The sequence below is a fragment of the Paracoccus ferrooxidans genome (assembly GCF_029909815.1).
Taxonomy (GTDB): domain Bacteria; phylum Pseudomonadota; class Alphaproteobacteria; order Rhodobacterales; family Rhodobacteraceae; genus Paracoccus; species Paracoccus versutus.
Genome location: NZ_CP038198.1, coordinates 1,502,578 through 1,555,947, shown reverse-complemented (window position 1 = coordinate 1,555,947; position 53,370 = coordinate 1,502,578). Strand labels below are relative to the sequence as shown.

The following is a 53,370-nucleotide window of genomic DNA, read 5'->3' as shown; positions in this document are numbered from 1 at the left end:
CCTCGGTCGCGGATTTGCGTGGCATGCTTGCCGGCCGCCGAGCCGTCGCGGCGCTGGAACTGATCCGCGACGGCAGCCGTCTTTTCATCGTCGCAAGGTGAACGACGGCGGCGGCATGGAGAGGGCCAGGAAGACGCAGGGTGTTGTCACCGATGCCTGGGCGTCGCTCATCTGACGCAGCCCCGGACCCTGCCGGTTTCAGAATGCCAGCCCGCAGGCCCTGCGGATGGCGATCTGGACGGGCGAGGGCGGCAAGGCCGGGTCGAACTCGCCCTTGGGCAGCAAGGGCGGCTGGGCCATGAAGCGGGGTCTTGTCCCCCGGTGCGGCTGTGCGGCATGGACCAGGAACGGATGGCACAGATAGACCGTGCCCGCCGCGCCGGTCGCCAGCACCTCGGGGCAGGTCTCGGTCGAGGCATAGCCGTTCGCCGACAATTGCCGTAGCGTCGCGCCTGCCGCCCCATGGGGCAGCAACTCGCGGGCAATGGCCATATGCGAGCCCTGCCTGATCCGGGTCGGTGCATCGCCGGGCCCGACATCCGAGAACAGGAACAGCATCAGCAACGCGCGGCCACTGCTTTTGACATTGACCCGCCACTCCATGAAATCCGGGCTGTCGCCGAAGCTCATGTCCACATGCCAGCCATCGTCGCCGGGGGCGATGGGCGAGGGGAAGCGGATCGGGAAGCTGCCGAGGCCCTGCGGCGCAAGCCAGCGCCCCGGCCCGGCAAGCTGGTCATAGGCCCGGTGCAGCAGCGGGGTGTTGGCGGCCTGGACGAAGGCGGGCGTGGACATCGCTGCGATCCGGATGACGGGTCGCGTCCAGCCCTCGGGCCGGTCGGGCGAGAGGCCCGCAGCTGCCCATAACTCGTCCCGGCATTGCCGGGCGAGGTCGGTGGGGAAGGCGCCGTCGATCCTGACGAAGCCGTCCTCGATGAAGCTCTGGACCTGACACTCGGTCAGGCCGGTGGGTTCGGGATTGGTCATCATGCATTCTCCGCTTGGCGCCCCAATCGCGGGCGCCGTGTCGATCTGATGGTGCGAAAGCGCCGGCGGCAGGGCCGGTCAGATCAGCGGGAAGAATGTAGACATGAACATCATGGTCGGAATTTAAGGCGGGCAGCCGGGGGCTGCAAGCCATGTTCCCTGGCCGCTTGCGACCTGTTTTCCCTGCTCGCGGTTATCGAGGGGCATTCTTGCCCGGCCAGCCGCGCCCGGCCCCTCGTCCGGACAGATGCCCTGACATCGTCCTAAGCGCCGGATGCTCAGCGCCCGCCCTGATCCTCTGCGCCCGGCTCAGTATTCGTCATGCAGCCTGAGCCAGCTCATGGCGCCGTTCTCGTTGCGGCCCTTGGGGGTGAGGTCCAGCCAGTTGAACGCGCCCATCAGCAGTTCCACGCCGCGGTGATAGGTGGAATAGCTGTGGAAGATGGCGTCGTCCTGCCGCACGAAGATGCTGACCCCGAACATGTCCGGGCTGTTCCTGATCACCGTGCCGTAATTGTAGATCGCCCGGCCGGCGGCGCGATCCTCCTCGGTGAAGGAAACGCCGAAGTCGTGGTTGAAATCGCCGTCTCCCGAGGACAGCCAGGGAAAGCGCCAGCCCATCCGCCGCCGGACCTCCTCGATCTGCGGGACCGGCGCGCGCGAGACGGCGGCGAAGGCCAGGTCGGCCTGCTCAAAATGCTGCCGGGCGGCATCGACATGGTCGACGACGAAGGAACAGCCCGAGCAGAGATGATCCGAACCCGGCGTCAGCATGAAGTGATAGATGGCAAGCTGGCTGCGGGTCCCGAACAGGTCGCCCAGCGTCACCTCGCCGTCGGGCCCCATGAAGCGATAGGGCTTGTCGATGCGGACCCAGGGCATCCGCCGCCGCTCGGCGCGCAGGGCGTCGAGCTGGTGGGTCATGTCGCGTTCGCGGGCCAGCAGCGCCTTGCGGGCCTCCAGCCATTCCTCGCGGGAAACGATGGCTTGGGTCATGGTCAGTCTCCTTTCCGGGTTGGGTCTTGGCCTGCCATCAGCCGCAACCAGGGCGGCAGGTGGAACAGGCTCATCAGCAGATACATCATGGTCATGCCGTACAGCGGCAGCGGACCGGGCCCGGACAGGCAGAGCGCGGGCGAGGCCGCCGTGATCCAGGCCATGACGGCGAAGCAGGGCGCTGCCGCAAGGGCCAGCCAGCCTGCCGCGCCGGGCTTTCCCGTGGGCGTTGTCATTCCGGGCCTCCCGTCCGATGCTTTGCAGCAACGACTCTAGGACGGGGCGGCATCCGGGCGTGAGTAACAAGCATGACGGGATTGCGGCGGCTGCGCAGGCGCTGGCGGCGGGGGATGCGCTGACGGCGCTGAAGCGGGTCGCCTTGCGCGACGATCCGCCGGCTCTGGCGCTGCGCGGCATCGCCATGGCGCAGCTGGGCGATCTCGACCGGGCGCGGGACCTGCTGCGCCGCGCCGCGCGGGGGTTCAGCGCCGATCCTGCGGCCCGCGCCCGCTGCCGGCTGGCCGCGGCGGAAATCGCGCTGGTCACGCGCGACCTGGGCGCTCTGGAGCAGGCGCTTGGCACGGCGCGAGGCGCGCTTGCGGCGCAGGACGACCGGGCGAACGCCGCCCATGCCGGCTACCTGCAGGCCCGGCTGCTGCTGCTGACCGGGCGTCTCGATCAGGCCGAGGCGGTGCTTGAGACGCTGGATGCCGCCGCGCTGCCCCCGGCGTCGCGCCCCGGCGGCTGGTTGGTCGCCGCGGGCATCGCCATGCGGCGCATCCGGGCCGGCGATGCGCGGGCCGCGCTGGACCGGGCCGCCCGTGCCGCGCATCAGACAGGCATCGCCGCATTGGCGGCCGAGGTCGCACAGGCGCGCGCCGCCTTCGACGCCCCGGCCGCGCGGCTGATCGAAAGCGGGCGCGAGGTGCTGCTGGACCTGGCCGGGGTCGAGGCGGCGATCGGTTCGGACATGCTGCTGGTCGATGCCTGCCGCAACCTGCTGCGCGGCGGCGCGACGCTGGTGCCGCTGGCCGGGCGGCCGGTGCTGATGGCGCTGCTGCGCGCCCTGGCCGAGGCCTGGCCCGGCGACGTGCCGCGCGAAACCCTGCTCGCGCGTGCCTTTCGCGCCCGCCAGGCCGACGAGTCGCATCGCGCCAGGCTGCGGGTGGAGATCGGGCGGCTGCGCAGGCAACTCGCCCCGCTGGCCGGGATCAGCGCGACCGGCCGGGGCTTCGTGCTGGAGCCGTGCGGGCGCAGGATCGCCGTGCTGGCCCCGCCGGTCGAGGGTGACCATGCCGGGCTGCTGGCCCTGCTGGCCGATGGCGAGGCCTGGTCGAGCTCGGCGCTGGCCCTGGCGCTGGATGTCAGCCCGCGCAGCGTGCAGCGCGCGCTGGCGGAACTGCGGCGGGCCGGCAGGGTGGAGTGGTTCGGCCATGGCCGCGCCCGGCGCTGGATCGCGCGGAGCGTGCCGGGTTTCCCGACAGGCTTGTTACTCCCGGCGCCGCTGCCGATGCGCTAGGATGGGCCCATGAAACGCATGGCTGAAATCATTCGCGAATACGGCCCCTTTCCGGGAATCGAGGAGGTGCATGGCGTCAGTTTCGACGGAAGGCAGGTCTGGTTCGCCAGCGGCGAGCGGCTGAATGCGCTGGACCCCGACAGCGGCGAGCTGGTGGGGAAGCTGGAGATTCCCACCGATGCCGGCACGGCTTTCGACGGCACGCATCTGTTCCAGATCGCCGGGCCGGTCATCCGCAAGATCGACCCGGAGAGCGGCGCGGTTCTGGCGACCATTCCCGCGCCCGAGGGCGGCAATTCCGGGCTGGCCTGGGCCGAGGGTTCGCTTTGGGTGGGCCAGCATCGCGGGCGCCGCATCCACGAGGTCGATCCCGAAACCGGCGAGGTGCTGCGCAGCATCGACTCCGACCGCTTCGTCACCGGCGTGACCTGGGCCGACGGCGCGCTCTGGCACGGCACCTGGCAGGGCGAGGAAAGCGACATCCGCCGCATTGACCCCGCAACCGGCGCGGTGCTGGAACGGCTGGAGATGCCGCCGGGCACCGGCGTCTCGGGACTGGAATCCGATGGCGGCGAGCGGTTCTTCTGCGGCGGTGGCGGCAGCGGAAAGCTGAGGGTCGTCCGTCGTGGGAAGGCGGCTTCGGCTGCGACGTAAGGCTCTCGGAGATTGTTTCGCGGACCGGGCCCAAGCGGCGGACCTGACAGCGGGGCCTCAGCAGGCTATGCTGTCGGGGTCCTTTCCACCAGCCACCGGGAGGCAGCGATGAGCGACGATCACACCGGCAAGGGCGTCCTGCATCTGCCGGCCGGCGAGGGACGGCGCTACGCCCTTGGCCGGATGACGGCGGTGTTCAAGGCCGACGAGGACGAGACGGCTGCGCACTACAGCGTCTCGGAATGGTGGCTGGAGCCCGGCGCCGACGGCCCGGGCGCGCATTCGCATGAGGGCAATGACGAGATCTTCTACGTGATCGCCGGCACCATCAGCTTCCTGGCCGGGGAGGACTGGCTGGACGCGCCGCAAGGGACGTTCCTGCGCATCCCGGCCGGCGTGATCCATGACTTCCGGAACCGCACCGCCGAGCGCGTCGGTCTGCTGAACGTCTTTATCCCCGGCGGGTTCGAGCGCGACATGCCCGCCATCGCCGACTGGTTCAGAGACAATCCCTAGGCTCATGCGCAGCAAGTCCTCGATCACGGCGGACCTTCGGCGGCTTGGCCTGCGGCCGGGCGATCTGGTGATGGTCCACGCCTCGCTGAAGGCTCTCGGCCCGGTCGCGGGTGGCGCAGCCGGGGTCGCCCAGGCGCTGCTGGATGCCGTGGGGCCGGGCGGCACGGTGATGGGATATGCGTCCTGGGACCGCTCGCCCTATGAGGAGACGCTGAACGGCGCCCGGATGGACGAGGATCTGCGCCGCGACTGGCCCGCCTTCGATCCCTCGACCGCCGGGACCTATCGCGGCTTCGGCCTGCTGAACCGGTTCCTTGCGGCGCTGCCGGGGGCGCGGCGCAGCGCCCACCCGGATGCCTCGATGATCGCGGTCGGCCCGCTGGCCGGCACCCTGGTCGAACCGCATAGGCTGGGGCAGGCCCTGGGCGAAGGCTCGCCGCTGGAACGCTTCGTGCGCCTTGGCGGCAAGACCCTGCTGCTGGGCGCGCCGCTCGATGCCGTGACCGTGCTGCATTATGCCGAGGCCGTCGCCGACATCCCCGGCAAGCGCCGCATCAGCTACGAGATGCCGATGCTGGGCCCGGATGGCCGGACGGTCTGGGAGGCGGCCACGGATTTCGACTCGAACGGCATCCTCGATTGCTTCGCGGTCGAGGGCCGGCCGGATGCGGTCGAGACCATCGCCCGCGCCTATGTCGAGACGGGCCGGCACCGCGAGGGCATGGTCGGCGCCGTGCGCTGCCATCTGTTCGACGCGCAGGATATCGTCGCCTTCGGCGTCGGATGGCTCGAGCGGCAGTTCGGATCGGTAAACCCTTAGATTCGCCGTGCCGGTGCGGCCTGCCCCCATCCCGGGAGCGCTCGTTGCAAACTGTCAGAAAACTGCATATATTCCTGACAGGAGATAAAACCCATGCAACGATTGACCGAACAGATTCTGGCGCATGCGGAGCGGCTTCCCGATGGAACGCCGCTGACGGCAAAGGGCTTGCTGCATCTTGGCAGCCGGGCAGGGGTGGACCAGGCCTTGTCGCGCCTTGCCGAGCGTGGGCAGTTGATCCGCGCCGGCCGGGGGCTTTACCTCTGCCCGGTCACCAGCCGGTTCGGCACCCGCGCGCCTTCGGTGGAACAGACCGTCGAGGCACTGGCGATCCAGCGTGGCGAGGTGATCGTGCCGAGCGGTGCGGCGGCCGCGAACGAACTCGGCCTGACCACCCAGGTCCCGATACGGTCGGTGTATCTGACTTCGGGGCGCAGCCGGACGATCCCCCTCGGCAAGCAGGTCGTCGAATTGCGCCACGCGCCGCGCTGGCAGCTTGCTTTGGCTGACAAGCCAGCCGGTCAGGCGGTTCGCGCTCTGGCCTGGCTCGGGCCTGAAAAGGTCGATCTGGCACTGAGTACCTTGAAACGAAAACTGCCGCCGACCGCGTTTGCGGAACTGGTGACGGCTGCGCCTCAGTTCCCGACCTGGCTTGCCAGAAGCGTCAGCAAGGCGGCGCATGGCTGAGGCTTTCTTCACTCTGTCGACCGAGGACCGGCGGGAGGCATTGCGCGTGGCCGCCGATCGCTCCGGTCGTCCGCTGCATCTGCTGGAAAAGGATATCTGGGTCGTCTGGGCGCTGCAGACCCTTTTCGGCTCCGCGCTCGGCGAGCATCTCGTGTTCAAGGGTGGCACCTCGCTGTCGAAGGCCTATGGCGTTATCCAGCGCTTCTCCGAGGATGTCGATCTGACCTATGATATTCGCAGGCTGGTGCCCGATCTGGTCGGAGACGGGGAAGAAATCCTGCCGAAAACCCGGAGCGAGGAGAAGCGCTGGTCCGCTGCGGTTCGCGAGCGCCTGCCGGAATGGGTGGTGAAGGATGTCCAGCCCTTGATCGCCGAAGCGATGATAAGGGAGGGCGTTCCGGGCACCATCCGTATCGAGGGCGACAAGCTGTTCATCGACTATGAACCGGCCGGGCGCGGATCGGGCTACGTGTCACCCTCGGTGATGCTGGAGTTCGGGGCTCGCTCCACCGGTGAGCCGGCGAGTCCTCGGGACATAGCCTGCGATGCTGCCGGCTTTGTCGAAGGCGTATCCTTTCCCGCAGCCCGACCACGGGTCATGCATGCCGAGCGGACATTCTGGGAAAAGGCGACTGCCGCGCATGTCTTCTGCCTTCAGGCCCGCCTTCGCGGTGATCGCTTTGCCCGGCATTGGTATGATCTGGCCAAGCTGGATGAGGCAGGTCTTGCCGATGCCGCGCTGGCTGATCGCGACCTGGCGCAGGCGGTCGCCGCGCATAAGCAGATGTTCTTTTCCGAAAAGGCCGCCGACCGGTCGGTGATCGACTACAGTGCGGCCGTGGCAGGGCAACTGCGGCTTGTCCCCGAAGGCGATACCTTGGTGGCGCTTGGCGATGATTACCGGCGCATGACCGAGGACGGGCTTCTGCTCGCGGATGCGCCGCCTTTCGAGGCCGTCATCGAGCGATGCGGTGAAATCCAGGCCCGGGCTAATCAGAGATAGCGCCGGTAGCATTCGGGTCGGCAGCCCGGCTTGGCATTGACAGATTGAGCGGGAAGGGTAGGGTCAAGGAATAAGGCCAGTCACGGCTCCTACCATGTTCGAGCTTGGTTCTCGCGTTCACGGAGAGTAGCCGGAAAGGCGATTATCTCTTTCTATACAAAGACTTCAAGCGAGTGTTGGTCTCGGTGGTTGCACGCCCCCGCAACCAGAAATCCTGCACTTTGCACAACCTCCTGTTCGCAGGAGGTTTTTTGCTGTCCGCTCAACCGATCCGCACCCAGGCTCAGCGCCAGAATCCCGGCCAGATCTGTCAATCGGCACGCAACTTTGACCCCCTTTCGGCGCCCAATAATGACCCCGCTTGGTCAGCACGGGTAGCTGGCCCGATGCGGTGTAGCCTCCATACAGCGCAACCGGATCGGGCCAGCGGCGTCTCGGTCATTCCCGCGTCTTGAAGCGCCAGCTCTCGTTGCCGGTCTCGACGATGTCACAGTGATGGGTCAGTCGGTCGAGGAGCGCCGTTGTCATCTTCGCGTCTCCGAAGACGGTCGGCCATTCGCCGAAGTCGAGGTTCGTCGTCACGATGATCGAGGTGCGTTCGTAAAGGCGACTGATGAGGTGGAACAGGAGCTGGCCACCCGTCTGGGCGAACGGCAGATATCCCAACTCGTCGAGGATCAGGAAGTCGAGGCGGCACAGGAGATCCGCAGTGCGTCCCTGTCGGTCGGCGCGGGCTTCGGCGTCCAGCTTGTTCACCAGGTCCACGACGTTGAAGAAGCGGCCGCGCTTGCCACGGCGGATGCAGGCCCGGGCGATGCTGACGGCAAGGTGGGATTTGCCGGTCCCGGTGCCGCCGATGAGGACGACGTTACGCTGATGCTCGAGGAACTCTCCGGAGGCCAGATCGCGCACCAGCGTTTCGTTTACGGGCGTGTCTTCGAAGCTGAACTCGTCGACTTCCTTGGCCAAGGGCAGCTTGGCGATGGTCATCTGGTATTTGATCGAGCGAGCTTGTTTCTCGCTGATCTCGGCGTTCAGCAGGTCGCCCACGATTTGCTGCGGTTCGTGCTGTCGCTTCACCGCCGTGGCGATGATCTCATCGTAGGCGGCCTTCATGCCGTAGAGCTTCAACTGGCCCATCGCGTCCAGCACCTGTGATCTTTCCATGGCGGGGTCTCCTGAGGCTGTCGTAGCGTTTGCAGTCGGCCACGGGCTCGCAGGTCAGGCGCAACGCGTCCGGCGTGGCGATGGTCAACGGAGGTGGTGGCTCGCGATGTCGGGCCAGGATGTTCAGAACGACCGATGCCGCCGGGGCGCCTTCGGTCAGGGCCTCGACGCAGGCAGCCTCGACGGCTTCCAGTCCATCCGTTGGGATCATGCTCAGGATCTGGACCATCTGACGGTCACCGTTCGGCACGCGCCCCAGCTTACGCTGGACGCGTCGTATCGCCGGCGGCAGTTCCCATTCCTTGAAGGGAGCGCCGTTTCGAAGGGCGCCGGGCTTGCGGGCCAGCACCGGGATGTAGTGCAGCGGGTCATAGATGGCCTTGTCGCGCCCGAAGGCGCGGTCGTGCCGGCCGACGATCTTGCCGTCCTGCCAGACCTCGACCCGCTCGGCATAGGCGCGGATCTCGACCGGACGGCCGACGGCGCGACCATCGACCGAGTAGCGGTTCTTGTCGAACCTAACGAGGCAGGTCTTGGACACCGAGGCCGGCACGGCATGGAATCCGTCGAAAGGGCCGACGTAGGGCACCAGGCTCGCCCGCTCATCCTGGAACACGTCCCAGATTGTCCGATCACGCAATTCCTGGTGCGGATGGGCCTTGGCCCAGGCAATACAGCGATCCTGAAGCCAGGCGTTGAGTTCCGCGTAGCTCTTGAAGCGCGGCCGCGGCACGAAGAACCGCCGCCGGACAACGCCAACCTGGTTCTCTACTTGTCCCTTCTCCCAGCCGGACGCGGGGGTGCAGGCGACGGGATCGACAAGGTAGTGTCCGCACATCTGCTGGAACCGGCGATTATACGCGCGGTCGCGGCCGACGAAGATCGTGTCCACCGCCGTCTTCATGTTGTCGTAGATCCCACGCGCACAGGCGCCGCCGAAGAAGGCAAAGGCCTTGTCATGGGCATCGAACACCATTTCCTGCGTCTCTCGCGGGTAGGCCCGGACGAACAGCATCCGGCTATGACAAAGCCGGACGTGAGCCACCTTCACCGTGGTGGTCACGCCGTCGATCAGAACGACCTCGTGACTCCAGTCGAACTGGTAGGCTTCACCCGGATCGAAGCTCAGTGGCACATAGGCGGCGGCTGACGCTTCCTGCTCCGCCTGCGACCACGAAGCCGCATAGCGTCGGACCGCGTCGTAGCCGCCGTCATATCCGAGGGCCCTGAGCTCTTCGAAAATCCGGATGCGGGTCAGCCGCTCGCGCTTCGGCTTGCGCGCATTCGCCGCCAGCATCTCGTCGAGCTTGCCTTTCCAGGGACCGATCTTCGGCTGCGGTTGGACGGTTCGCTCGTAAGTCATCTCCGTTGCGCCGGACCGGATCACCTTCCGAACCGTGTTCCGCGATACCCGCAGCTCTCGGCAGATATGCTTGATCGACTTCTTGTCCTGGAAATACGCCCGGCGGATCTTCGCAATCGTCTCCACAACCAGCATCCCACACTGTGCCCCCCGATAGCCTCGGAGGCATCATGACCATCAGCGTAAGGGGGGTCATTTTTGGAAGCCGATTACCCCGTTACGGGGTCAATTTTGCACGCCGGTTCACAAGCCGACATCCTCGACCTCGCCGATGCGGCCCATCTGGATCCGGCCGAGCGCCTTGGCCTTGCGGGCCGGATCGGTGCCGGTCGCCCCGCGATAAAGCGGCGTGTCGATCCAGCCCGGCGCGATGCCATTCACCCGGACGTTGTGGCCGGCGAACTCGGCCGAAAGCGCGCACACGACGCCCAGCAGGGCGGTCTTGGCGACCGTGTAGCCCATCACATAGGGCAGGCTCATGTAGGAGGCCATCGAGGCGGTGAAGATGACGGCGCCGCCGCCGGTCTCGGCCTGCCGGGCGATGATCGGGCGCGAGAACTCCAGCGCGCCGCGCAGATGCACGTCCACGACCGCGTCGATGTCCTGATGGGTGGTTTCCAGGTTCGTCGAAAGCTTGTTGCGCTTGGCTGGCCTTGGCTGGTCGGTGCCCGACTTCAGCACGCAGTCTCGCCGCTCGCCGTGGACATCCCGTATCGCGGCTCCGGAGGGCCGTTGCACCTGCTGATCGACAGCACCGGCATCAAGGTTGAGGGCGAAGGCGAATGGCATGCACGCAAGCACGGTGGCCCGAAACGGCGCGTCTGGCGCAAGATCCATCTCGGGATAGACGAGCAAAGGCTGGAGGTTCGAGCCGTCGAGATCACCGGGAGCTATACCGGCGATGCGCTGATGCTGCCCGACCTTCTCAGCCAGATACCGGAGGGCCAGGAGATTGGCAGCGTCACGGCAGACGGCGCCTACGATCGACCGCCTGCAGAAAGGCTGGTTGCCGGAACAGATCGCCGGGCGCACGCGGTTTGAGAGCCATCGCCACCGCGTCTGCCACGAGACGATCTACCGCTATTGATCCAGGGTAGGCAGCCAAAGGCATAGAGGGTGCAAAGCTGGCGACGGACCGTGGCTGACATCCCCGACCCTTTCCGGCCGCTCGCGAGCCGCAGCAGCAGTGGGGCTTCCTTTGAGTCGTCATTGGCATAGTTATTGCGCAGAAACCCTTCGTATCGGCTTACAGGAGCACGATGACAGCGGCTCCTGAACAGCTCGAACTGCGTTCTCGATAACCACAAGATCTAGCGAGGAACAGAAATTGAATAACAGGACAAAGGCAGGACAACCACAGTTCCTAGCCGATCCAAACAAGCAGCATTTTATCGACGGCACATGGCGGCCATCCGCTTCCGGGGAGAGTATCGAGACATTCAACCCGGCGACCGGCAAGGTATTGACTACACTTGCGCGCGGTCGCAAGGAGGATGTCGATGCCGCAGTTGCCGCAGCACGGCGTGCATTCGAGGGGCCGTGGGGCCGTTTCACTCCGCAACAGCGGATGACGCTGATGATGCGAATCGCCGAGGTCGTGGAGAAAAATTTCGACGAGCTTGCCACACTGGAATCGCTCGATATGGGAGCGCCGATTGCGCGGACCTGTGGCATGAAAGCTGGCTTGCTGGCCATGATCCGCTACCTTGCTGCGCAGGCGGTAAGCTGGACCGGCAGCACGATTCCGAACTCGCTACCTGGCAATGTCACCACGCTCACTCTGAAGGCGCCGGTGGGTGTCGTCGGCGGGGTCATCCCGTGGAACGGGCCGCTTATCAGCTTCTGGGGAATCGTGGGCGGCGCCCTGGCAACCGGTTGCACGGCGGTGATCAAGTCCGCCGAGGATGCGTCGCTGACCGTGCTGCGTATGGCGGAACTGCTGGCTGAGATCGGTGTGCCAGAAGGGGTGGTAAATGTCGTAACCGGCCTCGGCGCCGAGGCCGGTGCGGCCTTGGCTGCCCATCCCGATGTGGATCGCATCGCTTTTACTGGCTCGACCGCCACCGGGCGCGAGATCGTCAAGGCCTCTACGGTCAACATGAAGCGTGTACAGGTGGAACTGGGCGGCAAGTCGCCCGACGTGATCTTTGCCGACGCGGATCTCGACAAGGCGGTGCCCGGCGCGGCCATGGGTGTCTTTACCAATTCCGGCCAGATCTGTTCAGCCGGGACCCGCATCTTCGTCCAGCGCACCATCCAAGAGGAGTTTCTGGCCCGGATGGTCGAGTTCAGCAAGGGAATCGTCGTGGGTGACCCCTTCGATCCGAATGTGCAACTGGGTCCTCTTGTCTCGCAGCGTCAATTAGAGCGGGTGATGCACTATGTCTCGGTTGGTAGTTTGGAAGGCGCGGATCTGCGGGCAGGCGGCAGCCGGCTGGGAGGCGATCTGGCGGACGGCTATTTCATTTGACCTGCCCCCCGGAAGTTCCCTCGCTGTGATGTAGAGTCTGCCCAACCTGAGAAGGAGCAGACGACATGAGGAAAAGCCGGTTCACCGAGGCGCAGATTATCGGGATGATCAAGGAGCAGGAGGCGGGTTTGCCGACTTCCGAGCTTTGCCGGAAGCACGGGTTGAGCCCCGCGACGTTCTACAAGCTCAAGGCGAAGTATGGCGGGATGGACCTGTCGGACGCCAAGCGGCTGAAGCAGCTCGAGGACGAGAACGCGAAGCTGAAGCGCCTTCTGGCCGATGCCATGCTGGACAACGTGGTTCTGAAGGATCTCTTGGGAAAGCCCTGACGACACCGGTGCAACGGCGGGACGCGGTGCTGCGGGCGATGAAGGATCATCCGATCTCTCAGCGTCGGGCCTGTGTCCTGATCGGTGTCGATCCGAAGACGGTGCGGCGTGACAGGCCACCCGACAACCCGGAAATCCGTGAGGAGATGCACAAGATTGCCGAGAAGCGCCGGCGGTTCGGCTACCGGCGCGTGGGCATCCTGCTGGAGCGCAAGGGCATGATCATGAACGAGAAGAAGCTCTATCGCATCTACCGGGAAGAGGGCCTGTCGGTGCGCCGCAGGCGTGGCCGCAAGAGGGCACGAGGTAGCCGGACGCCAATACCAGCGCCGTTGAGGCCAAACCAGCGGTGGTCGTTAGACTTCCTGTCCGACACGTTCGGGGCCTGCCGCAAGTTCCGCATTCTGGCTGTGAACGACGATTGCTGCCGCGAGAACCTGGCGTTGATCGCTGACACGAGCATCTCTGGGGCTCGGGTGGCACGGGAACTGGATGCGCTGGTCAGGATTTACGGCAAGCCCGCTTGCATCGTCAGCGACAACGGAACCGAGTTCACCAGCAAGGCCATCCTGAAATGGGCCAACGCGAACGGCGTCGAATGGCACTACATCGACCCGGGCAAGCCGCAGCAGAATGGCTACATCGAAAGCTTCAACGGCAGCCTGCGCGACGAATGCCTGAACGAGGAAATCTTCGACAGCCTGGCTGATGCCCGCCGCAAACTGGCCCTCTGGCGCTACGACTACAACAACGTCAGGCCCCATTCCTCGCTGGGCAACAAGACCCCGTCCGACGCGCGCCGAGCGCTTGAGCAATCTGAGGGCTCCGCGCCCGGCGCGCTTGCCACACCCGAAACCAACCAATATCAACCCCAAGGACTCTCGTTATGAACGAGGGACGACCGGGGGGCAGGTCAGCCTTCATGCTCGCCTACGAGATCGCGCACCGCGCGGCCAGTTCGGACACCGTCACCAACTGGGGGATGCGGTATTACCTTGCACGCATGTACCTCTACGGGGCCGGATCGACCGTTGAGCAGGCGGAGACGGGCGTTGCCATGCTTCGGGAAGTGGCGGCCTCCGGGGATCAGGTCTACGCCAATCAAGCACGAACGACGCTCTGCGACGAATGGATCGAGGAGTATTGCGGCGATTGATACCGACATTCCGCTTGATCATTTCCGTCGCTTTCGCCGCCCTCCTTATGTCGCCCGTCCAAGCGGGAACGCCCGACGGCGAGGCCTTCGTTGCCGCCTTCGGCGAGGTCTGCATCCCCGAGCGGTTGAGCTACAAGGGCACGCTGGCGCTGGCCGAAGAACTCGGCTGGGAGCCGGTCGTCACCGGCGAAAACGCGGACTACGACGGCTTCATTGCCCACGCCGAGGCGCTGCTTGCCGAGGAAATCGCGGAAGACCCTGACTTTTCACAAGGATCGGACGGCGCCTGGTTCACCCGCGAGATCGGCGGGCGGTCGCATCTTCTGGCCGTCAGCTACCTGCTGACCGAATATCTCGATGCACTGGGCTGCCATCTCTACGATTTCGCGGCCATGGCGCCCATCGACCCGGAGCCGGTGACGCGGCTGCTTGGCCAGACCATCGCCCACACCACCGATGGTGGCGATCCGTTCTACGCGGTCGATCCGGAGCTGATCGTCACCACCGTCTGGGGGCCGTCGCCCCGCCTGCCGCGCACACTCGACACCTACTTAACGTTCATCCCCCAAGGCAGCGAGGTGGCCGCGCAGACCGGATTTTCCGGGCTGATGCTCAAATTCTCGACCTCGCTGCCCGACCGTGCGGAGTTCGAACAATGACAAGGCTGTTGACCGCCGCGGCGCTCTGCCTTCTTCCCCTGCCTGCAATGTCTCAGGCGCCGGTGGTTGGCCCCGCAACCTGCGAGGCCGAGCGGGCCGTCTATGAAATGACCGCCCCCGATACGGAGGAGGTCTGGCGCATCGGGCTCGTTCCGGCGCGCAACATGGCCTCCATCGCCTCCGATCTTTATCTCAAGCTCACCACGCCGCAGCGCGACTACTGGTTCACCTTCTCCGTCTCCCAGGGCTATTCCGGCATTACTGTCTTTCCCGTCACCGACCCCTATGCGGATAGCGGTCCGCGCGACCTGCTCGGCCCGCCCTTTGGCGCCAACGCCGATGGCGTCACCGATCCCGACATCCTCAGCGCCCTGCGCTTCCTCACGCTCGACGCCGAACTCAACATTGCGTTCGAGCCTCCCATGAGCGGCGAGGAGGCGCCGCCTTACATCATGCTGCCCGAGATCGGCCGCGCGCTCTGGTATGATGCCGCGGCGCTGACCGAGGATGAAACCGCCGACCGCGATCCGATGCCGCGCGGCGTGTTCAGGCGCACGGGGTGCCTGGTCGCTCCGCATCCACAGGCAGGGCCATGAGAGCGGCCCTTCTCGTCCTGCTTTCAACCCTTGCGCTGCCCGTCCCGGCCAGCGCCGCGTGGAGTTGCGCCGATGCAACCTATGCGTCCGAGATTTGCCCGTGGTTTCGTGAGGCGCCGTGGTTCGGTGAGGCGGCGGATGGCTATGCGGTGCCGAGCGTGGCGATGCGGTGGTCGAGCGACGGCTATCCTCCCGGCAGCGCGGCCATGAACTGGAACGACGGCATCTATGTCATCGCCACCCTTCCTGCCGCCGGGCCGCGTGACGCCGCCGCGCTGCTGGTCGACATCGCCTATGAGCCGCATAGGTGGCAGGGCGAGGCCCGTGCCCTGACGCCGGAAGCCGTGATCGTGCGGCTGGGGGCAGAGGATTGGCGCGCCGCCGCGCCGGAGTACGCGCCACCTACTTCGGACCGGTTCCACTGGCCGCCGCTCTATGTCGAAGGGAAGAACCTCTACCGCTTCACCTTCGGCCCCGATCTTGTCGCCGCCATGCTGGCCGCGAGCGAAACTGCGCCTCGACGTTATGGCGACCTCTACGGCGACGCCGCCCAGGGCGTGCTGCGCTTCGAAATCCTCTTCCGCGGGGCCGATGGTGACATCGTTTCCTCGAACGACATTCTCGAGATCGACAGCGGAATATGCGAAACAAATTGCCAGCAGCACCTGTCCCTTGCCGGCTTTGCCGAGGCTTATGACGGAAGCGTGGCGGATGCCAATAAATGAGCATGCGCCGGCAAGCGAGACGTCACCCCCGGTTCCGCCATCCTGGTTCGATGGCATGACAGGCGAAGAGACGCCGCCCCGTATCGCCGCCGCCGCCGCGCTCGACGATTTCGCGGATGTGCTGAGCAATGCCCCGCGCTGGCTGCTGGAAACGGGCTGCGGCGGCGCGATAACGCTACGGGTTTGCGCGCACCGCCAGGGGGAGCGGCTCGAAGTCCTGGCAGAGCTGGCCGGCGAGTGTGCGCAGATCGCCCTTGAACCGCACGTTTCGGGCTGGCTGTCGATTGCCGCTGTGTGTAGCGGGCAGGAGGTCTTTCGCGCCTGGCTCGACCGCCCCTATGAAGAATACGAGCTCTGGCCCGAAGGTGCGGCGATCCCAGCAGGCAGGACGGTCGACCCACCGGGGCGCATCGGCAAGCGACGCAACTGGATCAACCTCTCGGCAGCGGCATGGCCGCAATTGGCACGCTTCGCCAATGCGGCCGGCATCGTGGCGGCGATTGAAGCGGAAGCGCCGATGATGGAAAGGCCGGACAGCCCATGACGATGGCAAGGTATGGGCACTCGATACGCACCGCATTGACCGCCGCCGCGATGCTGGCGCTTTCCGGCTGCTACGAGACGCAGCTCCCAATCGTCACGCAGCAGAACGCACATACCAGCCCGCTGATACCGGACGGCCGATATTGCGAGATGACGTTCGAGGATACCCGCCCGATCACGGGGATTGGCCAGTGCATCACCCTGACCTGGGTGGACGGAGCCAATGGCTGGCGCACCAACGATCTTCTGCTTCCGGGCGACGAGCATGGCGTCTCCATACGCGCGCGCAAGCTGGGTCACGGAAACGACCCGGTCGGCCGCAGCGGCTTCTTCATGGTGCAGGCAGGCCCGCAACCGCGTCAGGTCGCGATTGGCGGGCGCACGGTTCCAGTCGCCACGGCCCGCCTGATGGCGGTGCTGAGACGAGGTGACATGTTCGCCGTTATCGACAGACATCTCCCGCAAGCCCCCGTCTCCGAGCGCGCGCACGAGCAGGGTATCGGCCTCGCGCCGGGCGAGATCAGGCTGACCATCCGGTCCGTCAGCACCTTGTCCTCGGACAGGGCAGACCTCGTCGGCGCCTGGCTGGCGCGCGAACTGACCCACGAGGTCCATGCCGCCGCCTTTCCCGGGGCGGAGCCGGATCAGAATGCGATCAGAATCTTCGTCCCCGGCGGCGTCGCCGACAGGGAGGGGCCGGATGGGCTGGCCGCGCGCGCCCGGACGATGCTCGATGCGGTGGTGTTCGAGGCCGGCGTTCTCAATCAGGCGCTAGGCCTCGGCCTGCCGCCGGCCCGGATCGATCCTGAGATACTCAATCGGACAACACCGTCAGTATCGCCCGCGCCTTCTTCTGCGCCCATGATACCCGCCTCGCCATCACCGGCGCAACCCGAACCTCCTGCCCGTGGTGCGGCCGTCCAGGCGCCCTATGACAGGTATCGGCATTGTATGGGTTTGCTGGACGGCGCCCGGTCATATGCAACCGTTCTGTCAGCGTATCTGGGAGACATGGCGCGGGAAGCCCGCTTGGCCGGTCATGCAGGGACAGCCGCCGATTTGGAAGGGCTGAGGGAGACGGCGGAAAACGAAGCGGCCGTGCTCACCACGCTCGAAGCGCATTGGGACGATCTGGGTGAACGATTCGAGGCCCTCGGGGCAGACCGGCAAGTGGGCGAAATCAGCTTCCTTCTCGGCAAGACGGAATTCGGCGTACCGGACCAGGACCGCTTATGGTCCGGGGGCGGGGAATTGAGCGCCGCCATTCGAAAATTACGGACCAACAGAGACGCCGTGATGGCCTGCTTCAGTTCAATCCGCGACCCGTCCGCGCGGTAATCACGGCCAGGACGTCCCAGGGAACAGCGGCAGGCGTGGTATTGGATCACTGGCTATTCAAAGCAGCGCGAGCGGTGCGATGGTCTGGAAACGGTGCATCCAGGGCAACACGCTGCGAAGGGACGCAAATATCCATCATTACAAAATAATGGAACGTGCCGGCCTCCGGCGTTTCTATCGGCTCGGCGCCCGTTTCGCCGGCCACCTGACGATCCTCGAGGAACAATTCCACTCTTTGCGATTGCAAGGTCCGTTCCCGGCAATCCACACGCATCAATTTGGCAGCAGCATCGAAGGATATATCACGGACCGTGCGGATGGACTTAAAGAAGGTCCACATCCAGACATCCACCGGTGTCTCCGGCGCAGCTTCCGGCAACTCACCGGCTATCATTGTAGCCATCGTCGGGTTTGAAGCGTTCGAATGAAGCGACGAGAACATATGAGAACATACTGACTACAAGTCCTTCGTGTTCGTTGCGGAACGGTCTTGATCGCTATGTCAGATATTCAATGCGCCGCTTCACTCAGGTCACCGGCTGCGCCAGTGGTACTGACAGAATCAACGCCACCAGTTCCGCCTGCCTTTGCACGCCGGTCTTGGAGAAGATGTTTCGCAGATGGAATGCGACGGTCGTGCCCGAGATCGCCAACCGGTCTGCAATCTGGCTGCGGCGCAGCCCTTCTGCCAACAAACACGCGACCTGGGCTTCCATCGGCGTCAGGCCGAACAACTGGCCAAGCGTCGCAGTGTCCATAGGAGGTTTGCTGTCTGTGCCGCTCAGTATCAGCATGGCGACCGCCTCATCATGGTGCGAGTGCGCTGGCAGCGACATCCCGATAATCATGAGCTGGCACCCATCGTCCAAGCGCAACCCCGTCGGCGCCATCCCTTTACCCGGGGCCAACCCTGCGATCAACGCGGACAGCTTCCGGCCATTTTCGCCGCTGGCGGCAAAACGCCCACTCAGCGAGATTCCGGCCGCGCCCGACAAGCTTTGGGCCAGAGGATTGGCATGGACCACGCCGCCATTGGCATCGAGCAGCACCACGCCAAGAGCCAGGCGGTCGAGGGCGGCCAGGCCAGATCGATCTCCCGGCATTGCGCGCAACCTTTGCATCCGGTTCAGGCGCGCTTCAACGGTGGCACGAAGCAGGTCGTAATCAATGGGCTTGGTCACATAATCGTCGGCCCCCGCCATGCGCCCATCGATTACCTGCTGGCGCGAGGACAGGGCAGTCAGAAAGACAAAGGGCACGTCATCAAGATCGGGTCTCGTCCGGCGCAAATGGGACATGAACCTCTTGCCGTCCATGCCGGGCATCAGGATGTCACAGAGGATCAGATCGGGGCGCTGCCTTTCCAGACAGGCCAGCGCCTCGCGCGCATCTCCGGCGGCGCTCACGATGTAACCGGCCTCGTGCAGTTCGAAGGCGATGTCGTCGCGCAGGGATGGTTCATCCTCGACACACAGGATCAGTGGCGCGGTCATGCGACGTCATCCTTCGGCAGGTAAAGCGCGGCTGTCAGGCCTCCCCCGTCACGCTGCGTCAAGGTCACGTCTCCTCCCTGTATTCGCGCCAGATCGCGCGCAAGCGTCAGCCCCAATCCGGAGCCGGGCAAAGTCTCGTGCCCGCTGCCTCGGTAGAACCTGTCAAAAGCACACTCAATCTCTTCGGGCGACATACCCCTCCCTCTGTCCTCGATCCGACAGACGATGCAGTCCCGCGACTGAAAAACACTCACATCGACGCGGCAATCGGGCGGAGAATACAAGAGCGCATTGCGCAGGAGGTTGGACAGGATTTCGGCGGTCAGCATCGGATCGCACAGCGCGACAGTTGGTTCTGTTTGCACCGACTGCCGAATACGGGCCGGGTCGCGGTCCCACGCCGTCGCCATCAGGTCATCAATGACTGAAGATACAAGATCGTTTAGGTCATGGGCGCGCAGGCTAGGAAGAACCGCATCGCGTTCCAGCCGGGACATCATCAATGCGGTATCTGTCAACTTCACGAGCCGCGCGACCGCCTCACGGGACACCGCCGCCTTTTCCGAGATCAGTTCTGGTGGAACCGGGCCGCCGCTGCGCCGCGTCAGGCGGTGCATCGCGCTGTCGATTACGGCTAGCGGCGTGCGGAACTGATGGGCAATCAGGTCGGCGAACCGGCGGTGGTTCTCGGCGGTTTCGCGTTCGCGTTCCAGATCGCTGGCGAGCTTCTCAGCCCGCAGGTGGTCCAGCTGTCCGCTCATCAGCCGCCTCTCACGATCGATCAGGATTGCCACCAGCCCCAATCCCGCTACAGCAGCCCCCAGCACTGACATCAGCGCAAGCAAATGCAGGTGCCTCAGGCTGTCCAGGCGCGTGGCCTGACTCTGCCATTCATGGGACATCACCAGACTCGCCTTGGTCCTTAGTGCAGCGACCAGCGCCGTGACATGTGCCCGCAGCGCGGCCGGATCGGCACCTTGCGCGGGGTCAAGCGCCAGAAGCCCACTGCGCCAGCGTGCAAGTGTTTCGGACACTCCCGCATTCTCGAGAAAGCGACGTTGCGGCCCATCTTCCAACAGCGTCAGCCGCGAAACCAATATATCAAAACGGGTCTGGATCTGTTGTGGCGCTGCCTCATCCGAGAGCGCCAGCGCAAGGTTCAAGGCCTCGATCTGCGTCTGGCCAAAGACCCAGATCATGTTCTCGGTTGCGGCAATGCGCATCTGGCGTTCCAGCACCACAAGCTGCCACGCAGCCAGCGCCAACAGGCCCAGGCAGATCGCCACCAGCCCACCAAGCCACAGATAGCGGGCCCGCCCGCCTGTGCCGGTCATTGCACATGCAGCGCGACAAGCTGCCAGACCCATCGCATGTCATACCGTATATCGGCCAGAACGCCGTGATTGTCGCGCGGATAGACGATCCAGACTGGACCCTTGTCACGCGGGGTCAGAGGCACGTCATCCATGTAAAGCGCGGCTAGAACATCAAACCGGTGAAAATCCTCGACAGGTATATCGACGACATAGTCGTTCAACGCTGTCGCGCGCACACTACTTCCCTCGGCTCCGGCATGGGCGAGGACGTCTCGCATCAGCACACCGCGGAACTCCGGCCTGCCATCTGTGACGCTGGTCGATGTCGAAAACTCATGCCAGTCCATCGTATCGAAATCCGCGCGCGTCATCTCCACTCTGCCGTCCGTGACCGCGCCGGTCAGGGTCAGCAGGACGTCCTCGGCAGCCGCTGGTACGGCCATGAACACAAGTGCCGTCATCAACGCGGTCTGAACGATGTGATACCGCAAGCTCATCACCACAACCCAAAATGAAAACCAGGTTCCGGACTGAACTCTATCACAGGAGACTACATGTTCCCCGTTCAAACGAACGGGGCGGCCAGTCTTGAGCAGAACTAAACTCGGAATCAAACAGCAGGAGGATCTACGCTTGACCATCTTCTCGACCATGCGAAGAGCGGGCATACCTGTTCTGGCCTGTCTTCTGGCGCTGCCGGCGCTGGCCGACGAGCCTGGAGGGCTGGTTACCGGCAGTTTTGGCGATCAGCCGCTGGAGCTGACTGTTGCCCCCGAATTGTCCGGCGCGACGATCATCGGCAACTATGCCGATGCCTCCTTGCTTGCCTCACAGATGGAGGGCGATCAGGGGCCGGTCAATCTGGAACTGACGATCAATGGCGAATTGCCCGCGCCCGGCGAAATGGCGCTGACGATCATCTTTGCGCGCGACATGGGACGGAATTGGACCGGCGATCAGGACAGCCTGACACTGACCCTGGAGGAATTCACGCCGGGCGACGGGATTGTCGCCTTGAAGGGCACGCTCACCGGGCAAGTCAGTGGCGGCCCCTCATCCGAAACCCGGCCCGTCACCTTCAGCTTCGACACCCGGCTTGAAGAGCTTGACTGAGATGGCTGGACCCGCCTTTGCCCGAACTGCGGCCCTGCTGCTGATCGCTACGGCAACCTCAGCACTGGCCGGTGAACCGTCCAACCCGGTCTGCCACGCGGACGTCCATCGCGCCGGTAATTTTGACCTGCGACAGATTGGTCCGCTGATCGCGGGAACGTGGACCGAAGCCGCCATCGGAACGAGTGTGGCAATAGGCGTTCAGGAGAGCACCTTCGAGATCATTTATGATCGGAACCGCAACCGATTGTATCTGGGTTCGGACGGCATTCAGACCGAACTGGTGCCGGTTCGAGGTGGCAACAAGCCGCTGCGCTTTGACTTTGTGCGTGGCGAGGCAATGGACCCGCAGTTTTATATGTTGACTTCAACGGGTTCCGAGCCCGGCGCGGAGCCTTGGGAATGGGCGTTGGTTCAGGATTGCCAGATTGCCTCGGCGCCGCAATTCGAATGGCAATTCGGCACCGGTGCGCGGCGCTCGGACGGGATCATCAGTTTCTTCTCGGCCAATGAGGCGATGGGAACAAAACGCAATTCGGCGCGGGGCGTCCGCGAACAGCTGATCAGCCGATAGGAATGCCAATGAAGGTGCTTGTCCCGCTTGTCCTGGCCCTCGGAATCGCAACCCCCGCTGGTGCATTGGACGCCATCGGCGAGATCGGGGCAAACTTGGACGGTGAAGAACTGAACTGGCAGGTGATGCGTCAGGATGATGGCTCGGCGATGGTGCAGATCACCGATATCGGCCCGCTGACCATGATCGAACTGCATGCACTTGGTGACGGCAGCATTTCTATCGGCCTGATCTTTCACGGCAAGCCTTCCGGAGATACGCCGCCCGCCGGTCTGACCATCGACATGCGGCCCGATCGCGGGGCGATGGCGGGCGCGGTCTGGGAAAGCGAGGAAGAGCCGCCGCAGATGTCGATCGACCTGCTGGATCTTGAGGATGAAGGCCGCATCCAGGCCAGCTTTGCGGCAACCCTATGCCGCCGGGATGCCCCGGACGACTGTCGCGACGTCGAGGGGCGGATCGACACGTCGTTGGGTGCAGGCCCATGACACTGGCCGAGTTTCTGGCTGATCCGCTGCGCGTGACGCAAATCTCCGACAGCGTGCTGGAGATCGAGAATCGTCCGGTCCGGCGGGCGGTGATTGCTGCGGCGGTGATATTGGTGGCGATCGCGGCGGGCCTGGCAGCCATCGGGGATGGTGCGACCGGAACGGGGATCATCGTGCTTGCCGTGGTGGGCCTGATCGGTTGGCTCTACATGCACGAGTTGGTGCAGCTGACTCAACTGAGCCTGGACAGGCATGCCGGTCTTGTCCGGCTGCGTGTGACCACATTGCGCGGGCGGCGTGAAGAGACATTCGCACTCTCGGACCTGCACAAGCTGGAAAGCATCGCGCACTATGGCACGGCGGCAGGAAACGATGAGACCCGGCTGGTGCTGATTTGCGGATCGGGACCAGAGCGGCGCGAGATCATAGTGCCCATGTTCCGCCCGGATCCCGAAGAGGTGGCGCATCTGACGGGCGTCGTCAATGGCTGGCTTTCCCGCCAGGGAAAGGGAAACCCGTCATGAGTATTGAGACGAATACGCCCGAACGACTGGAACTGGAACTGGCGATACCGCGCTTTATCCTGTGGTTCGTCATGCTGCCTGTCCTGCCGATCACCCTGATCGGGCTGGCCAATCTGATCGGGGGAGAAATCCTGACCGCGCTGGTGCTGCTGGTCGGGCTGAACGGGGCCTTTCTCGCGGGATATATCGCCCTGTCCGAGCGCACACGGCTCAGGTTGGACGCAGGGTCGGGGCTGGTCAGCATCATCCGGACATCGCGCCTCGGCACGCGTCAGCGGGACTATCCGCTCGAGGCGCTCGACAGTGCCGAACTTGACCGCAGCCATACCTCGCGAGAGGACCGCAGCACCTCGAAGGTGGTTCTGGTTTTTCGCAACACCCGCCCGGCAACACGGGTTCCGTTGTCACGTTGGGGCGTATCGGGCGATGGACCTGGGCAGGTCGCCAATGACATCAATGCCTGGCTGCGACGCCATTTCGGGGGCGAACAGACTGCCCCCGCATCTCAACCTTCAAGCTGATTGCCCCAAAAGGAACCGGAGCCATGTGGGATTTCAATATCGGACAAGCTCTCGGACTGTTGGGCCGAACATTGCCTTTCGTGCTCCTGCGTGCCGCCGTCTATTTCGGAATCACACTGGCCTATATTCTGGCCACCGGCGCCGGTATCGGGGTCGGCTGGGGCGTTGGCGCCTTCGGGGATGACGAGTTCCGCGCGACCGCGATGGCTTGGGGCGGCATTGCCGGCTTTGGCCTGACCGGCGCTGTAATGTACTGGCTTCGGGAATACATTCTCTACATCGTCAAGGCAGGCCATGTCGCGGTTCTTGTCGAACTGATTGACGGCAAGCCCCTGCCGGAAGGACGCGGCCAGATCGCCCATGCAACGGCCGTGGTGAAGGGGCGCTTCGGCCAGGCCTCACTGCTCTTCGCGCTGGACCAACTGGTCAAGGGAGTCATTCGCGCCGTCATCGGCCTTGTGCGCGGTGTATTGTCCATCCTGCCGATCCCCTATGTCCGGCAGTTGATGGGCATTGTGCAGGCCTTCCTGCGCGTGGCGGTGGGCTTCATCGATGAGGTGATCCTCGCCCATGCCATCCGCACCCGCTCGACCGATCCCTGGGGATCCGCACGCGAGGCGCTGGTGCTATATGGCCAGAACTGGAAGGCGATGCTCCGGAACGCCGCCTGGCTGACGCTCTTCACCTATGGTCTCGCCTTCCTGATCTTCCTCGTGATGCTCGCCCCGGCAGCGGCACTGGTCTACGTCATGCCCGGCGCCTGGTCGGCGGGCGGCTTCGTTTTCGCGTTGCTGTTCGCCTGGAGCGTCAAGGCTGCCTTTCTCGAGCCCTTCGCCGTCACCTGCCTGATGCAGGTCTATTTCAGGATCACCGATGGCCAGGAGCCCGACCCTGAGTGGGATGCGCGGCTGGAGCAGATGTCCTCACATTTCCGCAAGCTGAAAGAGCGCGCCGGTGCCCGCTTCGGGACAGCGCGCGATGGAGAAGCCGCATGAGATCTCTTGTGACCGCCGGGCTTATCGCCCTGACATCCGCCCTTGCGCCGGCGGCGCTTGCCCAGGAGCGCCCCAGCACGATCCTTGTTTTGGACGCCTCGGGGTCGATGTGGGGGCAGATCGATGGGATAAACAAAATCACCATCGCGCGCGATGTCGTCGGGGACATTGTGTCGGATTTCCCCGCCGATCAGAATCTCGGTTTCGTCACCTATGGCCATCGCGAGCGCGGGCAATGCGCGGATATCGAAACCTTGGTCGAACCCGCGCCCGGCACTGCGGCAGAGATCGCCGGCATCGTTGAAGGGTTGAACCCGCGGGGCATGACCCCGATGACCGATGCCGTCGTCACCGCGGCTCAGGCGTTGCGCCACACCGAACAGGCGGCGACGGTGATCCTGGTTTCCGATGGGATCGAGACCTGCAATCCTGATCCCTGCGCCGCCGCCCGCGCATTGGAAGAAGCGGGCGTAGATTTTACCGCCCATGTCATTGGCTTCGATGTGCGGGGCGAAGCCGACGCCCTGTTGCAGATGCAATGCATCGCCGAGGAAACCGGCGGCCGCTTCCTGACTGCCGACAATGCCCAGGAACTCAACCAAGCCTTGCGCGAGGTCACTGCCGCGCCGGCCTCAGGGAGTTTCACCTTCACCGCAAATCTCGGAGGCGAGGAGATCGGCGACGAGACCATCTGGGAGCGGCCAGCAGCGCCACTGGAGCTTCCGCTTCTGTCCGGCGAGGTGATCTGGGAGATATCGGATACTTCGTTCAACATGGTGCAGACCGGCACCGCGAACCCCTTCATCACGGATCTGCCGTTCGGCGACTATATCGTGACGGTCCATTCGACGGCGCAGGACGACTTCTCGCAGACCGAGGCCAGTTTGGCGTTGGACAGCGCGCGCAATGTCCACGCCATTTTCCCGCCCATCACGTCGCAACAGCCCACCGCCCAGGTCTTCGGCCCTGCACAAACCTTGGTTGGCTCCGCGTTTACGGTGAGCTGGGAAGGTGAGGGTCTGGCTCCGCGTGATTATGTGACAATTGTCCCCGCCGACGCCGAAGACGGAGCCTATGCGGACTATGACCGGCTGGAGAACCGTACCGAAGGCGAGCTTCGTGCACCTGCCGAGCCCGGTCTCTACGAAGTGCGTCTGCAATTGGACGCGGGGGACCGCGTGCTCGCCCGCACCCCGGTCGAGGTGGTTGATGCCGACGTCACGGTCTCCGCACCCGCCCAGGTCGTTGTCGGGTCGGCATTCCCGGTCACCTGGCAGGGCGAGGGCCTGCACCCGCGCGACTACGTGACAATCGTTCCCGCCGGTTCGGCGGACGGCACCTATGCCGACTACGATCGCATGCAAGGTCGGAGCGAGGGCGAGCTGCGGGCGCCTGCCGAGCCTGGCCTCTACGAAGTGCGCCTGCAATTGGACGTGGGGGACCGCGTGCTCGCCCGCACCCCGGTCGAGGTGGTCGATGCCGAGGTTGCTGTCTCCGCGCCGGCTCAGGTCGTTGTCGGGTCGGCTTTCCCGGTCACCTGGCAGGGTGAGGGCCTGCACCCGCGCGACTACGTGACGATCGTTCCCGCCGGCTCGGCGGACGGCACCTATGCCGATTACGATCGCATGCAAGGTCGGAGCGAGGGCGAGCTTCGCGCGCCTGCCGAGCCCGGCCTCTACGAGGTGCGCCTGCAATTGGACGCGGGGGACCGCGTGCTCGCCCGCACCCCGGTCGAGGTGGTCGATGCAGAGGTCACGGTTTCCGCGTCGGCCCAGGTCGTTGTCGGTTCGGCGTTCCCGGTCACCTGGCAGGGTGAGGGCCTGCACCCGCGCGACTACGTCACGATCGTTCCCGCCGGCTCGGCGGACGGCACCTATGCCGACTACGATCGCATGCAAGATCGGAGCGAAGGCGAGCTTCGCGCGCCTGCCGAGCCTGGCCTCTATGAGGTGCGCCTGCAATTGGACGCGGGGGATCGCGTGCTCGCCCGCACCCCGGTCGAGGTGATGGATGGTAATGTTTCGCTTGACGGACCGGACAGGGCGCGGGCCGGCGCCGAGATCACGCTATCCTGGACCGGTGCCATACATCCGCGCGACTACATAGCCATCGTTCCCGGCGGCACACCGGACGGCGAGCAAAGTGGCTATCGCCGTATTCAGGACGAAGATCAGGCCACGTTCACTGCACCCGCGGAGCCTGGTGCCTATGAAATCCGCTACCATTTGGACCGCGGCGATCGGGTCATGGCCCGGCGACCGCTCGAGGTGCTGGCGGCGGATGCGCCGATAGACGAGGGTGCCGGGCTTATGGTTCCTGGTACAGCAAGGCCGGGCGATATCGTTACAGTTTCGTGGACAATCGAAGCTGGCGATGCCGACCGGCGCGTGGCGCTGGCACGAGCTGATGCGCCCGACTTTACCTGGATTACAGTCCATCACGTGGGCGACGAAACCGAAACGGTAATCAAGCTCCCGGACGAGCCGGGACAATACGAAGTGCGGTTTCTCGACCTTCAAAGCCAGAGCGTTCTCGGACGCGCGATGATCACGCTCGGCGAATGAACTACGACAATTTCAAAGAATCGGGAGCACTCACGACCATGCTCAGATCAGCCATCGCTGCATTTGGCTTTCTCGCCCTTGTCGTACCCGTCATCGCTGCAGAACCGGGGGGAGCGGCGTCAGGGACGATCGCAGGCGAAGAGATAGAACTGTCGGTCTGGACAGAGCAGTCCGACTTCACGTCTTCAAGTTTTTCGATCTATTTTCAAGCACCGGCACTGAGAGAGCGCGGCCTGGGCAGCTTGTCCCTCGGCGCAGAGTGGATTGGCGATCTCGATGGTGACTTCTTTTCCGCAGAAATCGATATCCCAATTCTCGATACCGATCCGTATCGCATTTACCGTGCGGACCTGGACGATGAACTCTCCCTGACAATTACGAGCGCCTCGCACCAAGGCGGTGTGCTGGCCATCGCGGGCCAGGTGGAAGGTGTTCTAACCAGTGTGGACCGGATTGCCCTTCGAAATCCTGATCCCGACGATACTCTCAGCGTTAGCCTGACGTTTGAAGCCGTATTGGGTGAGTTGCAGTGAGGACCGCGGCGCTTTCCCTAATTGCGATCTGCCTGTCCGCGCCTGTGTTGGCCGATCAGCCGGGTGGGGATATGACTGGGTTTCTGGAAGAGACGCCTGTTTCATGGCGGATCGACGCCGAGCGGTCAGAATACCATTTCGAGAGCGAAGGCATTGGCTCTCTGCGGATTCTTGCCGAACCGCAGGAGGTGCCATCGGGCATCGGTTCCGTTCGGTTGATGGTGATGGTGGCCGATGGGACCACAAGTCTTCTCGAACTGCGGCTCGAGGACGAAGACGGAAATCCCGCTGTCAATCGGCACGCAACTTTGACCCCCTTTCGGCGCCCAATAATGACCCCGCTTGGTCAGCACGGGTAGCTGGCCCGATGCGGTGTAGCCTCCATACAGCGCAACCGGATCGGGCCAGCGGCGTCTCGGTCATTCCCGCGTCTTGAAGCGCCAGCTCTCGTTGCCGGTCTCGACGATGTCACAGTGATGGGTCAGTCGGTCGAGGAGCGCCGTTGTCATCTTCGCGTCTCCGAAGACGGTCGGCCATTCGCCGAAGTCGAGGTTCGTCGTCACGATGATCGAGGTGCGTTCGTAAAGGCGACTGATGAGGTGGAACGGCATTGCCAAGTTGATCACGGCTTTTGGTTTGGATAGCTACTGCTCATGATATCCGGACCGACCATGCAGCGCCTGAAGGGCTTCCGCTTTCCGCGCGAGATCATCTCCTATGCCGTCTGGGCTTATCATCGCTTTGCCCTCAGCGCGGCAGATGTCGAGGATTTGCTCGCCGAGCGGGGTGTGATCGTCAGCCGGGAGGCCATCCGGCTCTGGGTGAATCGTTTCGGAACCCATTTTGCCGCCTGTATCCGGAGGGATCGGCCGGCTTCGTCGGGGAAATGGCATCTCGATGAGGTCGTGGTGCCGATCAACGGGGTGAAATACTGGCTTTGGCGGGCAATCGATGCCAACGGTGATGTCCTCGATATCCTCGTTCAGCTGCGGCGAAACGCAAGGGCAGCGCGGCGCTTCCTGCAACGGCTCATCGCCCGGTTCGGAGATCCGCGCGTTGTAATCACGGACAAGCTGCGCAGCTATTGCAAGCCGATCCGCGATCTGGCGCCGGAGGCGGATCATCGCGCCCATAAGGGCCTGAACAATCGGATCGAGGGATCACATCGTCCTACCCGAAGGCGGGAAAAGATCATGGGCCGGTTCAAATCGCCGAGGCAGGCGCAGAGGTTTCTTGCCGCCCATGACCAGATCAACACGATCTTCCGACCCCGCCGCTATTGGCTCGCCGCCATCTCATATCGCCATGCCCGGGCCGACGCGTTCGACCTATGGCACGGCTATGCCGCCGAGATGACCGCCTGATTGCGCGGACCCCCGCACATCACAGCCTATACCAAGCAACTTGGCAATGCCTCCTCGATCGATTGTTCGAGCAGCCAGCCGCTCAGCGCGGTGCCGGAAAGCGTGACCATGAGTGCCACGATCATCGCGGCGCCGGCCGGGTTGTGCCCGAGATGGCGTCGCTCGCGCCCGTGCAGCATGTCCCCGAGATAGGCCAGCGTCGCGGCGGGGCCACGCACGAATTGCGTGAAACGGGCATGGCGGCTGCCAACGAAACCCCAGATCAGGCGAATGGCAAGCAACGCCGCCACCGCGTAACCGGCCGCCTCGTGAAGCGGCTGCACCTCGTCCGCCGCGAGCCATGCCACTGCAAAGGCGGCAACCAGACCCCAGTGAGAGCTGCGCACCAACGGATCCCAGACCAGCACCGTGCGCGTAGTATCGGCGACGTCCTGAATGCCGTCACCCTTCATCATCTCAGTCATGTTTGTGCTCTCTGCCCTCACGGGAGCGCCGATCATCTCCGTCCTTGTATTCGATCTCGATCACCTGAAGCGTGCCGGGATCGACCGTCACCTCGATGCGGCGTCCTTCCCGGTCTGTGCCTTTTATCTCGTAGCAGCCGTCGTCGATTTTGATGCGCCGCACCACCCATCCGTTTTCTTCCGCGAGCCGCACTACCGCGCTTCTTGGCTGCCAATCTGCCAGCGGCACGGCACAGTCGTCGCCGGCAAGTGCAGCCCCGGACGGAAGGGCCGCGAGAAAGGTCAGAATTGTCAGCGATCTCTTCATGGACCACACTCCGTATAACGGCCATTGGATGACATTCTGCGCCACGAACCTGACGGGATGCTGAAGCCCGGGGCGTCCCGCCATCAGCTTTGCGTCAGCCTGGATCGCCATAATGGCCAGAGGCAAACGAGTAGGAAGATCATGCGGATCCTGCTGATCGAGGATGATACCGTTCTGGGTGCCGCCGTGCGGGACCAGATCGCCGCGGGTGGCCAGTCGGTGGATTGGGTCACGCGTCTGGACGCGGCCGGCGATGCGATGGCCGGCACCGGCTATGATCTGGTATTGCTGGACCTCATGCTGCCCGACGGACGCGGCATCACCTTCCTTCGGTCGCTGCGCACCAGCGGCGACGTGACGCCGGTGATCATCCTGACCGCGCTGGACCAGATTTCGGACCGGATCGAAGGTTTGAACGCCGGTGCCGACGACTATCTGGTGAAGCCCTTCGATCTGGCCGAGCTTTCCGCGCGGATCGGCTCGGTCGCGCGGCGCTATAGCGGCAATCCCAACCCGATCATCGTCCACGGCGCGCTTGCCGTCGACCTTGCCTCGCGCAGCATCCGCCGCGACGGCCGGCCGGTGCAGCTCACCGCACGTGAATGGGCACTGTTCGAGGCGTTCCTCACCCGCCCGGGGCATCTTCTGTCCAAGGCACAGCTTGAGGAAAAGCTTTATGCCTTCGATACGGAGGTGGAAAGCAACACCATCGAGGTCCATGTCAGCCGGCTGCGCAAGAAGCTGGGCGCCGAGGTGATCGAGACCGAGCGCGGGTTGGGCTACCGGCTAGGTTCGCCATGACGATGCCACGCAGCCTTCAGATGCGGTTGGGGGTGTCGCTGGGTATCCTTCTGACGCTTCTGTGGATCGCGGCCGCCGCCGTCACGGCGGTCATGCTGCGGCACGAGATGGACAGGATCTTCGACTCGTCGCTACAGGAGGCGGCGCAGCGCCTGCTGCCGCTGGCCGCTGTCGAGATCGTCGGACGTGAGGAGGAAGGTGTGACACAACACCTTGCCGACCTGCGCGACCACGACGAATTCCTCACCTATATCGTGCGCGATGACGAAGGGCGAATTCTTCTGCAATCGCATGAGGCCGATCCCGCCATCTTCCCTGAATGGGACGGGCCGGGCTTTCGCACGACCGCAACCCATCGCCTGTATGGCGAGGACGCCCTCCAAGGCACGATCCGCCTCACGGTCGCCGAGCCGCTTGCCCATCGCGCGGCGGCGGCACGCGATGTCTGGGCGGGCCTGGGGTTGCCGTTGCTGGTATTCATCCCTGCCGCACTGTTGGCGATCGTATTGACTGTCCGCTCGGGTCTGGCCCCGTTGCGCCGCTACCGCGACCGGCTGGCCGCGCGTTCGCCGCGCGACCTCGCCCCCGTCGCCTGCGACGATCTTCCCGTCGAGGCCGCCCCGGTGGGGGCGGCGATCAATGTGCTTCTGGCGCAACTCAAATCCACATTCGAGGCCGAACGCACCTTCGCCGCCAACGCAGCGCATGAATTGCGAACACCGCTGGCAGGCGCAATCGCGCAGGCCCAGCGGATACAGGTAGAAACGAAAGATACCGGTGCCGGCCACAGGGCCGCCGAGATCGAGGCTTCTCTGAAGCGGCTGGCCCGGATCGCGGAACGGCTTCTGCAACTGGCCCGAGCAGAAGGCGGGCGGTTACGGCTCGATCACCTATCCGATCTTCGCATCACTGCCCGTCTGGTCGTGGACGATATCGAGAGGACAGCACCGAACCGGATCGTGCTCGCCCTGCCGGAGCACCCGGTAATGTCCGACCTCGACCCCGATGCGTTTGGCATCATCGGCCGCAACCTCATTGAGAACGCCCTGCGGCACGGCGCATCCGACAAACCGATCGAGGTCAGCCTCAGTGAGGACGGCACGTTCCGCGTCGCCAATGACGGCCCCGTCGTGCCCGCCGAGGCGCTTGGCCGGCTGACCCGTCGTTTCGAGAGGGGGGCAGCCAAAACGGAAGGCAGCGGGCTTGGCCTTGCCATCGTCGCCGGCATTGCGGACCGGATTTCGTCAAAGCTCACCTTGCAATCGCCGAGGCCGGGAAGCTCATCCGGCTTTGAAGCGGCGGTGGTCCTGCCAACAGCTTCGCGGCAACCAACATCGTCTCGCTAGGCGAACGTAGTCTTTCGTTGAGTCGATAACCGATCAACGGATCTGAAAACTATCCTGCTGCCTGTGTCTGCCAGAACAGGATGCATCTGCATATAAGAGGCGCAGAATGTTGATCTCGAAAGGACAAAATCTAGCGCGCACCCGCGGTGACGTAAGCCCTACCGACAAAGGCGGACGGGGCAACATGACCAGAAAGTTGGTCAGGTATTCGGATGCTATTGAACTTCGCCACCTACGCTACTTCATAGCTGCTGCCGAGCACGGCAGCTTCCGAAAGGCAGGAAATTCACTGGGTCTGTCGCAATCGGCAATCAGCCGCTGCATTGCCGACCTCGAAGACAGGATGGGCGCGTCACTCTTTCACCGACACTCATGGGGCGTGTCGCAGACTTTTGCGGGTCAGCGCTTCCTTCATCGTGCACGGCGGGCGATCAGGACGATCGGCGAAGGCGCAAATGAAGTGGCCGCCGCTGGACGCTCCGAGCAAGGACGCGTGCGGCTCGGCATCTATTCCTCCATCGCCTCGGGCTTTTTGACACAACTGCTGGCAAGCTATGGTCGGTTTCACAATGGCGTCAGGATTGAACTGATTGACGGCGATCCTGCCGAACACGTCGCGGCCATCCGCCAGTTCCGCCTCGACGTCGCCTTCCTGACCGGCAACCGGGACTGGCCCGGATGCGACCGTGCGCCTTTGTGGTCCGAGCGCGTCTTCGTTGTTCTGCCCGATCACCACCCGCTGGCGGCTTTGGACGAGGTGACGTGGGGAGACTTGGACAGTGAGTCCTTCATCGTCAGCGAAACCGCGCCGGGCCAGGAGATCCATGACCACCTGGTCCGGGAATTGGCCGATCTCGGCCGGCATCCCGAGATCCATGTTCAATCGGTCGGCAGGGACAACCTGCTGCCCCTGGTAGCGATCGGCCAGGGCTTAACGCTGGTGAGCGAGGCCATGACAGTGGCCGCGCTTCCAGGCATCATCTACCGGCCCGTCGCCAGCGAGATGCTTCCATTTTCTGCGGTCTGGTCCCCGGCTAATGACAATCCCGCGTTCCGCAGGTTGCTCTCCATGGCAAAGGCGGCGTCTGCCAACGCTATGAGGCTCAGGCAAGCGGCTTCGCAGATTGGGGCGAGCGACGTGCTTTTGCGAAGCCGCGATCTGTCGCAATAAACCGCTCCAGCATCGGCACGATCAGCTTGACCGGATCGGCGACGGGCTGGCCGGTTTCGCGGGCCAGCACCCCGGCATAGGCGACCAGATCGCGGTGAAGCAGCGCGGGCAGCTCCACGGTGATCTTCACCGGCTTGTCGTCGGGCAACGGGCCGAGTTTTAGCTTGGTCATGGTCAACCTCCTGCCGGCTCGAATACGAGGTCGCGGGTGACGATGATCCTGACCGGGAAGCCGGGCCGAATGGTGAGCGTGGGTGCGACCTGCAACTGGCGCTGGACGATCTGCTGGCCCGCCTGATTGACGGTATCCTGCGCCCCGTCGCGGATGGCGCGGATCAGCCGGTCCTCGTGGCATTGCCAAGTTGCTTGGTATAGGCTGTGATGTGCGGGGGTCCGCGCAATCAGGCGGTCATCTCGGCGGCATAGCCGTGCCATAGGTCGAACGCGTCGGCCCGGGCATGGCGATATGAGATGGCGGCGAGCCAATAGCGGCGGGGTCGGAAGATCGTGTTGATCTGGTCATGGGCGGCAAGAAACCTCTGCGCCTGCCTCGGCGATTTGAACCGGCCCATGATCTTTTCCCGCCTTCGGGTAGGACGATGTGATCCCTCGATCCGATTGTTCAGGCCCTTATGGGCGCGATGATCCGCCTCCGGCGCCAGATCGCGGATCGGCTTGCAATAGCTGCGCAGCTTGTCCGTGATTACAACGCGCGGATCTCCGAACCGGGCGATGAGCCGTTGCAGGAAGCGCCGCGCTGCCCTTGCGTTTCGCCGCAGCTGAACGAGGATATCGAGGACATCACCGTTGGCATCGATTGCCCGCCAAAGCCAGTATTTCACCCCGTTGATCGGCACCACGACCTCATCGAGATGCCATTTCCCCGACGAAGCCGGCCGATCCCTCCGGATACAGGCGGCAAAATGGGTTCCGAAACGATTCACCCAGAGCCGGATGGCCTCCCGGCTGACGATCACACCCCGCTCGGCGAGCAAATCCTCGACATCTGCCGCGCTGAGGGCAAAGCGATGATAAGCCCAGACGGCATAGGAGATGATCTCGCGCGGAAAGCGGAAGCCCTTCAGGCGCTGCATGGTCGGTCCGGATATCATGAGCAGTAGCTATCCAAACCAAAAGCCGTGATCAACTTGGCAATGCCACAGGACCTTGAAGGAGGTGCATGAAATGCTGGCCAACATGGCTCTGGTTCTCGTGGCCTTGCATGTTGGGGGTGTGGCCGTCACCTCATGGCGCCATCGGGAGAACCTGCCCCGTGCCATGGTCACGGGCCGAAAGCGCCCTCCCGGCACAAATGACGTGACCTGATCGTTACGTATTCCCGCTGTTCTGGCCCCGCCTGTTTGGCGGGGCCTGTTTGTTTTGTGCAACCGCTGCGGTTCGTCGCGGCAGGCTGACGAGAAGCTGACGCAGGTTTTCCGCGGCGATCAGGATCACGTCAGCCGCCCCCTCCAGATTGGTTTCATCAGGCAACCAAGGCTGAGGAGCATAGCCATGAAAACCATCCTGACCGCCACCGCATTGGCCCTCGCGATCCCCGCCGGGGCCGCGTTCGCTGGTGAGAAATGCAACGTGCCGACCGAGAACATGCAATCGTGGGAAGCTCTCATTCAAGTGACCGACGAGTTCGGTTGGACCATCTCGAAAATGGAACTCGACGACGGCTGCTACGAACTGAACGTCATCGACCAGGGCGGCAACAGCCTGAAGATGACCGTCGATCCCGGAACGCTCGAGGTGATCGACGGCAAGGTCAAACGCTGGAGCGACGGCACCAAGCCCGAGAAGCGCAACTGATGGCTGCAAGGGTCCACCTCATCATCGAGGTGGACCTCTTTCCACACGGGCGTTCGCCTCGGCCATAGCCAGGAAAGTGCCCCCGAGATGATCGTAAAGGACATTCGAACCATGAAAACTCTATTGATCGCCGTAGCCGCTCTCGCGGTATTGCCTGCGGCGGGGGCGATGGCAGGTGACGACTGCCATGTGGGGCACGGGGCCTGGCAACCACGCGAAGCGGTAATGCAGGCGGTAACCGGCCTCGGTTGGCATGTTGAGAAGATCGAGGCGGATGACGGCTGCTGGGAGGTCAAGGGACGCGATGCCCAGGGCCGTCGCATCAAGGCCAAACTGGATCCCGCGACGTTGCAGGTCGTCAAATTGCGCCACAGGGATGGCCAGCAGATCCGCGAGCGGGATCGCGGCAATGCACCCACCGTCGCTCCGTCGGCACCCCCCTCCAATCCGCTGTTCCAGAACGGCACCCCGCCCGTTGTGCGGGTGAACTGATATATCAGGCAGAAGAGAGCAGAGGGCATTGCCAAGTTGATCACGGCTTTTGGTTTGGATAGCTACTGCTCATGATATCCGGACCGACCATGCAGCGCCTGAAGGGCTTCCGCTTTCCGCGCGAGATCATCTCCTATGCCGTCTGGGCTTATCATCGCTTTGCCCTCAGCGCGGCAGATGTCGAGGATTTGCTCGCCGAGCGGGGTGTGATCGTCAGCCGGGAGGCCATCCGGCTCTGGGTGAATCGTTTCGGAACCCATTTTGCCGCCTGTATCCGGAGGGATCGGCCGGCTTCGTCGGGGAAATGGCATCTCGATGAGGTCGTGGTGCCGATCAACGGGGTGAAATACTGGCTTTGGCGGGCAATCGATGCCAACGGTGATGTCCTCGATATCCTCGTTCAGCTGCGGCGAAACGCAAGGGCAGCGCGGCGCTTCCTGCAACGGCTCATCGCCCGGTTCGGAGATCCGCGCGTTGTAATCACGGACAAGCTGCGCAGCTATTGCAAGCCGATCCGCGATCTGGCGCCGGAGGCGGATCATCGCGCCCATAAGGGCCTGAACAATCGGATCGAGGGATCACATCGTCCTACCCGAAGGCGGGAAAAGATCATGGGCCGGTTCAAATCGCCGAGGCAGGCGCAGAGGTTTCTTGCCGCCCATGACCAGATCAACACGATCTTCCGACCCCGCCGCTATTGGCTCGCCGCCATCTCATATCGCCATGCCCGGGCCGACGCGTTCGACCTATGGCACGGCTATGCCGCCGAGATGACCGCCTGATTGCGCGGACCCCCGCACATCACAGCCTATACCAAGCAACTTGGCAATGCCGTTCGACATCATTCCAGTCAAGATCGGCGGCCTCGGCGCCGTTCATGATCGCGTCGATCGGATTGGCCGTGCTGGGCACTTTCGCAACGGTCTGTTTTCCGTTCGAGTCCAGAACGAAAATATCGGTAAACGTCCCGCCAACGTCAATTGCAAGGCGGGCACGTGCAGGTTTCATCGACGGACCTGCGTCCGCCCCATCCATACTCATCGTGAATTTCCTTTTGATCCGCGTTGCGAAAATCAGGCTGCAAAGGACGGAATCCGTCCGATGAGCACCTGCGCATAGATTTCGCTTTGATATCGAGGGGAGGTCGATCACCTAATGCTTTCGGGCGCATGGTGATCTGTTGCATTCGTTGTTGAATGCATTCCTCGACACTACGCGATGAATATCAAGATCGACAAGCGTTTTTTTCAAGTGCAGAAAGTTGCGGAGAAGCTTCCTGAAACATGATAAAAATCAATGGATTGCGATCATGGGCAATGCGCCGCGCCGCGGAATATCCTTTTCGCGCTGACGATGGGACTGCGAGATCGGAAAGGGTGCGAATCGCCGCTTTCAGCCTGTCCAGGTAGGAAAAGAATCATCGGATGATGCTTCGATGAAGGCGCAGATCCGGGTCGGGACGGCCAGCCCATGCAAATAGATGCCCCGACTGTCAAAGCCGACGCAAGACAAGTCACGATCTGCGCAAAATTTACGCGGCAGCATTGCCTTCTGCCCGCCTGCTGAACGCCGGGCGCGATGCTGGATTGCGGCTGCCGGAAAAATCCGCTCGATCCGGAAAAACCTGTTGACCGATTCGGCTCGGATCGCCGATGCACTCTATAACGAGTTAGCGAAGTTTAGCTCTTGTTCGCCGCGTCGAGTTCGTCACACCGGCATTGTCTTCGACTAAGGCGAATAGGCACAACAAGGTGCCATCTGTCAGCCCAAAGCCATGAGGCACAGCATCGTGCCGCCAAGTGGTGTTGCGCGCCCTCCCATGGAAATGGGCCAGCGTCGCGAAAGGCTCTCCGGAAATTCGAGACTTCGGAGCTTGGCCTGCTGGGAATGCCTCTTCCAAAAAGCACAAATGAAAACAGGGAATCCACCATGAAAGACCTGCAACGCAGACATTTCCTCGGCCTGGGTGCCGCAGGGATTCTTGCAACCCCGTTCCTTGCCCGTCCCGCTTTTGCCGCGACCGATAAAATCCAGGTCGCCGGTATTCATGACGCCTCGGGCGGCATCGACATCTATGGCCGCCCGATGATCAATTGCCTCAACCTTGCCGTGGACAAACTGAACGCGGCCGGCGGCGTGCTGGGGCGCGAGATCGAACTGGTCAACTACGATCCGCAATCGAACATGCAGCTTTACGCGCAATATGCGACCGAGGCCGCGACGCGCCAGAAGGCGGCTGTGGTCTTCGGCGGCATCCTTTCCGCCTCGCGCGAGGCGATGCGGCCGGTGCTCGACCGCTACAGGACGCTTTATTTCTACAGCCTGCTTTATGAAGGCGGGGTCTGCGATCGCAACACCTTCTGCATGGGCTCGACCCCCGGCCAGACGCTGGAGAAATTCACCCCCTATGTGATGCAGAAATTCGGCGGCAAGAAGGTCTATGTGCTGGCCGCTGACTACAATTACGGCCAGATCACCGCGCTGTGGATCGAGAAATTCGTCAAGGAAAACGGCGGCGAGGTGGTGCGGGCGGATTTCTTCCCGCTCGATGTCAACGACTTCGGTTCGACCATCCGCCAGATCCAGGCGGCCCAGCCCGATATCATCATGTCGGTCCTGGTGGGCGGCGCGCATAACGCCTTCTATCGCCAATGGGTCGCCTCGGGGATGAAGGACAAGATCCCGATGGCCTCGACGACCTTCGGCATCGGCAACGAACAGGTGCTGACCACCCCCGATGAACATAACGGCATCATCGTCTCCTATGCCTATTTCGACGGGATCCAGACCCCCGAGAACGAGGCGTTCAAGGCCGAGTATTACGCGAAATTCGGCGACAAGGCAGATGCGATCACCGAGGGCGGCGCCATGACCTATCACGCCGTCAATCTTTGGGCCAAGGCGGTCGAGATGGCCGGCACCATCGAACGCGAGCCGGTGATCGAGGCGCTTGAGAGCGGCCTTTCCTTCGCCGGGCCGGCGGGGCTGACCACGATCAACGCCCAGACGCATCACAACACGCTCGACAGCTATATCGCCGAGGTGCGCGACAACAATTACGTCGTGCTGGAAAGCTTTGCGCAGCAACCGCCCAGCGACACGCTGGCGGTCTGCGACCTGAAGGTCAACCCGACCGATGCGACGCAATATGTGGTCGAGGTGCCGAAGTAACGGGCCCGCACGGGCGCCCGGCCATAGGGCGCCCGCATTTCCCGTTTCCGCCGCACCAGGGAGCTTCTCATGGACTATGTTGCGATCATTCTTCTTCAGACCGCGATCAGCATCGCGAACCTGGTGCTGATCAGCGCAGGCCTCGCCGTCATCTTCGGCATGATGCGCGTCATCAACTTCGCCCATGGCGAGTTCCTGATGCTGGGCGGCTATACGGCGGTCATTGCCACCCAGCATGGCGTGCCGCTGCTGGTCTCGTGCTTCATCCTGGCGCCGGTGCTGGTCGGGCTGGTGGGGCTTGTCGTGGAATATCTGGTGATCCGCCATCTTTACGGGCGGCTTCTGGACACGATGCTGGCAAGCTGGGGGGTGAGCCTGATTCTGATCGGCCTCGTCACCGTGGCCTTCGGCAATTCGGTCTCGGGCATCTCGACGCCCTTCGGCAGCCTTTCCATCGGGCGGTTCAGCATCGGGTTCTATGAACTGTTCCTTGTCGCCGTCACCCTGGTCATGGTCATCGCCGGCTATCTGGTGATGCGCTACAGCCGCGTCGGGCTGATCGCGCGGGCCACGATGCAGGACCGTGACATGGCCGCCTCGCTGGGGGTCAACCAGCGCGCCGTCTACCGCGCCACCTTCGTCACCGGCGCCGCGCTGAGCGGGCTTGCCGGTGCGCTGATCGCGCCGATTGCCGGGGTGGTGCCGACCATCGGCGCCTCTTATCTGGCGAAATGCTTCATCACGGTGATCTCAGGCGGTCCCGCCATCATCGCGGGCACCTTGTCCGCCTCGGGGCTGCTGGGCGGCGTCGGCGTGATCATGACCTTCCTGGCGACCCCCGTCCTGGCCGAAGTGGCGCTGCTTGCGGCGGCGGTGGTGCTGCTGCGGGTGCTGCCCCAGGGGATCACCAGCAAATTCTTCCGGAGATCGCAATGAAAACGCCGCTTGTCACCTCGGGCCGCCTGGGCGCGGTCGCGATGATCCTCGCTGCTGCCTGGGCGCTGTTCATCGTCCCTTCGGGCGGGGACATGACGCTGATCCTCTCGGGCTCGATCTATTGCGCCTTCGGAATCCTCGCGCTTTCGCTGGCGCTGATCTGGGGGTTCGGCGGCATCCTCAGCTTTGGCCAGACCGCGTTCTTCGGGATCGGCGGCTATGCCTATGCGGTTCTCGCCCTCAACATCGGTAATACGACCACGGCGGCGCTGCTGGCGATCCTGGTCGCGGCGGCGATGGCGGCCGCCATCGGCTATTTCATGTTCTGGGGCCGGCTGGGCGATGTCTATCTGGGCGTCATCACCTTGGTCCTGTCGCTGATCCTCTATCGCTTCATCAACCAGACCTCGGGCAGCGAATGGAAGATCGGCAAGGCGCCCCTGGGCGGCTTCAACGGCATCCCCTCGACGCCGATCCTCAACGATCTGGACGGCAACCCGCTCTGGCCTGAAGATATCTATGTGCTTTGCGTGGTGGCGCTGATCCTGTCCTATATCCTCTGCCGCCTGCTTCTTGCGACGTATTTCGGCCGGGTCGTGGTGGCCTTGCGGGAAAACGAGCTGCGCGCGGAACTGCTGGGCTACGATACCCGCCTCTACAAGCTGGGGGTGTTTTCCATCGCCGGCGGTCTTGCGGGCCTTGCGGGGGTGCTGTTTGCCAATTGCGTATTCGTCAGCCCGAACATGTTCAGCCTGACGACCAGTTCGCAATTGCTGGTTTGGGTGATCGTCGGGGGCCTGGGAACGCTTGCCGGCCCGGTCATGGCCTGCTTCCTGCTGCTGGCCTTCTCGGCCTGGCTGGGCACGCTGAACGCCGGGGTCTGGCTCGACCCGAACCTGGTGATGGGGCTGGTGCTGACGCTGTTCGTCCTGGTGCTGCCCAAGGGCATCCTGCCGCTGATGCGGAGCGGCTGCGACCGGGCATTGGCCGCGTTCCGGCGCCCGGCACCGGCGGCGGAACCCGGCGAGGCCATGATCGGGGAGGAAGCACGATGACCGACTACCTGCTGGAAGCCCGCAACCTGACCATGCGTTTCGGCGGCGTCGTCGCGGTGCGCGATGTCAGCCTCTCGCTGCGCGAGGGCGAGTTGCATTGCCTGATCGGGCCGAATGGCGCCGGGAAATCCACTTTCTTCCGCATGCTGTCCGGCCAGTATCGCCCGACCTCCGGCGAGGTGCTGTTTCGCGGCCAGTCGATCAACGGCCAAAGCAGCGCGAAGATCGCGCGGGCCGGCATGGGGATCAAGACCCAGGTGCCTTCGGTCTTCAACGCCATGACGGTACGCGAGAATGTCATGCTCGCCGCCGTCCGGGCGCTGCCGCCCAACCTTGCGCGGCGGCGCTGCGACGAGGTGATGAAGCGTATCGGTATCAGCCATCTCGCCGCCGAAAAGGTCGGCATCCTGGCGCATGGCCAGCGCCAGTTGGTCGAACTGGCCACCGTGATCGCCCCGCGCCCGGCGCTGATCCTGCTGGACGAGCCCGCCGCCGGCATGACCGGCGAAGAGGTCGAGGGACTGGGCGACCTGCTGGTCGAACTGGCCCGAAGCTGCTCGGTCATCGTGGTCGAGCATGACATGAGCTTCATCCGCCGGATCGCGCGCAGCATCACCGTCTTCAACCAGGGCTCGGTCCTGGTCGAGGGGCCGGCCGATCAGGTCCTGTCGGATCAGCGCGTGCGCGACGTCTATCTGGGAAGGGAGGTGGCCTGATGCTGCAACTCGTCGGAGTGCATTCGGGATATGGGCAGATCCCGATCCTGCGCGACATCAGCCTCAATGTCGCCGAGGGCGAATTCGTCGGCATCCTTGGCCATAACGGCATGGGCAAGAGCACGCTGTTGATGACCATCGGCGGGACGCTGCCCGCGACCGATGGCCGGATCGAGATGGGCGGGCAGGACATCACCCGTCTGCCGGTTCACCGGCGCGCAAGGATGGGCCTTGGCTATGTCAAGCAGGGTCGGCGGATCTTCCCGCGCCTGACGGTGCGCGAGAACATGCAGGCGGCCTGCCTGGCCGGCGGCCAGCCGCTGGCGCGGGCCGAGGAAATGATCGCGCTGTTCCCACGTCTCGCGCCGATTGCCGAGCGTCCGGGCGGGGTGCTTTCGGGGGGCGAGCAGCAGATCCTCGCGCTGGCCCGATGCCTTTGCACCGCGCCGCGCCTGGTGATGCTGGACGAGCCGACCGAGGGGATTCAGCCCTCGATCCGCGAGGAGATCGTCGAGGCGCTTCTGATGCTGCGCGACCGGCTGCGCCTGACCATGCTGCTGGTCGAGCAGAACGAGGCCTTTCTGGGCGCGCTCTGCACCCGCAGCTATTGCCTTGAAAAGGGCCGCCTGGTGGCGTGATGCCCCGCAAAAGGAACGCCCCTGACCGCAATGGGGCAAACAAGAACGTGAAAACAGGGAGTTGACGATGACCGCTTCATGGAGATTCTCGGCATTGGCCGACCGGCATCGCGCGCTTGGATCGAAGCTTGAGGACTGGTCGGGCATGGGAACCGCCTGGTCCTATGACGGTGATCCGGTTGCCGAGTATCTGGCGATCCGCACCAAGGCCGGGCTGATGGATGTCTCGGGGCTGAAGAAGGTGCATGTCACCGGCCCGGCCGCCAGCCATGTGATCGACCGTGCCACCACGCGCAATGTCGAAAAGCTGATGCCGGGCCGGGCGATCTATGCCTGCATGCTGAACGACGCCGGCAAGTTCATCGACGATTGCGTGATCTATCGCACCGGGCCCAATGCCTTTCTGGTCGTGCATGGCTCGGGGCAGGGGTTCGAGCAACTGACCATGGCTGCCTCTGGCCGCGACGTGTCGGTGCGCTTCGATGACAACCTGCACGACCTGTCTCTCCAAGGCCCTCTGGCGGTGGACTACCTGGCGAAACACGTGCCCGGTATCCGCGACCTGGCCTATTTCGGCCATATCCAGACCTCGCTGTTCGGCAAGCCGGCCATGATCTCGCGCACCGGATACACCGGTGAGCGGGGCTACGAGCTGTTCGTGCGTGGGCAGGATGCGCCGATGGTCTGGGACCGTATCCTGGACGAGGGCGCCGGGATGGGGATCATCCCCTGCCGGTTCACCACGCTGGACCTGCTGAGGACGGAAAGCTATCTGCTGTTCTTTCCCTATGACAATTCGGAAATGTATCCCTTCGACGACCAGCCGGGCGGGGATACGCTGTGGGAACTGGGCCTGGATTTCACCGTATCGCCCGGCAAGACCGGCTTTCGCGGGGCCGAAGAACATTACCGCCTGAAGGGCAGGGAGCGCTTCAGGATTTGGGGCCTGAAGCTGGAAGGCGACAAGGCCCCGGACAATGGCGCTCCGGTCTTGCGCGACGGCGTGCAGGTCGGCGTCGTGACCCAGGCGATGCATTCGCCGCTGAACGGCTGGACGGTGGCCATCGCCCGCCTGCCGGTCGATTGCGCGAACGAAGGCAGCAGGCTGACCGTGAACTGCGCCACCCATGGCGAAATCACCGCCGTGACCGCGTCCATGCCCTTCCTCGATCCGGAAAAGAAGGTCCGCACCGCCAAGGGCTGACTCAAGCGCCCGCCGGGTGGCGCAGGTTGCCCGGCCCTTCCCGTCAACAGGGGGAAACCATGCCAGGAACCGAATTCTCGCCCTCGATCGCCAGCCGCCCGGTCTATCCGGGGCTGGTGGCGCAGGGGGCCATGCCCGCGATCATGCTGGCCGATGCCGAGGGGGCGGGGGCGCTGATCGACCTTGCCGCCCGCGATCCGGCGGTGATGGAGCGGGCGCATGTGATCTTCATCCCGGCAGGCACCCCACATGGCGCGCGGCTGCGGGCGCTTGGCGCGTGGATCTATCACGAAAGCCCCAGCTATGCCGCCTGCCTGGAGCGGTTCCGCAAGGCGCTGGCCGATGCCCATATGGGCACCACGCTTTATCTGGCCGGAACCGAGGGGCTGATCGGGCAGGCCACGGCCGAGGCGCTGGCCGCCGGCCTACCCGCCGGCGCCATCCAGTCCGAGCACCGCGGGTCGATCGCGCGGCGGATGCAATGCGTCCATTGCAAGGGCATCACCGAGGGTGTCACCACCGATCCCTTCACCTGCTCGCATTGCGGGCTGACGCTGTTCGTCCGCGACCATTATTCGCGCCGCCTGGGCGCTTTTCAGGGCGTCTGCGTCGATGCCGAAACCCCCGGCGTCCTCCCACCCGTGCAGGAGATCAGGCCATGACCGCCCGGATGCTGCGCGTGGCCGAGGTCACGCCCCTGTCGCCCCTCGTCACCCGCTTCCGCTTCGAATGCCCCGAAGGCGGCACACTGCCGCTGTTCTCCGGCGGTGCGCATGTGGTCGTGGAGATGCCCGATGGCGCCACCCTGCGCCGCAACGCCTATTCGCTGATCTCGGACCCGCTGGACGGATCGGGCTATGAAATCGCGGTGCGGCGCGAGGATGCCGGCCGGGGAGGCTCGCGCTTCATGCATACCCATGTGGCGGTGGGCGACCTGCTGCGCGTGGGCGCGCCAGTCAACCTTTTCGCGCTGGACCTGCGGGCGAAAAAGCATGTGCTGATCGCGGGCGGCATCGGCATCACGCCCTTCCTGGCCCAGCTTCGGCAATTGACCCGGCTGCAAATGCCGTACGAACTGCATTACTGCGCCCGCAGCTGGGCCGAGGCCGCCGGCCTGAGCCTGCTGCCCGACCTGCCGCAGGTTCATGCCCATATCTCCGATGAAGGCGACCGGCTGGACATCGGCGCGGTGCTGGCGGGGCAACCGTTGGGAACCCATGTCTATACCTGCGGGCCCGAAGGGCTGATCGAGGCCGTAGCAGGAACCGCCACCTGCCTTAACTGGCCCAAGGCCGCGCTGCATTCCGAAGCCTTCCTGTCCCCGCCACCCGGCGCAGCCTTCAAGGTCACCTTGGCGCGGTCAGGCATAACGATCACCGTCGGCCCCCATCAAAGCCTGCTGGAGGCGATGGAAGAGGCGCAGGTCGATGCTCCTTGGCTTTGCCGGGGCGGCGCCTGCGGGCAATGCGAGACCGCCGTCCTGTCCTGCAAGGGCCGGATCGCGCATCACGACCACTGGCTGAGCGATGCCGAAAAGGCCGCGCAGCAGAAGATCATGCCCTGCGTTTCGCGCTTTCAGGGCGAAGACCTCACCCTTGACCGCTAGGGGGCCAGCATGACCATGCGCTTCAACGACGAAACCTTCCGCGACGATTACACCTTTTACAACTCGTCCGCGGCGATCCGGCGCTTTCCGTTCCCCTTCGACCAGGACAGCTACATGTATTCGGTCAATATCGAGCCGCACCGCCGGGGCGCGGCGGGCTCGGTGTTCCAGCACCGTTTCGACGTGGACGAACATTACGTCGCCGAAATGCGCGACCGAGAGATCACGCTGCGCGACGATCCGCTGCGCTGCCAGTCGCTGCCGCATATGGAACTGGCGGGCTGGGATTTCCTGGAACTGGTGATGGTCTCGAAGGCCGAGGACTATCCCGAACTGTTCGAACTGCACCGCGACGGGGACCGCTGGCACTGGATCAACCGGCCGCTGGGGATCGAACAGCGCTTCATCTTCCTTGACGCGACCAGCCTGCCCTGCGGGCCGATGGAATACATCACCCGCCAGACCCAGGGCGACCATGCCCTGCTGGACCAGCGCGAGGGCAACCTGTGGATGGATGCCGGCATGGTGACCAGCCAGGCGGATTGGAGCCTCGATTTCGACATCGGCATGAACTTCTTCGAATGGCACGCCCCGGTGCCGAAGGCACATGAATTGGGGGTGTTCCAGCGTGCCCTGAAATTCCTGCTGAGCCTGCAGCAGGGGGCACCCGTGCGGCGGCTGAACTGGACGATGACGGTCAATCCCCGGCTGGATACCAGCCCCGAGAACTATCACAAATGGGGGCCGGAAAAGCGCACGCTGACCGCCGGGAATGTCGGCGCGAAGCAATATCTGCGGGTGGAGTTGCAGACGCTTTGGCGCCTGCCCCGGTCGAACGCCATCGCCTTCCCGATCCGCTGCTATCTGCTGGCGCTGGAGGATCTGGTGACGGTGCCCAAATGGGGACGCCGCCTGCACCGGGTGCTGCGCGACCTGCCGGACGAACTGGCCGAATACAAGGGATTCGCCGTGAACCGGCCGCTGATCGTCGACTACCTGTCGCGGTTCGACGACTGCGCGCCGACCTCGGCCGGGATCTTTCCCGATGACTGACGGCGAGGGGCTGCCAACCTGTATGCTGCCAGCATTCGGCGGGACGGAACCGACCTGCGGCAGTGTCGTCGCAACCTCCTCGGATTCGTGTCGCTTCCTGGCCGTTACGGCCTTCCTGCATGGCCCTGATCGAACCCGCCCAATGGCGCGGGATCGGTTCGGTTCCTGGCGCGAAGTCGGGCAGGGTGAGCGGAATGGCGGCAGAATCGGAATATTCCTGGAAGGATCTTATTTTTATCAACAGGAAACTTTGTTTTTGGCGCCATCACCCCATCATGAGGATGCCCGCATCGCATGATGGATTCGCCATGACACAGAAGAATGCCCTTGTAGCGGCCTTGCCCGCGATCCTGTTTCCCGCCCTCGCCTGGGGGCAGGATGCCGAACCGGCGTTGAGCGCCGGAGATACCGCCTTCGTCGCGACCTGCGCGCTGTTCGTCATGCTGATGATGCTGCCCGGCCTTGCCCTGTTCTATGCGGGCATGGCGCGCAGCAAGAACGTGCTGTCGGTCCTGACCCAGATCTTCGCCTCGGTCGCGCTGATCTGCGTGCTGTGGATCGCCTTCGGCTATTCGCTGAGCTTCGACACCGAGACGCCGCTGAACGCCGTCATCGGCGGGACCTCCAAGTTCTTCCTGTCGGGGATAACCACCGAAAGCATGGTGGGGACGCTGCCGGAATATCTCTTCGTGCTGTTCATGATGATGTTCGCGGCCATTACCCCGCCGCTGATCGTCGGCGCCTTTGCCGAGCGGATGAAATTCGCCGCGGTGCTGATCTTCATGGGCGTCTGGCTGCTGATCAACTATGCGCCCATGGCGCATATGGCATGGGGCGGAGGCTGGGTCTTCGATGTCGGTGTTCTGGACTTTGCCGGCGGCAATGTCGTCCATCTGAACGCCGGCATCGCGGCGCTGGTCTGTGCGTTGGTCCTCGGGCCGCGCAAGGGTTACGGCACCACGATGATGGTGCCCCATAACATGACCATGACCTATACCGGCGGGGCGATGCTCTGGGTCGGCTGGCTGGCCTTCTGCGGCGGCTGCGCGCTGGCGGCCAATGGCTTCAGCGCGCTGGTGATGCTGAACACCATGCTGGGCGGCGCCGGGGGCGCGCTTGGCTGGATGACGGCGGAATGGATTCACCGCAAGCGGCCCAGCACCTTCGGCCTGGCCTCGGGTGCGATTGCCGGCCTGGTCGCGATCACCCCCGCCTGCGGCTTCGTCGGCCCCATGGGCGCGGTGCTGGTGGGCTTCCTCACCGCGCCGGTCTGCGTCTATGCGGTCGAGGTGGTCAAGCGCCGCGTCGGCTATGACGATTCCTTCGACGTGTTCGGCGTCCACGGTGTCGGGGCGGTGGTCGGCGGCGTGCTGACGGTCGTCTTCGCCGCGCCCGCGCTTGGCGGGCTGGGCTATCCCGAGGGCCGCACCATGCTGACCCAGATGGTGCCGCAGGTGCTGATCATGGGCTTCAGCATCGCGGTCTCGCTGGTGACGACCTGGATCGCGCTGAAGATCGCAGGCGCGCTGGTCGGCCTGCGCGTCGATGAGGAGGCCGAGGCCGAGGGGCTGGACATCCACCAGCATGGCGAGGTCGGCTATCGTCTGGGCGATGGCGTTTACGGAGGTGCGGCGCTGGTGCCGGCGCAGGCCGCGCATGGTCTGGGCTCTCCGGCGCAGGTCGCCCATCAGCGCGGCTGATGCCGCGCCCATTCCAGGGCCGGGCCTCGCGGGGCCCGGCCTTTTCCGCTGTCAGCGGCTTTGTGGATAGGTGATGACCGACAGGTATTTCGCCGGCAGTTCGATCAGGTCCACCGGGCCATGCGGCGCGTCCGCATCGAACAGCAGGGTATCGCCCGGCTCCAGGCGATAGATCTGTTCGCCATGACGATAGCCGACCGTTCCTTCCAGCATATACAGCATTTCGATCCCCTCGTGCTGGAAGGTCGGGAAGCGGTCGCTTTCCGTGGTCAGCACGATCAGATAGGGCTCGACAACGACGCCGGAGTCGTTCGCGCCGATATGGCCCAACAGGTGATATTGATGGCCGGCGCGGGTGCCCTGGCGCTCGATTTCCACCCCGTCGCCGGCTTTCACATGCATGGCCCCACGGGGCTCGGCATAGCCGGAAAACAGCTGGACCAGCGGCACCCGCAAGGCATTGGCCAGCATTTGCAGCGTGGCCAGCGAGGGCGAGATCACCCCGTTCTCGATCTTGGACAGCATCCCGACCGAAAGCCCCGACTGCGCCGCCAGATCCGATCCGGTCAGGCGCTGGCGCTTGCGCAGTTCTCGCACCACCCGGCCGATGGCGACCTCGAGGTTTCTTTCCGGATTGTCGCGCAGGGCATGGGGATTCTGGGTCAGTCTTTGCGATGTATCGCTGCTGTCCATCACATGTGCCGCGCGCCTTGTTTCCTGTCAGGAAAGTCTAGACCGCGGCACCGACAATGTGAATAGCCCCGCTCACCCCATTCTTTCGGATGCGTAGCTTCCTGGCGAGGCGGGGAAGACCACGGTCTTGTTGCCGTTGAGGAACACCCGGCGGTGGATATGGGCGTGGATGGCGCGGGCCAGGACCTGGCTTTCGACGTCGCGGCCGAGGCTGACATAGTCCTCGGGCGATTGCGCATGGGTGACCCGGACGGTGTCCTGCTCGATGATCGGGCCCTCGTCGAGGTCGGCGGTCACGTAATGGCTGGTCGCCCCGATCAGCTTCACCCCGCGCTCGAAGGCCTGCTTGTAGGGGTTGGCGCCCTTGAAGCTCGGCAGGAAGGAATGGTGGATGTTGATGATCCGCCCCGACATCTTCTTGCACAAGGCGTCCGACAGCACCTGCATGTAGCGCGCCAGAACCACCAGCTCGGCCCCCGAATCCTCGACCACCGCCATCAGCTGCGCCTCGGCCTGCGGCTTGTTCTCGCGCGTGACCTTGATGCAGTGGAAGGGGATGTCGTGGTTCACCACCACCTTCTGGTAGTCCATGTGGTTCGAGATCACCGCCACGATCTCGATCGGCAGCGCGCCGATGCGCCAGCGATAGAGCAGGTCGTTCAGGCAATGGCCGAAGCGGCTGACCATGATCACCACCTTCATCTTCTCGGCCTCGTCATGGATGGCGTAGTCCATGCCGAAGGGCTCGGCCGGGCCGGCCAGGCCCGCGCGCAGCGCCTCCAGCCCCACGCCCTCCTCCGAGACGAAGCTCACCCGCATGAAGAAGCGCCCGGTCTCGGTATCGTCGAACTGCGAACTGTCGGTGATGTTGCAGCCGTGCTCGGCCAGAAAGCCGGCCACGGTGGCGACGATGCCGCGCGTCGAGGGGCAGGCGACCGTCAGCGTGTATTTCTTCATCTGGCTCTCCACTGAAAGGGCAAGCGCCCTGGTTTCTTCCGTGTGCAAATATCCCGGGGGGCCGCAGGAGCGGGGGGCAGCGCCCCCCGCCGTCCCGCGCCATCCCTCAGGCCGCCGCGCCTTCGGCCCGGCCCGGATCCGGCTCGGGCAGGCCATGCGCCCGGCAGCAGGCCACCAGCGTATTGGCCAGCAGGCAGGCGATGGTCATCGGCCCCACGCCCCCCGGCACCGGGGTGATCGCGCCCGCCACCTGCGCCGCGCCCGCGAAGTCCACGTCGCCGACCAGCCGCGACCGGCCCTCCTCCTCGATGCGGTTGATGCCCACGTCGATCACCGTGGCGCCGGGCTTGATCCACTCGCCCCGGATCATCCGCGCCCGGCCCACCGCCGCCACCAGGATGTCCGCCCGCCGGCAGACCGCCGCCAGCTCGCGGGTGCGGCTGTGGGCGATGGTCACCGTGCAGTTCTCGGCCAGCAAGAGCTGCGCCATCGGCTTGCCCACGATGTTCGAGCGCCCCACCACCACCGCCTCCAGCCCCGACAGATCCCCGAGCGTCTCGCGCAAGAGCATCAGGCAGCCCGAGGGCGTGCAGGGCACCAGCGCCTTCTGCCCGGTCCCCAGCAGCCCCACGTTCAGCGCATGGAACCCGTCCACGTCCTTTCGCGGGTCGATGGCGGCGATCACCGCCCCGGCGTCCATATGCGCGGGCAGCGGCAGCTGCACCAGGATGCCGTGCACGGCCGGGTCGGCATTGAGCCGCGCGACCAGCGCCAGCAGCGCCGCCTGCGGCGTCTCGGCCGCAAGCCGGTGCTCGAAGCTCGCCATCCCCGCCTCGCGCGTCTGGACCGCCTTGTTCCTGACATAGACCTGGCTCGCAGGATCCTCGCCCACCAGAACAACCGCAAGCCCGGGCACCAACCCGTGCCCAGACCGCAGCCGGTCCACAGCCTCGGCGACACGCGCCCGCAACCCGGCCGCAAAGCCCCGCCCGTCGATGATCCTTGCACCCATAAGCCATTCTCCTTCAATGTCCGCAGCCCGCCCCAAGGCAAAAGCCCGGCCCGGCGCTACAATCTGCACTATCCCGTGCTGGAGGCGGCGGTGCGGCTGATGAGTTCGCATATCGCCGATCCGCTGTCGGCCGAACAGCTTGCGGAGCTTTCCGGTTGCAGCCTGCGCCAGCTACAGCGCTGCTTTTTGGACCACTTCGGCCTGTCGGTCATGGAGTTCTACCGGCGTTTGCGGCTGGAGAAGGCGGACGAGCTGTTGCGCCATTCCGCCCTGCCGATCGCCGAAATCACCGCGATCACCGGCTTTGCGACCATGCAGCATTTCAGCCGGTGTTTCGCGCAAGCCTTCGGCGTTCCGCGGGGACAACGCAGGCTGCAAGGGCTGGGCGCACCCGGATCGGAGGCCGTCAGCGGTAAGCGTGCATGGTGCCCGCCCATAGCAGGCGCCCGGGAATCCGTCAGATGTCCAGGGTATTGTCCCGTTCCCACTGGGTCAGATGACCGCAATAGGAATTCCACTCCTGCGTCTTCATCTTGATATAGGCGGCCGAGAAATCCTCGCCCATCGCGGCCTTCAGCCCGGCGTCGTCGTCATAGGCGCGGATCGCGTCCAGCAGGTTCAGCGGCAGCTTCGGCGCATCGGTGATGCGGTGGCCTTCGGCATACATGTCGATGTCGTGGCGCTTGCCGGGATCGGCCTTGCTGCGCAGCCCCGAAAGTCCCGCCGCGATGATCACGGCTTGCAGAAGGTAGGGGTTGACCGCGCCGTCGGGCAGCCGCAACTCGAACCGGCCCGGTCCGGGGACGCGCACCATATGGGTGCGGTTGTTGCCGGTCCATGTGACCGTATTGGGCGCCCAGGTCGCCCCCGAGACGGTGCGCGGCGCGTTGATGCGCTTGTAGCTGTTCACCGTAGGATTGGTAATCGCGGCCAGCGCCGAGGCGTGCTTCATGACCCCGCCCAGGAAATGCCGGCCCTCGTCTGACAGGCTGAGTTCCTTGCCGTCGTCGGCAAAGGCATTGCGCCCGTCCCTGGTCCAGACCGAGATATGGACATGGCAGCCGTTGCCGGTCAGGCCCATGATCGGCTTGGGCATGAAGGTGGCGCGCAGCCCGTGCTTTTCGGCGATCGAGCGGGTCATGAACTTGAAGAAGCTGTGCTTGTCCGCGGTGGCCATGGCGCTGTCGTATTTCCAGTTCATCTCGAACTGGCCGTTCGCGTCCTCATGGTCGTTCTGATAGGGTTCCCAGCCCAGTTCCAGCATGTAGTCGCAGATCTCGGCCACCACATCGTAGCGCCGCATCACCGCCTGCTGGTCGTAGCAGGGTTTCACCGCGGTATCGGCGGGGTCGGAGATCTGCGTGCCCTCGGGCGTCAGCAGGAAGAATTCCGGCTCGACCCCGGTCTTGACCACCAGGCCCATTTCCGCGGCCTCGGCCGTCAGCCGCCCCAGCACGTTGCGAGGCGCCTGCGCCAGCGGTCCGCTGTCCGACATGACGCAATCCGAAGCGACCCAGGCCACTTCCCTTTTCCACGGCAGCTGGATGACCGAGGAGGCGTCCGGCAGCGCCAGCATGTCGGCATGGGCGGGGGTCAGGTCCAGCCATGTGGCGAAACCGGCGAAACCGGCGCCGTCCTTCTGCATCTCGGCGATGGCCTGCGCCGGCACCAGCTTGGCGCGCTGCGATCCGAACAGGTCGGTATAGGAAATCATGAAGTATTTGACGCCCTTCTCACGGGCGAATTCGGCGAGATCGGTCATGCGGAAGGTTCCCGTTGGAGGAAAAGAGCTGGATCGGGGCAGGATGCGATGTCCTGCCCTCTGGTCGTTGGTTCAGAAGCCGTTCTGGCCGGGAATCCAGTTGGTGCCCGCCAGCGGGACGCCCGCCATGGCGGCGGCTTCCAGCGTCAGGGCGCAAAGATCCTCGGGTTCCAGGTTGTGGACATGGCTCTTGCCGCAGGCCCGCGCGATGGTCTGGCATTCCAGCGTCATCACGGCCAGGTAGTTGCGCAGCCGCCGCGCGCCCTCGACAGGGTCGAAACGCTTCATCAGTTCGGGGTCCTGCGTGGTGATGCCGGCGGGATCGCGGCCTTCGTGCCAGTCGTCATAGGCATCCGCCGTGGTGCCGAGCGCGGCATAATCCTCGTCCCATTTCGGGTCGTTCTCGCCCAGGGCGATCAGCGCGGCGGTGCCGATGGCCACCGCATCGGCGCCAAGCGCCAGCGCCTTGGCCACATCCGCGCCGGTGCGGATCCCGCCCGAGACGACAAGCTGCACCTTGCGGTGCATCCCCAGGTCTTGCAGCGCCTTCACCGCCGGGCGGATGCAGGCCAGCGTCGGCTGGCCGACATTCTCGATGAAGACGTCCTGCGTCGCGGCGGTGCCGCCCTGCATCCCGTCCAGCACGACCACGTCGGCGCCCGCCTTCACCGCCAGGGCGGTGTCGTAATAGGGGCGCGCGCCACCGACCTTGATGTAGATCGGCTTTTCCCAGTTGGTGATCTCGCGCAGTTCCAGGATCTTGATCTCCAGATCGTCCGGGCCGGTCCAGTCGGGATGGCGGCAGGCCGAGCGCTGGTCGATGCCGATGGGCAGGTTGCGCATCCCGGCCACCCGCTCGGTGATCTTCTGGCCCAGAAGCATGCCGCCGCCGCCGGGCTTGGCGCCCTGGCCGACGACGATCTCGATCGCATCGGCGCGGCGCAGGTCGTCGGGGTTCATGCCGTAGCGGCTGGGAAGATACTGATAGACCAGCTTTTCCGAATGCCCGCGTTCCTCGTTCGTCATGCCGCCGTCGCCGGTGGTGGTCGAGGTTCCGGCCAGCGTCGCGCCGCGCCCAAGGGCCTCTTTCGCGGGACCGGATAGCGCGCCGAAGCTCATGCCCGCGATGGTGATCGGGATCTTCAACTCGATGGGCTTTTTCGCGAACCGCGTGCCCAGCACCACCGAGGTGTCGCATTTCTCGCGGTAACCCTCCAGCGGGTAGCGCGAGATCGAGGCGCCCAGGAACAGCAGGTCGTCGAAATGCGGCACCCTGCGCTTGGCGCCGCCGCCGCGGATGTCGTAGATGCCGGTATCGGCGGCGCGGCGGATTTCGGCGTTGATGCCGGGCGAGAAGGTCCAGCTGTCGCGCGGCAGGGTTTGCGGCGTCTTGTCCATGATATCCCTCATCAATAGGCGCCGGCGTGATCGACGTGGAAGTTGTAGAGCTTGCGGGCC

The 53,370-nt window shown here is 64.3% G+C and carries 63 protein-coding genes and 4 pseudogenes (2 of these 67 cut by a window edge); 44 read left to right on the top strand and 23 right to left on the bottom strand.

All coding sequences use genetic code 11. The annotated features are described in order from the left end of the window. On the top strand, positions 1-101 hold the end of the coding sequence (locus E3U26_RS07790; RefSeq protein ID WP_499104715.1) for a DegQ family serine endoprotease. It extends 1,276 nt beyond the left edge of the window; only the last 101 of its 1,377 coding nucleotides appear in the window; the start codon falls outside the window, past its left edge; the stop codon is at positions 99-101. A gap of 97 nt (positions 102-198) precedes the next feature. Here E3U26_RS07790 and E3U26_RS07785 read toward each other — a convergent pair whose 3' ends face one another. From E3U26_RS07785 to E3U26_RS07775, 3 genes are all read right to left on the bottom strand, one after another. Beyond that, complete coding sequence (locus E3U26_RS07785) at positions 199-990, bottom strand: phytanoyl-CoA dioxygenase family protein (RefSeq protein WP_214273067.1); 792 nt, start codon at positions 988-990, stop codon at positions 199-201. A gap of 306 nt (positions 991-1,296) precedes the next feature. After that, positions 1,297-1,983, bottom strand: a complete 687-nt coding sequence (locus E3U26_RS07780) for a DUF899 domain-containing protein (RefSeq protein WP_499104714.1) — start codon at positions 1,981-1,983, stop codon at positions 1,297-1,299. A gap of 2 nt (positions 1,984-1,985) precedes the next feature. Beyond that, positions 1,986-2,219, bottom strand: a complete 234-nt coding sequence (locus E3U26_RS07775) for a hypothetical protein (protein ID WP_214273065.1) — start codon at positions 2,217-2,219, stop codon at positions 1,986-1,988. 59 nt (positions 2,220-2,278) lie between these two features. On the opposite strand from E3U26_RS07775, the gene E3U26_RS07770 reads away from it, so the two are divergent. The 6 genes from E3U26_RS07770 to E3U26_RS07745 all read left to right on the top strand — a co-directional run bounded on the left by E3U26_RS07770 (position 2,279) and on the right by E3U26_RS07745 (position 7,182). Continuing rightward, a complete protein-coding gene (locus tag E3U26_RS07770; protein ID WP_499104712.1) occupies positions 2,279-3,502 on the top strand; it encodes a helix-turn-helix domain-containing protein in 1,224 nt (407 codons plus the stop codon). Between the two features lie 9 nt (positions 3,503-3,511). Beyond that, positions 3,512-4,156 carry a Vgb family protein gene (locus E3U26_RS07765; protein ID WP_499104711.1) on the top strand — a complete coding sequence of 215 codons (645 nt, stop codon included), beginning with the start codon at positions 3,512-3,514 and terminating at the stop codon, positions 4,154-4,156. Positions 4,157-4,264: 108 nt separating this feature from the next. Next, the gene (locus E3U26_RS07760) at positions 4,265-4,672 is read left to right on the top strand and encodes a cupin domain-containing protein (RefSeq protein WP_499104710.1); all 408 of its coding nucleotides are present in this window, start codon (positions 4,265-4,267) and stop codon (positions 4,670-4,672) included. Between the two features lie 4 nt (positions 4,673-4,676). Continuing rightward, positions 4,677-5,492 (top strand): AAC(3) family N-acetyltransferase, encoded by an 816-nt coding sequence (gene aac(3) / locus E3U26_RS07755; RefSeq protein WP_499104709.1) that lies wholly within the window; start codon positions 4,677-4,679, stop codon positions 5,490-5,492. Positions 5,493-5,585: 93 nt separating this feature from the next. Further along, entirely contained in the window at positions 5,586-6,179 is a 594-nt protein-coding gene (locus E3U26_RS07750; protein WP_499104708.1) for a DUF6088 family protein, read from the top strand. Next, positions 6,172-7,182 (top strand): nucleotidyl transferase AbiEii/AbiGii toxin family protein, encoded by a 1,011-nt coding sequence (locus E3U26_RS07745; protein ID WP_499104707.1) that lies wholly within the window; start codon positions 6,172-6,174, stop codon positions 7,180-7,182. Before E3U26_RS07750 ends, E3U26_RS07745 begins: the two co-directional genes overlap by 8 nt. A gap of 438 nt (positions 7,183-7,620) precedes the next feature. Here E3U26_RS07745 and istB (E3U26_RS07740) read toward each other — a convergent pair whose 3' ends face one another. From istB (E3U26_RS07740) to E3U26_RS07730, 3 genes are all read right to left on the bottom strand, one after another. Then, positions 7,621-8,349, bottom strand: a complete 729-nt coding sequence (gene istB / locus E3U26_RS07740) for an IS21-like element ISPkr1 family helper ATPase IstB (protein WP_024843951.1) — start codon at positions 8,347-8,349, stop codon at positions 7,621-7,623. Further along, positions 8,279-9,847 carry an IS21 family transposase gene (gene istA / locus E3U26_RS07735; RefSeq protein WP_028717560.1) on the bottom strand — a complete coding sequence of 523 codons (1,569 nt, stop codon included), beginning with the start codon at positions 9,845-9,847 and terminating at the stop codon, positions 8,279-8,281. Before istA ends, istB (E3U26_RS07740) begins: the two co-directional genes overlap by 71 nt. Positions 9,848-9,955: 108 nt before the next feature. Beyond that, positions 9,956-10,294 carry an SDR family NAD(P)-dependent oxidoreductase gene (locus tag E3U26_RS07730; protein WP_499105787.1) on the bottom strand — a complete coding sequence of 113 codons (339 nt, stop codon included), beginning with the start codon at positions 10,292-10,294 and terminating at the stop codon, positions 9,956-9,958. Positions 10,295-10,334: 40 nt separating this feature from the next. Here E3U26_RS07730 and E3U26_RS07725 point away from each other — a divergent pair. From E3U26_RS07725 to E3U26_RS07685, 9 genes and pseudogenes are all read left to right on the top strand, one after another. Further along, positions 10,335-10,750: pseudogene (locus tag E3U26_RS07725) on the top strand (transposase); the annotation flags it as partial. A gap of 289 nt (positions 10,751-11,039) precedes the next feature. After that, entirely contained in the window at positions 11,040-12,182 is a 1,143-nt protein-coding gene (locus E3U26_RS07720; protein WP_499104706.1) for an aldehyde dehydrogenase family protein, read from the top strand. A gap of 65 nt (positions 12,183-12,247) precedes the next feature. Continuing rightward, a protein-coding gene (locus tag E3U26_RS07715) for an IS3-like element ISPfe1 family transposase (RefSeq protein WP_114537220.1) occupies positions 12,248-13,401 on the top strand; the annotation gives its coding sequence in 2 pieces (ribosomal slippage) (positions 12,248-12,494 and positions 12,494-13,401; 1,155 coding nt in all). 32 nt (positions 13,402-13,433) lie between these two features. Then, positions 13,434-13,667: a hypothetical protein gene (locus tag E3U26_RS07710; RefSeq protein WP_499104705.1), complete on the top strand. Its 234-nt coding sequence runs from the start codon at positions 13,434-13,436 to the stop codon at positions 13,665-13,667. A 14-nt stretch (positions 13,668-13,681) separates the two neighbouring features. Continuing rightward, positions 13,682-14,326, top strand: a complete 645-nt coding sequence (locus tag E3U26_RS07705) for a hypothetical protein (RefSeq protein ID WP_499104703.1) — start codon at positions 13,682-13,684, stop codon at positions 14,324-14,326. Then, positions 14,323-14,922 (top strand): hypothetical protein, encoded by a 600-nt coding sequence (locus E3U26_RS07700; RefSeq protein WP_499104702.1) that lies wholly within the window; start codon positions 14,323-14,325, stop codon positions 14,920-14,922. The genes E3U26_RS07705 and E3U26_RS07700 overlap by 4 nt, the downstream gene beginning before the upstream one ends. Beyond that, a complete protein-coding gene (locus E3U26_RS07695; protein WP_499104701.1) occupies positions 14,919-15,647 on the top strand; it encodes a hypothetical protein in 729 nt (242 codons plus the stop codon). Before E3U26_RS07700 ends, E3U26_RS07695 begins: the two co-directional genes overlap by 4 nt. 55 nt (positions 15,648-15,702) lie before the next feature. Further along, on the top strand, positions 15,703-16,191 hold the full coding sequence (locus E3U26_RS07690; protein ID WP_072463929.1) for a hypothetical protein: 489 nt from the start codon (positions 15,703-15,705) through the stop codon (positions 16,189-16,191). After that, positions 16,188-17,528: a hypothetical protein gene (locus tag E3U26_RS07685; protein WP_499104700.1), complete on the top strand. Its 1,341-nt coding sequence runs from the start codon at positions 16,188-16,190 to the stop codon at positions 17,526-17,528. Before E3U26_RS07690 ends, E3U26_RS07685 begins: the two co-directional genes overlap by 4 nt. Positions 17,529-17,574: 46 nt before the next feature. Here E3U26_RS07685 and E3U26_RS07680 read toward each other — a convergent pair whose 3' ends face one another. The 4 genes from E3U26_RS07680 to E3U26_RS07665 form a co-directional block, all read right to left on the bottom strand. Next, a complete protein-coding gene (locus E3U26_RS07680; RefSeq protein ID WP_272857852.1) occupies positions 17,575-17,922 on the bottom strand; it encodes a hypothetical protein in 348 nt (115 codons plus the stop codon). A gap of 133 nt (positions 17,923-18,055) precedes the next feature. Further along, on the bottom strand, positions 18,056-19,021 hold the full coding sequence (locus E3U26_RS07675; protein ID WP_072463932.1) for a response regulator: 966 nt from the start codon (positions 19,019-19,021) through the stop codon (positions 18,056-18,058). Further along, on the bottom strand, positions 19,018-20,355 hold the full coding sequence (locus E3U26_RS07670; protein ID WP_323009527.1) for a sensor histidine kinase: 1,338 nt from the start codon (positions 20,353-20,355) through the stop codon (positions 19,018-19,020). The genes E3U26_RS07675 and E3U26_RS07670 overlap by 4 nt, the downstream gene beginning before the upstream one ends. Further along, complete coding sequence (locus tag E3U26_RS07665; protein ID WP_083539298.1) at positions 20,352-20,834, bottom strand: putative pterin-binding protein; 483 nt, start codon at positions 20,832-20,834, stop codon at positions 20,352-20,354. Before E3U26_RS07665 ends, E3U26_RS07670 begins: the two co-directional genes overlap by 4 nt. 136 nt (positions 20,835-20,970) lie before the next feature. Here E3U26_RS07665 and E3U26_RS07660 point away from each other — a divergent pair, with 136 nt between their 5' ends. The 9 genes from E3U26_RS07660 (at position 20,971) to E3U26_RS07620 (ending at position 28,008) form a co-directional block, all read left to right on the top strand. Then, a complete protein-coding gene (locus E3U26_RS07660; protein ID WP_072463934.1) occupies positions 20,971-21,450 on the top strand; it encodes a hypothetical protein in 480 nt (159 codons plus the stop codon). A gap of 1 nt (position 21,451) precedes the next feature. Then, on the top strand, positions 21,452-22,024 hold the full coding sequence (locus E3U26_RS07655) for a hypothetical protein (protein ID WP_011749576.1): 573 nt from the start codon (positions 21,452-21,454) through the stop codon (positions 22,022-22,024). An 8-nt stretch (positions 22,025-22,032) separates the two neighbouring features. Then, on the top strand, positions 22,033-22,512 hold the full coding sequence (locus tag E3U26_RS07650; protein WP_011749577.1) for a hypothetical protein: 480 nt from the start codon (positions 22,033-22,035) through the stop codon (positions 22,510-22,512). Beyond that, the gene (locus E3U26_RS07645; protein ID WP_011749578.1) at positions 22,509-23,036 is read left to right on the top strand and encodes a hypothetical protein; all 528 of its coding nucleotides are present in this window, start codon (positions 22,509-22,511) and stop codon (positions 23,034-23,036) included. Before E3U26_RS07650 ends, E3U26_RS07645 begins: the two co-directional genes overlap by 4 nt. Continuing rightward, positions 23,033-23,557, top strand: a complete 525-nt coding sequence (locus E3U26_RS07640) for a TMEM70/TMEM186/TMEM223 family protein (protein WP_011749579.1) — start codon at positions 23,033-23,035, stop codon at positions 23,555-23,557. Before E3U26_RS07645 ends, E3U26_RS07640 begins: the two co-directional genes overlap by 4 nt. Positions 23,558-23,580: 23 nt before the next feature. Then, complete coding sequence (locus E3U26_RS07635) at positions 23,581-24,552, top strand: hypothetical protein (RefSeq protein WP_072463935.1); 972 nt, start codon at positions 23,581-23,583, stop codon at positions 24,550-24,552. Beyond that, the gene (locus E3U26_RS07630; protein ID WP_114669544.1) at positions 24,549-27,116 is read left to right on the top strand and encodes a vWA domain-containing protein; all 2,568 of its coding nucleotides are present in this window, start codon (positions 24,549-24,551) and stop codon (positions 27,114-27,116) included. Before E3U26_RS07635 ends, E3U26_RS07630 begins: the two co-directional genes overlap by 4 nt. Continuing rightward, a complete protein-coding gene (locus tag E3U26_RS07625; RefSeq protein ID WP_011749582.1) occupies positions 27,113-27,649 on the top strand; it encodes a hypothetical protein in 537 nt (178 codons plus the stop codon). Before E3U26_RS07630 ends, E3U26_RS07625 begins: the two co-directional genes overlap by 4 nt. A 71-nt stretch (positions 27,650-27,720) precedes the next feature. Continuing rightward, positions 27,721-28,008, top strand: a complete 288-nt coding sequence (locus E3U26_RS07620) for a hypothetical protein (RefSeq protein ID WP_499104699.1) — start codon at positions 27,721-27,723, stop codon at positions 28,006-28,008. Between the two features lie 60 nt (positions 28,009-28,068). Here the strand turns inward: E3U26_RS07620 and istB (E3U26_RS07615) are convergent. Further along, a pseudogene (istB, locus tag E3U26_RS07615) lies at positions 28,069-28,254 on the bottom strand (IS21-like element ISPkr1 family helper ATPase IstB); the annotation flags it as partial. Positions 28,255-28,302: 48 nt separating this feature from the next. Here istB (E3U26_RS07615) and E3U26_RS07610 point away from each other — a divergent pair. Next, the gene (locus E3U26_RS07610; RefSeq protein ID WP_499104695.1) at positions 28,303-29,013 is read left to right on the top strand and encodes an IS6 family transposase; all 711 of its coding nucleotides are present in this window, start codon (positions 28,303-28,305) and stop codon (positions 29,011-29,013) included. Between the two features lie 26 nt (positions 29,014-29,039). Here the strand turns inward: E3U26_RS07610 and E3U26_RS07605 are convergent, their stop codons facing one another. Together E3U26_RS07605 and E3U26_RS07600 are read right to left on the bottom strand one after the other, a co-directional pair. After that, a complete protein-coding gene (locus tag E3U26_RS07605; RefSeq protein WP_499104698.1) occupies positions 29,040-29,477 on the bottom strand; it encodes a cytochrome b/b6 domain-containing protein in 438 nt (145 codons plus the stop codon). Beyond that, complete coding sequence (locus E3U26_RS07600) at positions 29,470-29,784, bottom strand: PepSY domain-containing protein (RefSeq protein WP_062563333.1); 315 nt, start codon at positions 29,782-29,784, stop codon at positions 29,470-29,472. Before E3U26_RS07600 ends, E3U26_RS07605 begins: the two co-directional genes overlap by 8 nt. Positions 29,785-29,925: 141 nt before the next feature. On the opposite strand from E3U26_RS07600, the gene E3U26_RS07595 reads away from it, so the two are divergent. The 3 genes from E3U26_RS07595 to E3U26_RS07585 all read left to right on the top strand — a co-directional run bounded on the left by E3U26_RS07595 (position 29,926) and on the right by E3U26_RS07585 (position 33,102). Beyond that, positions 29,926-30,585, top strand: a complete 660-nt coding sequence (locus E3U26_RS07595) for a response regulator transcription factor (RefSeq protein WP_062562794.1) — start codon at positions 29,926-29,928, stop codon at positions 30,583-30,585. Next, positions 30,582-31,931: an ATP-binding protein gene (locus tag E3U26_RS07590; protein ID WP_205293979.1), complete on the top strand. Its 1,350-nt coding sequence runs from the start codon at positions 30,582-30,584 to the stop codon at positions 31,929-31,931. Before E3U26_RS07595 ends, E3U26_RS07590 begins: the two co-directional genes overlap by 4 nt. 184 nt (positions 31,932-32,115) lie before the next feature. Then, a complete protein-coding gene (locus E3U26_RS07585; protein ID WP_499104697.1) occupies positions 32,116-33,102 on the top strand; it encodes a LysR family transcriptional regulator in 987 nt (328 codons plus the stop codon). Here the strand turns inward: E3U26_RS07585 and E3U26_RS07580 are convergent. The 3 genes and pseudogenes from E3U26_RS07580 to E3U26_RS07570 form a co-directional block, all read right to left on the bottom strand. Beyond that, positions 33,035-33,274, bottom strand: coding sequence for a DUF2274 domain-containing protein (locus E3U26_RS07580; RefSeq protein WP_499104696.1), 240 nt, complete (start codon positions 33,272-33,274; stop codon positions 33,035-33,037). The genes E3U26_RS07585 and E3U26_RS07580 overlap by 68 nt on opposite strands. Before the next feature lie 2 nt (positions 33,275-33,276). Next, a pseudogene (locus E3U26_RS07575) lies at positions 33,277-33,450 on the bottom strand (TrbI/VirB10 family protein); the annotation flags it as partial. Between the two features lie 53 nt (positions 33,451-33,503). Beyond that, entirely contained in the window at positions 33,504-34,214 is a 711-nt protein-coding gene (locus E3U26_RS07570) for an IS6 family transposase (protein WP_499104695.1), read from the bottom strand. A 55-nt stretch (positions 34,215-34,269) separates the two neighbouring features. Here E3U26_RS07570 and E3U26_RS07565 point away from each other — a divergent pair. The 4 genes and pseudogenes from E3U26_RS07565 to E3U26_RS07550 all read left to right on the top strand — a co-directional run. Then, positions 34,270-34,428 (top strand): annotated as a pseudogene (locus E3U26_RS07565) (cytochrome b/b6 domain-containing protein); the annotation flags it as partial. A gap of 186 nt (positions 34,429-34,614) precedes the next feature. Beyond that, positions 34,615-34,917 (top strand): PepSY domain-containing protein, encoded by a 303-nt coding sequence (locus E3U26_RS07560; protein WP_062562796.1) that lies wholly within the window; start codon positions 34,615-34,617, stop codon positions 34,915-34,917. An 87-nt stretch (positions 34,918-35,004) separates the two neighbouring features. After that, positions 35,005-35,409, top strand: coding sequence for a PepSY domain-containing protein (locus E3U26_RS07555; protein WP_233352083.1), 405 nt, complete (start codon positions 35,005-35,007; stop codon positions 35,407-35,409). 71 nt (positions 35,410-35,480) lie between these two features. Continuing rightward, entirely contained in the window at positions 35,481-36,191 is a 711-nt protein-coding gene (locus E3U26_RS07550; RefSeq protein WP_499104695.1) for an IS6 family transposase, read from the top strand. 19 nt (positions 36,192-36,210) lie between these two features. Here the strand turns inward: E3U26_RS07550 and E3U26_RS07545 are convergent, their stop codons facing one another. Further along, complete coding sequence (locus E3U26_RS07545) at positions 36,211-36,450, bottom strand: hydantoinase/oxoprolinase N-terminal domain-containing protein (RefSeq protein WP_499104694.1); 240 nt, start codon at positions 36,448-36,450, stop codon at positions 36,211-36,213. Positions 36,451-37,338: 888 nt separating this feature from the next. On the opposite strand from E3U26_RS07545, the gene E3U26_RS07540 reads away from it, so the two are divergent. The 10 genes from E3U26_RS07540 (at position 37,339) to E3U26_RS07495 (ending at position 47,488) form a co-directional block, all read left to right on the top strand. Beyond that, positions 37,339-38,580, top strand: a complete 1,242-nt coding sequence (locus E3U26_RS07540) for an urea ABC transporter substrate-binding protein (RefSeq protein WP_036750911.1) — start codon at positions 37,339-37,341, stop codon at positions 38,578-38,580. Positions 38,581-38,649: 69 nt separating this feature from the next. Beyond that, a complete protein-coding gene (locus E3U26_RS07535; RefSeq protein ID WP_072462276.1) occupies positions 38,650-39,516 on the top strand; it encodes an ABC transporter permease subunit in 867 nt (288 codons plus the stop codon). Then, positions 39,513-40,571 carry a branched-chain amino acid ABC transporter permease gene (locus tag E3U26_RS07530; protein ID WP_052095730.1) on the top strand — a complete coding sequence of 353 codons (1,059 nt, stop codon included), beginning with the start codon at positions 39,513-39,515 and terminating at the stop codon, positions 40,569-40,571. The genes E3U26_RS07535 and E3U26_RS07530 overlap by 4 nt, the downstream gene beginning before the upstream one ends. After that, positions 40,568-41,287: an ABC transporter ATP-binding protein gene (locus E3U26_RS07525; RefSeq protein WP_036750919.1), complete on the top strand. Its 720-nt coding sequence runs from the start codon at positions 40,568-40,570 to the stop codon at positions 41,285-41,287. Before E3U26_RS07530 ends, E3U26_RS07525 begins: the two co-directional genes overlap by 4 nt. Beyond that, entirely contained in the window at positions 41,287-41,925 is a 639-nt protein-coding gene (locus E3U26_RS07520; protein ID WP_052095731.1) for an ABC transporter ATP-binding protein, read from the top strand. The genes E3U26_RS07525 and E3U26_RS07520 overlap by 1 nt, the downstream gene beginning before the upstream one ends. A 67-nt stretch (positions 41,926-41,992) precedes the next feature. Next, positions 41,993-43,129, top strand: a complete 1,137-nt coding sequence (locus E3U26_RS07515; RefSeq protein ID WP_499104693.1) for an aminomethyl transferase family protein — start codon at positions 41,993-41,995, stop codon at positions 43,127-43,129. Positions 43,130-43,188: 59 nt separating this feature from the next. Further along, entirely contained in the window at positions 43,189-43,791 is a 603-nt protein-coding gene (locus E3U26_RS07510; protein ID WP_499104692.1) for a dimethylamine monooxygenase subunit DmmA family protein, read from the top strand. Next, positions 43,788-44,735 (top strand): PDR/VanB family oxidoreductase, encoded by a 948-nt coding sequence (locus tag E3U26_RS07505; protein WP_499104691.1) that lies wholly within the window; start codon positions 43,788-43,790, stop codon positions 44,733-44,735. Before E3U26_RS07510 ends, E3U26_RS07505 begins: the two co-directional genes overlap by 4 nt. A gap of 9 nt (positions 44,736-44,744) precedes the next feature. Continuing rightward, complete coding sequence (locus tag E3U26_RS07500; protein WP_499104690.1) at positions 44,745-45,788, top strand: heme-dependent oxidative N-demethylase family protein; 1,044 nt, start codon at positions 44,745-44,747, stop codon at positions 45,786-45,788. A gap of 308 nt (positions 45,789-46,096) precedes the next feature. Then, the gene (locus E3U26_RS07495) at positions 46,097-47,488 is read left to right on the top strand and encodes an ammonium transporter (RefSeq protein ID WP_499104689.1); all 1,392 of its coding nucleotides are present in this window, start codon (positions 46,097-46,099) and stop codon (positions 47,486-47,488) included. Between the two features lie 51 nt (positions 47,489-47,539). On the opposite strand, the gene E3U26_RS07490 is transcribed toward E3U26_RS07495, so the two are convergent. From E3U26_RS07490 to folD, 3 genes are all read right to left on the bottom strand, one after another. After that, positions 47,540-48,181 carry a helix-turn-helix domain-containing protein gene (locus E3U26_RS07490; protein WP_036750938.1) on the bottom strand — a complete coding sequence of 214 codons (642 nt, stop codon included), beginning with the start codon at positions 48,179-48,181 and terminating at the stop codon, positions 47,540-47,542. 72 nt (positions 48,182-48,253) lie between these two features. After that, positions 48,254-49,138 carry a formyltetrahydrofolate deformylase gene (gene purU, locus E3U26_RS07485; protein ID WP_499104688.1) on the bottom strand — a complete coding sequence of 295 codons (885 nt, stop codon included), beginning with the start codon at positions 49,136-49,138 and terminating at the stop codon, positions 48,254-48,256. A gap of 106 nt (positions 49,139-49,244) precedes the next feature. Continuing rightward, a complete protein-coding gene (gene folD / locus E3U26_RS07480) occupies positions 49,245-50,150 on the bottom strand; it encodes a bifunctional methylenetetrahydrofolate dehydrogenase/methenyltetrahydrofolate cyclohydrolase FolD (RefSeq protein ID WP_116220437.1) in 906 nt (301 codons plus the stop codon). Between the two features lie 99 nt (positions 50,151-50,249). Here folD and E3U26_RS07475 point away from each other — a divergent pair, with 99 nt between their 5' ends. Further along, the gene (locus tag E3U26_RS07475; RefSeq protein WP_499105785.1) at positions 50,250-50,687 is read left to right on the top strand and encodes a helix-turn-helix domain-containing protein; all 438 of its coding nucleotides are present in this window, start codon (positions 50,250-50,252) and stop codon (positions 50,685-50,687) included. Here E3U26_RS07475 and glnT read toward each other — a convergent pair. The 3 genes from glnT to E3U26_RS07460 form a co-directional block, all read right to left on the bottom strand. Then, complete coding sequence (gene glnT, locus E3U26_RS07470; protein ID WP_072464343.1) at positions 50,608-51,912, bottom strand: type III glutamate--ammonia ligase; 1,305 nt, start codon at positions 51,910-51,912, stop codon at positions 50,608-50,610. The two genes, E3U26_RS07475 and glnT, sit on opposite strands and share 80 nt — an antisense overlap. Positions 51,913-51,984: 72 nt before the next feature. Next, positions 51,985-53,310: an FMN-binding glutamate synthase family protein gene (locus E3U26_RS07465; protein WP_072464342.1), complete on the bottom strand. Its 1,326-nt coding sequence runs from the start codon at positions 53,308-53,310 to the stop codon at positions 51,985-51,987. Positions 53,311-53,321: 11 nt separating this feature from the next. Beyond that, positions 53,322-53,370, bottom strand: partial view of a GltB/FmdC/FwdC-like GXGXG domain-containing protein gene (locus tag E3U26_RS07460; RefSeq protein ID WP_036761223.1) — the final stretch only. The gene runs 635 nt beyond the window's last position; only the last 49 of its 684 coding nucleotides appear in the window; its start codon lies off the right edge, out of view — the gene reads right to left on this strand; it ends in the stop codon at positions 53,322-53,324.

Excerpts from the sequence above, each read along its gene's own strand:
- E3U26_RS07785 (WP_214273067.1), bottom strand. The coding sequence starts at position 990 with ATGATGACCAATCCCGAACCCACCGGCCTGACCGAGTGTCAGGTCCAG.
- E3U26_RS07780 (WP_499104714.1), bottom strand. The coding sequence starts at position 1,983 with ATGACCCAAGCCATCGTTTCCCGCGAGGAATGGCTGGAGGCCCGCAAG.
- E3U26_RS07775 (WP_214273065.1), bottom strand. The coding sequence starts at position 2,219 with ATGACAACGCCCACGGGAAAGCCCGGCGCGGCAGGCTGGCTGGCCCTT.
- E3U26_RS07765 (WP_499104711.1), top strand. The coding sequence starts at position 3,512 with ATGAAACGCATGGCTGAAATCATTCGCGAATACGGCCCCTTTCCGGGA.
- E3U26_RS07760 (WP_499104710.1), top strand. The coding sequence starts at position 4,265 with ATGAGCGACGATCACACCGGCAAGGGCGTCCTGCATCTGCCGGCCGGC.
- E3U26_RS07750 (WP_499104708.1), top strand. The coding sequence starts at position 5,586 with ATGCAACGATTGACCGAACAGATTCTGGCGCATGCGGAGCGGCTTCCC.
- E3U26_RS07745 (WP_499104707.1), top strand. The coding sequence starts at position 6,172 with ATGGCTGAGGCTTTCTTCACTCTGTCGACCGAGGACCGGCGGGAGGCA.
- istB (WP_024843951.1), bottom strand. The coding sequence starts at position 8,349 with ATGGAAAGATCACAGGTGCTGGACGCGATGGGCCAGTTGAAGCTCTAC.
- istA (WP_028717560.1), bottom strand. The coding sequence starts at position 9,847 with ATGCTGGTTGTGGAGACGATTGCGAAGATCCGCCGGGCGTATTTCCAG.
- E3U26_RS07710 (WP_499104705.1), top strand. The coding sequence starts at position 13,434 with ATGCTCGCCTACGAGATCGCGCACCGCGCGGCCAGTTCGGACACCGTC.
- E3U26_RS07700 (WP_499104702.1), top strand. The coding sequence starts at position 14,323 with ATGACAAGGCTGTTGACCGCCGCGGCGCTCTGCCTTCTTCCCCTGCCT.
- E3U26_RS07695 (WP_499104701.1), top strand. The coding sequence starts at position 14,919 with ATGAGAGCGGCCCTTCTCGTCCTGCTTTCAACCCTTGCGCTGCCCGTC.
- E3U26_RS07690 (WP_072463929.1), top strand. The coding sequence starts at position 15,703 with ATGACAGGCGAAGAGACGCCGCCCCGTATCGCCGCCGCCGCCGCGCTC.
- E3U26_RS07685 (WP_499104700.1), top strand. The coding sequence starts at position 16,188 with ATGACGATGGCAAGGTATGGGCACTCGATACGCACCGCATTGACCGCC.
- E3U26_RS07680 (WP_272857852.1), bottom strand. The coding sequence starts at position 17,922 with ATGATAGCCGGTGAGTTGCCGGAAGCTGCGCCGGAGACACCGGTGGAT.
- E3U26_RS07675 (WP_072463932.1), bottom strand. The coding sequence starts at position 19,021 with ATGACCGCGCCACTGATCCTGTGTGTCGAGGATGAACCATCCCTGCGC.
- E3U26_RS07670 (WP_323009527.1), bottom strand. The coding sequence starts at position 20,355 with ATGACCGGCACAGGCGGGCGGGCCCGCTATCTGTGGCTTGGTGGGCTG.
- E3U26_RS07665 (WP_083539298.1), bottom strand. The coding sequence starts at position 20,834 with ATGAGCTTGCGGTATCACATCGTTCAGACCGCGTTGATGACGGCACTT.
- E3U26_RS07655 (WP_011749576.1), top strand. The coding sequence starts at position 21,452 with ATGGCTGGACCCGCCTTTGCCCGAACTGCGGCCCTGCTGCTGATCGCT.
- E3U26_RS07650 (WP_011749577.1), top strand. The coding sequence starts at position 22,033 with ATGAAGGTGCTTGTCCCGCTTGTCCTGGCCCTCGGAATCGCAACCCCC.
- E3U26_RS07645 (WP_011749578.1), top strand. The coding sequence starts at position 22,509 with ATGACACTGGCCGAGTTTCTGGCTGATCCGCTGCGCGTGACGCAAATC.
- E3U26_RS07640 (WP_011749579.1), top strand. The coding sequence starts at position 23,033 with ATGAGTATTGAGACGAATACGCCCGAACGACTGGAACTGGAACTGGCG.
- E3U26_RS07635 (WP_072463935.1), top strand. The coding sequence starts at position 23,581 with ATGTGGGATTTCAATATCGGACAAGCTCTCGGACTGTTGGGCCGAACA.
- E3U26_RS07630 (WP_114669544.1), top strand. The coding sequence starts at position 24,549 with ATGAGATCTCTTGTGACCGCCGGGCTTATCGCCCTGACATCCGCCCTT.
- E3U26_RS07625 (WP_011749582.1), top strand. The coding sequence starts at position 27,113 with ATGAACTACGACAATTTCAAAGAATCGGGAGCACTCACGACCATGCTC.
- E3U26_RS07620 (WP_499104699.1), top strand. The coding sequence starts at position 27,721 with ATGACTGGGTTTCTGGAAGAGACGCCTGTTTCATGGCGGATCGACGCC.
- E3U26_RS07610 (WP_499104695.1), top strand. The coding sequence starts at position 28,303 with ATGATATCCGGACCGACCATGCAGCGCCTGAAGGGCTTCCGCTTTCCG.
- E3U26_RS07605 (WP_499104698.1), bottom strand. The coding sequence starts at position 29,477 with ATGACTGAGATGATGAAGGGTGACGGCATTCAGGACGTCGCCGATACT.
- E3U26_RS07600 (WP_062563333.1), bottom strand. The coding sequence starts at position 29,784 with ATGAAGAGATCGCTGACAATTCTGACCTTTCTCGCGGCCCTTCCGTCC.
- E3U26_RS07595 (WP_062562794.1), top strand. The coding sequence starts at position 29,926 with ATGCGGATCCTGCTGATCGAGGATGATACCGTTCTGGGTGCCGCCGTG.
- E3U26_RS07590 (WP_205293979.1), top strand. The coding sequence starts at position 30,582 with ATGACGATGCCACGCAGCCTTCAGATGCGGTTGGGGGTGTCGCTGGGT.
- E3U26_RS07585 (WP_499104697.1), top strand. The coding sequence starts at position 32,116 with ATGACCAGAAAGTTGGTCAGGTATTCGGATGCTATTGAACTTCGCCAC.
- E3U26_RS07580 (WP_499104696.1), bottom strand. The coding sequence starts at position 33,274 with ATGACCAAGCTAAAACTCGGCCCGTTGCCCGACGACAAGCCGGTGAAG.
- E3U26_RS07570 (WP_499104695.1), bottom strand. The coding sequence starts at position 34,214 with ATGATATCCGGACCGACCATGCAGCGCCTGAAGGGCTTCCGCTTTCCG.
- E3U26_RS07560 (WP_062562796.1), top strand. The coding sequence starts at position 34,615 with ATGAAAACCATCCTGACCGCCACCGCATTGGCCCTCGCGATCCCCGCC.
- E3U26_RS07555 (WP_233352083.1), top strand. The coding sequence starts at position 35,005 with ATGATCGTAAAGGACATTCGAACCATGAAAACTCTATTGATCGCCGTA.
- E3U26_RS07550 (WP_499104695.1), top strand. The coding sequence starts at position 35,481 with ATGATATCCGGACCGACCATGCAGCGCCTGAAGGGCTTCCGCTTTCCG.
- E3U26_RS07545 (WP_499104694.1), bottom strand. The coding sequence starts at position 36,450 with ATGAGTATGGATGGGGCGGACGCAGGTCCGTCGATGAAACCTGCACGT.
- E3U26_RS07540 (WP_036750911.1), top strand. The coding sequence starts at position 37,339 with ATGAAAGACCTGCAACGCAGACATTTCCTCGGCCTGGGTGCCGCAGGG.
- E3U26_RS07535 (WP_072462276.1), top strand. The coding sequence starts at position 38,650 with ATGGACTATGTTGCGATCATTCTTCTTCAGACCGCGATCAGCATCGCG.
- E3U26_RS07530 (WP_052095730.1), top strand. The coding sequence starts at position 39,513 with ATGAAAACGCCGCTTGTCACCTCGGGCCGCCTGGGCGCGGTCGCGATG.
- E3U26_RS07525 (WP_036750919.1), top strand. The coding sequence starts at position 40,568 with ATGACCGACTACCTGCTGGAAGCCCGCAACCTGACCATGCGTTTCGGC.
- E3U26_RS07520 (WP_052095731.1), top strand. The coding sequence starts at position 41,287 with ATGCTGCAACTCGTCGGAGTGCATTCGGGATATGGGCAGATCCCGATC.
- E3U26_RS07515 (WP_499104693.1), top strand. The coding sequence starts at position 41,993 with ATGACCGCTTCATGGAGATTCTCGGCATTGGCCGACCGGCATCGCGCG.
- E3U26_RS07510 (WP_499104692.1), top strand. The coding sequence starts at position 43,189 with ATGCCAGGAACCGAATTCTCGCCCTCGATCGCCAGCCGCCCGGTCTAT.
- E3U26_RS07505 (WP_499104691.1), top strand. The coding sequence starts at position 43,788 with ATGACCGCCCGGATGCTGCGCGTGGCCGAGGTCACGCCCCTGTCGCCC.
- E3U26_RS07500 (WP_499104690.1), top strand. The coding sequence starts at position 44,745 with ATGACCATGCGCTTCAACGACGAAACCTTCCGCGACGATTACACCTTT.
- E3U26_RS07495 (WP_499104689.1), top strand. The coding sequence starts at position 46,097 with ATGACACAGAAGAATGCCCTTGTAGCGGCCTTGCCCGCGATCCTGTTT.
- E3U26_RS07490 (WP_036750938.1), bottom strand. The coding sequence starts at position 48,181 with ATGGACAGCAGCGATACATCGCAAAGACTGACCCAGAATCCCCATGCC.
- purU (WP_499104688.1), bottom strand. The coding sequence starts at position 49,138 with ATGAAGAAATACACGCTGACGGTCGCCTGCCCCTCGACGCGCGGCATC.
- folD (WP_116220437.1), bottom strand. The coding sequence starts at position 50,150 with ATGGGTGCAAGGATCATCGACGGGCGGGGCTTTGCGGCCGGGTTGCGG.
- E3U26_RS07475 (WP_499105785.1), top strand. The coding sequence starts at position 50,250 with ATGAGTTCGCATATCGCCGATCCGCTGTCGGCCGAACAGCTTGCGGAG.
- glnT (WP_072464343.1), bottom strand. The coding sequence starts at position 51,912 with ATGACCGATCTCGCCGAATTCGCCCGTGAGAAGGGCGTCAAATACTTC.
- E3U26_RS07465 (WP_072464342.1), bottom strand. The coding sequence starts at position 53,310 with ATGGACAAGACGCCGCAAACCCTGCCGCGCGACAGCTGGACCTTCTCG.